The sequence below is a fragment of the Gordonia malaquae NBRC 108250 genome, from assembly GCF_000344135.1.
In the GTDB taxonomy this organism is placed as follows: Bacteria; Actinomycetota; Actinomycetes; order Mycobacteriales; family Mycobacteriaceae; genus Gordonia; species Gordonia malaquae.
Map to the genome: position 1 here is coordinate 57,672 of NZ_BAOP01000008.1, position 57,671 is coordinate 115,342.

Annotated in this window: 51 protein-coding genes, 1 tRNA gene and 1 pseudogene (2 of these 53 cut by a window edge); 30 read left to right on the top strand and 23 right to left on the bottom strand. The window is 66.7% G+C overall.

Annotated elements, in window-relative coordinates; genetic code table 11:
- The 3 genes in view from pks13 to GM1_RS07075 are tightly spaced (at most 13 nt apart) and all read left to right on the top strand, a layout consistent with a single transcriptional unit that may run on beyond the window.
- Nucleotides 1-1,177, top strand: partial view of a polyketide synthase Pks13 gene (gene pks13, locus GM1_RS07065; protein WP_008377602.1) — the final stretch only. The gene continues 4,130 nt to the left of window position 1, outside the view; only the last 1,177 of its 5,307 coding nucleotides appear in the window; its start codon lies off the left edge, out of view; its stop codon occupies nucleotides 1,175-1,177.
- Nucleotides 1,178-1,190: 13 nt separating this feature from the next.
- Nucleotides 1,191-2,741 (top strand): acyl-CoA carboxylase subunit beta, encoded by a 1,551-nt coding sequence (locus GM1_RS07070; RefSeq protein ID WP_008377603.1) that lies wholly within the window; start codon nucleotides 1,191-1,193, stop codon nucleotides 2,739-2,741.
- Nucleotides 2,742-2,748: 7 nt separating this feature from the next.
- Nucleotides 2,749-3,066 carry a putative quinol monooxygenase gene (locus GM1_RS07075; RefSeq protein WP_008377604.1) on the top strand — a complete coding sequence of 106 codons (318 nt, stop codon included), beginning with the start codon at nucleotides 2,749-2,751 and terminating at the stop codon, nucleotides 3,064-3,066.
- Here the strand turns inward: GM1_RS07075 and GM1_RS07080 are convergent.
- Together GM1_RS07080 and GM1_RS07085 are read right to left on the bottom strand one after the other, a co-directional pair.
- Complete coding sequence (locus tag GM1_RS07080; RefSeq protein WP_008377605.1) at nucleotides 3,063-3,779, bottom strand: VIT1/CCC1 transporter family protein; 717 nt, start codon at nucleotides 3,777-3,779, stop codon at nucleotides 3,063-3,065. The genes GM1_RS07075 and GM1_RS07080 overlap by 4 nt on opposite strands.
- Nucleotides 3,780-3,825: 46 nt before the next feature.
- Entirely contained in the window at nucleotides 3,826-4,602 is a 777-nt protein-coding gene (locus GM1_RS07085; protein WP_008377606.1) for a TSUP family transporter, read from the bottom strand.
- Nucleotides 4,603-4,707: 105 nt separating this feature from the next.
- Between GM1_RS07085 and GM1_RS07090 the strand changes: the two genes are divergently transcribed.
- Entirely contained in the window at nucleotides 4,708-5,160 is a 453-nt protein-coding gene (locus GM1_RS07090; RefSeq protein WP_008377607.1) for a DUF2231 domain-containing protein, read from the top strand.
- Between the two features lie 128 nt (nucleotides 5,161-5,288).
- The gene (locus GM1_RS07095; RefSeq protein ID WP_008377608.1) at nucleotides 5,289-6,248 is read left to right on the top strand and encodes a hypothetical protein; all 960 of its coding nucleotides are present in this window, start codon (nucleotides 5,289-5,291) and stop codon (nucleotides 6,246-6,248) included.
- 31 nt (nucleotides 6,249-6,279) lie between these two features.
- Here the strand turns inward: GM1_RS07095 and GM1_RS07100 are convergent, their stop codons facing one another.
- A complete protein-coding gene (locus tag GM1_RS07100) occupies nucleotides 6,280-9,576 on the bottom strand; it encodes an arabinosyltransferase domain-containing protein (protein WP_008377609.1) in 3,297 nt (1,098 codons plus the stop codon).
- Nucleotides 9,573-12,920: an arabinosyltransferase domain-containing protein gene (locus tag GM1_RS07105; RefSeq protein ID WP_008377610.1), complete on the bottom strand. Its 3,348-nt coding sequence runs from the start codon at nucleotides 12,918-12,920 to the stop codon at nucleotides 9,573-9,575. Before GM1_RS07105 ends, GM1_RS07100 begins: the two co-directional genes overlap by 4 nt.
- A gap of 96 nt (nucleotides 12,921-13,016) precedes the next feature.
- Here GM1_RS07105 and GM1_RS07110 point away from each other — a divergent pair, with 96 nt between their 5' ends.
- Entirely contained in the window at nucleotides 13,017-13,838 is an 822-nt protein-coding gene (locus GM1_RS07110) for a hypothetical protein (RefSeq protein WP_157435871.1), read from the top strand.
- A gap of 42 nt (nucleotides 13,839-13,880) precedes the next feature.
- Here the strand turns inward: GM1_RS07110 and GM1_RS07115 are convergent, their stop codons facing one another.
- Nucleotides 13,881-14,906: an NAD-dependent epimerase/dehydratase family protein gene (locus GM1_RS07115; protein ID WP_008377612.1), complete on the bottom strand. Its 1,026-nt coding sequence runs from the start codon at nucleotides 14,904-14,906 to the stop codon at nucleotides 13,881-13,883.
- Nucleotides 14,907-15,072: 166 nt separating this feature from the next.
- On the opposite strand from GM1_RS07115, the gene GM1_RS07120 reads away from it, so the two are divergent.
- Nucleotides 15,073-15,579 carry a VOC family protein gene (locus GM1_RS07120; RefSeq protein ID WP_008377613.1) on the top strand — a complete coding sequence of 169 codons (507 nt, stop codon included), beginning with the start codon at nucleotides 15,073-15,075 and terminating at the stop codon, nucleotides 15,577-15,579.
- 16 nt (nucleotides 15,580-15,595) lie between these two features.
- Here GM1_RS07120 and GM1_RS07125 read toward each other — a convergent pair whose 3' ends face one another.
- Together GM1_RS07125 and thpD are read right to left on the bottom strand one after the other, a co-directional pair.
- Nucleotides 15,596-18,913, bottom strand: coding sequence for an arabinosyltransferase domain-containing protein (locus tag GM1_RS07125; RefSeq protein WP_008377615.1), 3,318 nt, complete (start codon nucleotides 18,911-18,913; stop codon nucleotides 15,596-15,598).
- 81 nt (nucleotides 18,914-18,994) lie between these two features.
- Nucleotides 18,995-19,852 carry an ectoine hydroxylase gene (gene thpD / locus GM1_RS07130; protein ID WP_081604238.1) on the bottom strand — a complete coding sequence of 286 codons (858 nt, stop codon included), beginning with the start codon at nucleotides 19,850-19,852 and terminating at the stop codon, nucleotides 18,995-18,997.
- A 207-nt stretch (nucleotides 19,853-20,059) separates the two neighbouring features.
- Here thpD and GM1_RS07135 point away from each other — a divergent pair, with 207 nt between their 5' ends.
- From GM1_RS07135 to GM1_RS07145, 3 genes are all read left to right on the top strand, one after another.
- Entirely contained in the window at nucleotides 20,060-20,464 is a 405-nt protein-coding gene (locus GM1_RS07135) for an acyl-CoA thioesterase (protein ID WP_008377618.1), read from the top strand.
- 18 nt (nucleotides 20,465-20,482) lie between these two features.
- Nucleotides 20,483-20,923, top strand: a complete 441-nt coding sequence (gene aroQ, locus GM1_RS07140; protein WP_008377619.1) for a type II 3-dehydroquinate dehydratase — start codon at nucleotides 20,483-20,485, stop codon at nucleotides 20,921-20,923.
- A gap of 289 nt (nucleotides 20,924-21,212) precedes the next feature.
- Complete coding sequence (locus tag GM1_RS07145; protein ID WP_008377621.1) at nucleotides 21,213-22,649, top strand: DEAD/DEAH box helicase; 1,437 nt, start codon at nucleotides 21,213-21,215, stop codon at nucleotides 22,647-22,649.
- 118 nt (nucleotides 22,650-22,767) lie between these two features.
- On the opposite strand, the gene GM1_RS07150 is transcribed toward GM1_RS07145, so the two are convergent.
- The 4 genes from GM1_RS07150 to dprE1 are packed head-to-tail and all read right to left on the bottom strand — an operon-like array spanning nucleotide 22,768 to nucleotide 27,679.
- Nucleotides 22,768-23,511, bottom strand: a complete 744-nt coding sequence (locus tag GM1_RS07150; protein WP_008377624.1) for an MBL fold metallo-hydrolase — start codon at nucleotides 23,509-23,511, stop codon at nucleotides 22,768-22,770.
- Nucleotides 23,512-23,515: 4 nt separating this feature from the next.
- Complete coding sequence (locus GM1_RS07155) at nucleotides 23,516-25,462, bottom strand: galactan 5-O-arabinofuranosyltransferase (RefSeq protein WP_008377627.1); 1,947 nt, start codon at nucleotides 25,460-25,462, stop codon at nucleotides 23,516-23,518.
- Between the two features lie 6 nt (nucleotides 25,463-25,468).
- A complete protein-coding gene (dprE2, locus tag GM1_RS07160; RefSeq protein WP_008377629.1) occupies nucleotides 25,469-26,230 on the bottom strand; it encodes a decaprenylphospho-beta-D-erythro-pentofuranosid-2-ulose 2-reductase in 762 nt (253 codons plus the stop codon).
- 30 nt (nucleotides 26,231-26,260) lie between these two features.
- A complete protein-coding gene (gene dprE1 / locus GM1_RS07165; RefSeq protein ID WP_008377631.1) occupies nucleotides 26,261-27,679 on the bottom strand; it encodes a decaprenylphosphoryl-beta-D-ribose oxidase in 1,419 nt (472 codons plus the stop codon).
- Between the two features lie 91 nt (nucleotides 27,680-27,770).
- On the opposite strand from dprE1, the gene GM1_RS07170 reads away from it, so the two are divergent.
- Nucleotides 27,771-28,202, top strand: coding sequence for a universal stress protein (locus GM1_RS07170; RefSeq protein ID WP_008377633.1), 432 nt, complete (start codon nucleotides 27,771-27,773; stop codon nucleotides 28,200-28,202).
- A 149-nt stretch (nucleotides 28,203-28,351) separates the two neighbouring features.
- Here GM1_RS07170 and GM1_RS07175 read toward each other — a convergent pair whose 3' ends face one another.
- Entirely contained in the window at nucleotides 28,352-29,572 is a 1,221-nt protein-coding gene (locus GM1_RS07175; RefSeq protein ID WP_008377635.1) for an alpha/beta hydrolase family protein, read from the bottom strand.
- A gap of 74 nt (nucleotides 29,573-29,646) precedes the next feature.
- Between GM1_RS07175 and GM1_RS07180 the strand changes: the two genes are divergently transcribed.
- The 4 genes and pseudogenes from GM1_RS07180 to GM1_RS07200 all read left to right on the top strand — a co-directional run bounded on the left by GM1_RS07180 (nucleotide 29,647) and on the right by GM1_RS07200 (nucleotide 32,307).
- A complete protein-coding gene (locus GM1_RS07180) occupies nucleotides 29,647-30,141 on the top strand; it encodes a GtrA family protein (RefSeq protein ID WP_008377637.1) in 495 nt (164 codons plus the stop codon).
- 375 nt (nucleotides 30,142-30,516) lie between these two features.
- A complete protein-coding gene (locus tag GM1_RS07190; protein WP_008377642.1) occupies nucleotides 30,517-31,119 on the top strand; it encodes an ABC transporter ATP-binding protein in 603 nt (200 codons plus the stop codon).
- 392 nt (nucleotides 31,120-31,511) lie between these two features.
- Nucleotides 31,512-31,946, top strand: a pseudogene (locus GM1_RS23255) (hypothetical protein); the annotation flags it as partial.
- Between the two features lie 37 nt (nucleotides 31,947-31,983).
- The gene (locus GM1_RS07200; RefSeq protein ID WP_008377643.1) at nucleotides 31,984-32,307 is read left to right on the top strand and encodes a hypothetical protein; all 324 of its coding nucleotides are present in this window, start codon (nucleotides 31,984-31,986) and stop codon (nucleotides 32,305-32,307) included.
- 6 nt (nucleotides 32,308-32,313) lie between these two features.
- Here GM1_RS07200 and GM1_RS07205 read toward each other — a convergent pair whose 3' ends face one another.
- The 7 genes from GM1_RS07205 to GM1_RS07235 all read right to left on the bottom strand — a co-directional run bounded on the left by GM1_RS07205 (nucleotide 32,314) and on the right by GM1_RS07235 (nucleotide 38,804).
- Nucleotides 32,314-33,432 carry a DUF5685 family protein gene (locus GM1_RS07205; protein ID WP_008377644.1) on the bottom strand — a complete coding sequence of 373 codons (1,119 nt, stop codon included), beginning with the start codon at nucleotides 33,430-33,432 and terminating at the stop codon, nucleotides 32,314-32,316.
- 70 nt (nucleotides 33,433-33,502) lie between these two features.
- Nucleotides 33,503-34,531 (bottom strand): fused (3R)-hydroxyacyl-ACP dehydratase subunits HadA/HadB, encoded by a 1,029-nt coding sequence (locus GM1_RS07210; RefSeq protein ID WP_008377646.1) that lies wholly within the window; start codon nucleotides 34,529-34,531, stop codon nucleotides 33,503-33,505.
- Nucleotides 34,532-34,570: 39 nt separating this feature from the next.
- Nucleotides 34,571-35,449: a TIGR03619 family F420-dependent LLM class oxidoreductase gene (locus GM1_RS07215; RefSeq protein ID WP_040519685.1), complete on the bottom strand. Its 879-nt coding sequence runs from the start codon at nucleotides 35,447-35,449 to the stop codon at nucleotides 34,571-34,573.
- A 188-nt stretch (nucleotides 35,450-35,637) separates the two neighbouring features.
- Nucleotides 35,638-36,543, bottom strand: coding sequence for a galactofuranosyltransferase GlfT1 (gene glfT1, locus GM1_RS07220; protein WP_008377649.1), 906 nt, complete (start codon nucleotides 36,541-36,543; stop codon nucleotides 35,638-35,640).
- Entirely contained in the window at nucleotides 36,540-37,352 is an 813-nt protein-coding gene (wzt, locus tag GM1_RS07225; RefSeq protein WP_008377650.1) for a galactan export ABC transporter ATP-binding subunit Wzt/RfbE, read from the bottom strand. Before wzt ends, glfT1 begins: the two co-directional genes overlap by 4 nt.
- Before the next feature lie 8 nt (nucleotides 37,353-37,360).
- Nucleotides 37,361-38,239, bottom strand: a complete 879-nt coding sequence (gene wzm / locus GM1_RS07230; RefSeq protein WP_008377652.1) for a galactan export ABC transporter permease subunit Wzm/RfbD — start codon at nucleotides 38,237-38,239, stop codon at nucleotides 37,361-37,363.
- A gap of 22 nt (nucleotides 38,240-38,261) precedes the next feature.
- Nucleotides 38,262-38,804, bottom strand: coding sequence for a bacterial proteasome activator family protein (locus GM1_RS07235; protein ID WP_008377654.1), 543 nt, complete (start codon nucleotides 38,802-38,804; stop codon nucleotides 38,262-38,264).
- A 72-nt stretch (nucleotides 38,805-38,876) separates the two neighbouring features.
- Between GM1_RS07235 and GM1_RS07240 the strand changes: the two genes are divergently transcribed.
- On the top strand, nucleotides 38,877-40,073 hold the full coding sequence (locus tag GM1_RS07240; RefSeq protein WP_008377656.1) for an aminotransferase class V-fold PLP-dependent enzyme: 1,197 nt from the start codon (nucleotides 38,877-38,879) through the stop codon (nucleotides 40,071-40,073).
- A gap of 82 nt (nucleotides 40,074-40,155) precedes the next feature.
- Complete coding sequence (locus tag GM1_RS07245) at nucleotides 40,156-40,638, top strand: MarR family winged helix-turn-helix transcriptional regulator (RefSeq protein ID WP_373278336.1); 483 nt, start codon at nucleotides 40,156-40,158, stop codon at nucleotides 40,636-40,638.
- Nucleotides 40,639-40,670: 32 nt separating this feature from the next.
- Here the strand turns inward: GM1_RS07245 and GM1_RS07250 are convergent, their stop codons facing one another.
- Nucleotides 40,671-41,633 (bottom strand): NAD(P)H-quinone oxidoreductase, encoded by a 963-nt coding sequence (locus tag GM1_RS07250; RefSeq protein WP_008377660.1) that lies wholly within the window; start codon nucleotides 41,631-41,633, stop codon nucleotides 40,671-40,673.
- A 77-nt stretch (nucleotides 41,634-41,710) separates the two neighbouring features.
- Here GM1_RS07250 and GM1_RS07255 point away from each other — a divergent pair.
- The 6 genes from GM1_RS07255 to GM1_RS07280 all read left to right on the top strand — a co-directional run bounded on the left by GM1_RS07255 (nucleotide 41,711) and on the right by GM1_RS07280 (nucleotide 45,440).
- Nucleotides 41,711-41,795 (top strand) — tRNA-Ser (locus GM1_RS07255).
- Between the two features lie 344 nt (nucleotides 41,796-42,139).
- Entirely contained in the window at nucleotides 42,140-42,973 is an 834-nt protein-coding gene (locus GM1_RS07260; RefSeq protein ID WP_008377661.1) for a hypothetical protein, read from the top strand.
- Between the two features lie 98 nt (nucleotides 42,974-43,071).
- The gene (locus GM1_RS07265; RefSeq protein ID WP_008377662.1) at nucleotides 43,072-43,575 is read left to right on the top strand and encodes a hypothetical protein; all 504 of its coding nucleotides are present in this window, start codon (nucleotides 43,072-43,074) and stop codon (nucleotides 43,573-43,575) included.
- Entirely contained in the window at nucleotides 43,575-44,240 is a 666-nt protein-coding gene (locus tag GM1_RS07270; RefSeq protein WP_008377664.1) for a hypothetical protein, read from the top strand. Before GM1_RS07265 ends, GM1_RS07270 begins: the two co-directional genes overlap by 1 nt.
- 83 nt (nucleotides 44,241-44,323) lie before the next feature.
- Nucleotides 44,324-45,133, top strand: a complete 810-nt coding sequence (locus GM1_RS07275; protein ID WP_157435875.1) for a hypothetical protein — start codon at nucleotides 44,324-44,326, stop codon at nucleotides 45,131-45,133.
- 1 nt (nucleotide 45,134) lies between these two features.
- Complete coding sequence (locus GM1_RS07280) at nucleotides 45,135-45,440, top strand: DUF3592 domain-containing protein (RefSeq protein ID WP_008377667.1); 306 nt, start codon at nucleotides 45,135-45,137, stop codon at nucleotides 45,438-45,440.
- Between the two features lie 161 nt (nucleotides 45,441-45,601).
- On the opposite strand, the gene GM1_RS07285 is transcribed toward GM1_RS07280, so the two are convergent.
- A complete protein-coding gene (locus tag GM1_RS07285; protein WP_008377669.1) occupies nucleotides 45,602-46,309 on the bottom strand; it encodes a M23 family metallopeptidase in 708 nt (235 codons plus the stop codon).
- A gap of 201 nt (nucleotides 46,310-46,510) precedes the next feature.
- On the opposite strand from GM1_RS07285, the gene GM1_RS07290 reads away from it, so the two are divergent.
- The 4 genes from GM1_RS07290 to GM1_RS07305 all read left to right on the top strand — a co-directional run bounded on the left by GM1_RS07290 (nucleotide 46,511) and on the right by GM1_RS07305 (nucleotide 50,451).
- Complete coding sequence (locus GM1_RS07290; RefSeq protein WP_008377671.1) at nucleotides 46,511-47,983, top strand: alanine/glycine:cation symporter family protein; 1,473 nt, start codon at nucleotides 46,511-46,513, stop codon at nucleotides 47,981-47,983.
- A gap of 76 nt (nucleotides 47,984-48,059) precedes the next feature.
- Nucleotides 48,060-48,701 (top strand): nicotinamide riboside transporter PnuC, encoded by a 642-nt coding sequence (pnuC, locus tag GM1_RS07295; RefSeq protein ID WP_008377673.1) that lies wholly within the window; start codon nucleotides 48,060-48,062, stop codon nucleotides 48,699-48,701.
- The gene (locus tag GM1_RS07300; RefSeq protein ID WP_008377675.1) at nucleotides 48,698-49,813 is read left to right on the top strand and encodes an AAA family ATPase; all 1,116 of its coding nucleotides are present in this window, start codon (nucleotides 48,698-48,700) and stop codon (nucleotides 49,811-49,813) included. The genes pnuC and GM1_RS07300 overlap by 4 nt, the downstream gene beginning before the upstream one ends.
- Nucleotides 49,810-50,451 (top strand): NUDIX hydrolase, encoded by a 642-nt coding sequence (locus GM1_RS07305; protein WP_008377676.1) that lies wholly within the window; start codon nucleotides 49,810-49,812, stop codon nucleotides 50,449-50,451. The genes GM1_RS07300 and GM1_RS07305 overlap by 4 nt, the downstream gene beginning before the upstream one ends.
- A gap of 6 nt (nucleotides 50,452-50,457) precedes the next feature.
- On the opposite strand, the gene GM1_RS07310 is transcribed toward GM1_RS07305, so the two are convergent.
- Nucleotides 50,458-52,632 (bottom strand): acyltransferase family protein, encoded by a 2,175-nt coding sequence (locus GM1_RS07310; protein ID WP_008377678.1) that lies wholly within the window; start codon nucleotides 52,630-52,632, stop codon nucleotides 50,458-50,460.
- Between the two features lie 265 nt (nucleotides 52,633-52,897).
- Here GM1_RS07310 and GM1_RS07315 point away from each other — a divergent pair, with 265 nt between their 5' ends.
- Complete coding sequence (locus GM1_RS07315) at nucleotides 52,898-55,063, top strand: acyltransferase family protein (RefSeq protein WP_008377680.1); 2,166 nt, start codon at nucleotides 52,898-52,900, stop codon at nucleotides 55,061-55,063.
- 100 nt (nucleotides 55,064-55,163) lie between these two features.
- On the opposite strand, the gene GM1_RS07320 is transcribed toward GM1_RS07315, so the two are convergent.
- A complete protein-coding gene (locus tag GM1_RS07320; protein ID WP_008377682.1) occupies nucleotides 55,164-55,994 on the bottom strand; it encodes an SGNH/GDSL hydrolase family protein in 831 nt (276 codons plus the stop codon).
- Between the two features lie 131 nt (nucleotides 55,995-56,125).
- Between GM1_RS07320 and GM1_RS07325 the strand changes: the two genes are divergently transcribed.
- Nucleotides 56,126-56,818 (top strand): hypothetical protein, encoded by a 693-nt coding sequence (locus GM1_RS07325; protein WP_008377684.1) that lies wholly within the window; start codon nucleotides 56,126-56,128, stop codon nucleotides 56,816-56,818.
- A gap of 58 nt (nucleotides 56,819-56,876) precedes the next feature.
- Nucleotides 56,877-57,671, top strand: the 5' portion of a protein-coding gene (locus tag GM1_RS07330; RefSeq protein WP_008377686.1) for an MFS transporter. 525 nt of this gene lie beyond the right edge of the window; the window shows 795 of its 1,320 coding nt (coding positions 1-795); its start codon is at nucleotides 56,877-56,879; the stop codon falls past the right edge of the window.

Sequence of the window (57,671 nt, forward strand, 5' to 3'; positions counted from 1 at the left end):
CACCGACACCCCGGCACCCGATTCCGTCGACATCCACAGCCAGGCGGCTGCGGCGGAGGCTGCGGGCACGGACGTGCCGCCGCGCGACGCCGCGGAGCGTCTCACGTTCGGTGCGTACGCGGTGGTGACGGGCAAGTCCGCGGGTGGCATCTTCAACAAGTTGCCGGTCCTCGACGAGGAGACGGCGCAGAAGCTGACCGACCGTCTCAACGAGCGGACGGGCGGAGAGGTCGACATCGAGGACGTCCTCGATTCGGAGACCATCGAGGAGCTGTCCGACTACGTCCGACAGCAGATGGACGATGCGGCCGACATCGACGGATTCGTGCGCTACCTGCAGGTGCCGTCGAAGGACGGGAAGCCGCAGCACACCTTCGACACCTCCGCGGGAGATCCGACTCCGATGTTGGTGTTCCACCCGGCGGGTGGCAACACGTCGGCGTACGAGGCGCTGGTGAAGCGTCTGCCCGACGACATGCCGGTGATCGGTTTCGACCGCGTCGAGGGCTCCATCGAGGAGCGAGTGAAGCAGTACCTTCCGAAGCTCCGCGAGATCGCGCCTCACGGTCCCTACGTGCTCGTCGGCTGGTCGTTGGGCGGCGCGCTCGCCTACGGTGCGGCGCAACTGCTCATCGAGCAGGGCGAGGAGGTGGCGTTCGTCGGTCTCATCGACGTCGTCCGTCCGCGTGAGGACGTCGCCGACACCCCGGAGAACAAGCGAGCTCGCCTGGAGCGGTGGAAGGACTTCGCGGTCCGCACGTACGGCCTGGACGAGAACATCCCGATCCCGATGGATCGCCTGATGGCTGCTGACGACAACGAGCAGTTCGCGATCATCCTCGAGATGATGTCGATGTCCGACCAGAAGATCCCGGGCGGAATCATCGAGCATCAGCGGACGTCGTTCATCGACAACCGCGTGCTCACGAACATCAACCCGTCGCGGTACGACGGCAAGGTGGTCCTGTACCGCGCCGACAAGATGCACGACGGTGCGATCGAACTCGAACCGCAGTGGGCGGTCATCGACGAGGACGGCCGCTGGGGCGAGGTCGTGGACGATCTGGAGATCCTGCACATCGGCGGCGATCATCTCGGCATCGTCGACGAACCGCATGTGGCGAAGGTCGCGGCCGATCTGGCTCGCCGTGTCGCCGACCTGAGCGCTGATAAGTAGAACTGGAGACGCCGTGACCGATACGACTGCCGCAAAGCTCGCCGACCTGCGCGCGAAGCTGGAGCTCGCGAAGGAGCCCGGTGGCGACGCCGCGATCGCCAAGCGGGCCAAGAAGGACATCCTGTCGCCCCGCAAGCGCCTGGAGCTGTTGTTCGACGAAGGAACGTTCGTCGAGGTCGGAGCGCTCGCCAAGACGCCCGGATCGTCGGAGACGGGATACGGCGACGGTGTCGTCACCGGTCACGGCCTGGTGAACGGGCGTCCGGTCGCCGCATTCAGTCACGACCAGACCGTCATGGGCGGCACTGTCGGCGAGATCTTCGGCCGCAAGGTCGCCGGACTCATGGAGTGGGCGGGCAAGCTCGGCTGCCCGATGGTCGGCATCAACGACTCGGCAGGCGCGCGCATTCAGGACGCTGTGACGTCTCTCGCGTGGTACGCGGAGATGGGACGTCGCAACGACCTGCTGTCGGGTCTGTCGCCGCAGATCTCGGTGATCCTCGGCAAGTGCGCCGGAGGTGCGGTGTACACACCGGCGAACACCGACATCCTGGTCGCGGTCGAGGACAAGAGCTACATGTTCGTCACCGGACCCGACGTCATCAAGCAGACGACGGGTGAGGAGATCTCCGCGGAGGACCTCGGCAGCGCCCACAATCAGGCGCGGTGGGGCAACATCCACCACGTCGCCGAGGACGAGAAGGCCGCTTTCGAGTGGGTGCGCGAGTACCTCGAGTACATGCCGTCGAGCACGTTCGAGCAGCCGCCGGTGATCAACCCCGGTCTCGAGCCCGAGGTCACCGAGTCGGACCTGAGCCTCAACGAGTTCATGCCCGACAACGACAACGCGGGCTACGACATGCGGGACATCATCCTGCGCCTGTTCGACGATGGTGCATTCCACGAGGTCGGTGAGCTCTTCGCTCCGAACATCCTCACCGGATTCGCGCGCGTCGACGGCCACAGCGTCGGCATCGTCGCCAACCAGCCGAGTGTCATGGCAGGCACGATCGACACGGACTCGTCGGAGAAGGCGACCCGCTTCGTCCGCATCTGCAACGCGTACAACATTCCTCTCGTGTTCCTGGTGGACACGCCCGGCATCCTCCCCGGTCTGGCGGAGGAGCAGAAGGGCACGATCCGCCGGTCGGGCAAGTTCCTGTTCGCCTACGTCGAGGCCGACGTTCCGAAGGTGACCGTGGTGCTGCGCAAGGCATACGGCGGCGCCTACGCGGTGATGGGTTCCAAGCAGCTCGGCGCCGACGTCAACTTCGCGTGGCCGACGGCCAAGATCGCGGTGATGGGCGCGGAGTCGGCGGCGGCGATCCTGACGCGTCGTCAGACCGAGGGATTGAGCGCCCACGACGCCGACAAGGTGCGGCAGGACTTCATCACGTTCTACAACGCGATGATGGCCACGCCGTACCTCGCGGCCGAACGCGGTTACGTCGACGCCGTCATCGAGCCTGCTCAGACGCGTCTGCAACTCCGCAAAGCGCTCGCGCAGCTCCGCGACAAGCAGATGATCCGCTCGCCGCGCAAGCACTTCCTGATGCCGATCTGAGGTTCTCGTGTATTTCATCGTTGTGAAGTTCAAAGTGAAGCCGGAGAGTGTGGAGGGATTTCCCTCTGCGGTGGCGGAGTTCACCGCCGCCACGCGCGCGGAACCGGGGAACCTGTGGTTCGAGTGGTCGCGCAGTCTGGACGATCCGAACGAGTTCGTCCTCGTCGAGGCGTTCACGAACGACGGTGCGGGTCCGCATGTGACGAGTACTCACTTCGCTGCCGGTCTGGAGGCGATGCGGCCGCATCTCGTCGAGACGCCGCGCATCATCTCTCGCCAGGTCGACGGTGATGGCTGGGACGCGATGGGCGAGCTGCAGATCTAGCCGACGACCTGCCCGAACGCGGCGCCGATGCCGTAGGTGACGCCCATGGCGATGGCGCCGCCGATCACCATCCGGGCTGTCGGGCGGACGGGTGAGCTCTGTCCGAGATACGCGCCCAGGGCGCCGGTGGCCGCAAGCGCGACGAGGACGGCGACGAACGTCACTGGAACTCGCCAGGTGTCAGGTGGCAGCAGGATCGCTATCAGCGGGAGCAGTGCGCCGACTGTGAACGACACGGCGGACGACACCGCCGCCTGCCACGGATTGGTCAGATCGTCGGGATCGATGCCGAGCTCCACCTGGGCGTGGGCGGCGAACGCGTCGTGTTCGGTGAGTTCTTCGGCCGCTTCGCGGGCGGTCGTCTCAGACAGTCCGCGTGCGACGAGCATCTGAGTCAGCTCGTCGAGTTCGTCTTCGGGTTGGTTGGCGAGCTCCCACCTCTCCTTTGCCAGCAGTGCGGCCTCGGTGTCCCGTTGTGTGCTGACTGAGACGTACTCGCCGAGCGCCATCGACACGGCGCCTGCTGCCAGCCCTGCGATGCCGGCGGTGAAGATCGGGCCTCGTTCGGAGGTCGCCGCGGCCACACCGATGACGATGCCCGCAGTCGACACGATTCCGTCGTTCGCGCCGAGTACTCCCGCGCGCAGCCAGTTGAGCCGGTTCGCCAGGCCGGTGGCGTGCGGTTCGTGCGGGTGCGTGGCTTCGGTCGTCATGCGTTGATCTTGTCCCCCGCAGAGGGCGGCGACAAGCAATGCGAGGCTATGCGAACTGGTCGATGGAGAGTTTCACGGCCATGACCACGACGACGGCTAGAAGCGCGTATCGAACGATCGCGGTTCCGCGTCCGAGGACGAGCCGGGAGCCGAGGACCGAACCCGCGACGTTGGCGAGCGCCAGGATCGCCCCGAGCAGCCACATCACATGGCCTTGGGAAGCGAAGACGATGAGCGCGCCCACGTTGGTCGCGGTGTTGGCGACTTTGGCCATGGCTGCGCTCTGCAGGAAGCTCTGATGGAGCAGGGCGGTGAGGGTGATGATCAGGAACATCCCGGTGCCGGGGCCGAACACGCCGTCGTAGAAGCCGATCACGCCGAGCATCCCGAGTGCGATCGCGAAGCGGGTGCGAGAGACCGGTTCCGACGATTCGTGTGTCGCGCCGAACTGGGGCCGGAACGCGACGAATGCGCCGACGGTCACCATCAAGACGATGACGAACGGCCGCATCACGTCGGAGCTGACGGCGGACGCGGCGAGTGCGCCGATCACCGCGCATCCGCCTGCGATGGGGACGCTGACAGCGACCATCCGGCGGTCGACGTCCACTTTGCGCAGATACATGAACGCGGCGGTGGCCGTTCCCCAGATGGCGGCGAGCTTGTTGGTGCCGAACGCCGTCGCGGGCGGGATGGTCGGGAAGACGATCAGCATCAGTGGGATCAGGACGAGGCCGCCGCCGCCGACGACCGCGTCGATCCAGCCTGCGACGAGGGAACCGCCGATCAGGAGGGCCAGGAGCCCACCGTCGGGTAGTCCCACTGTGCCCCTCCGGTCGGTTGATCTGGTGACGTCTCACGTTACCCGGCGAAGTCGGCGTCGTGACCCTAGGATTCTGAGGTTACGGACACCTTCAACGGTCTGCCGTTGCATCCGCTCGTCGTGCATTTTGTGGTCGTCGCGGTCCCGGTCGCCGCGCTGGTGGCGATCGCGGCTGCGGTGTGGCCTGCTGCCCGCACCAAGATGGGCCCGTTGCCGTCGATCATCGCGTTCCTCGGTCTCATCGCCACGTGGGTCGCGATGTCGGCGGGTGAGGCACTGGAGGAGCAGCGATACCCCGACGGCGTGTCCGGGCCGGTCGCGACGCACACCGAAGCGGGCGACGTCGTGATCATCGGCGTCGGGTGTCTCTTCGGCGCCGCGCTGCTGATGTACCTCGTGACCCTGCCGCCGGTCGTCGAGCGACTTCCGTTGTCGGAGCCGGTCCTGAAGATCGTCGACGTCGTCGCCCGGGTTCTCTCCGTCGCCGCCGCCGTCGCCGCCCTCTACCTGGTCTACAAAGCCGGCGACTCCGGTGCCCGTTCAGTCTGGGGTGGTTGAGTCATACATCCTTCCCTGTCCGCCAGTTGTGACCAAATACGTGACACAACTGGCGGACAGAAGGTTGTCCACAGGCGCTGTGGACAACCCGCTACCGCGATCGCCGGGATCAGTGGCACAGTCCGGGCATGGGGGACATTGACGCGACATACCGACTGAACATGCTGATCCGTGAGCAGGACGGCGTTCTCACGAGGGCACAAGTTCTGGAGTGTGGTCTCGACTCGGGATTCGTGCGGCAGAAGCTCCGACGCCGGGAATGGGTTGTCGCGGTCCGCGGCGTGTACGTGACGCATACGGGGCCGTTGTCGTGGAGGCAGCGTGCTTGGGTGGCTGTGCTCGACGCTTCTCCGTCGGTTCTCAGTCACGAGTCTGCGTTGCAGGCGGTTCAAGGAGGAGGCTCACTTCCGATCCACATCTTGGTGGACGTGCATCGGAGCGTCACCAAGCGCAAGGGCGTCGTGGTCCACTATCGCGCTGACGCTGCTGCGGTGTCGATGTACAACATGCATCCGCCGCGCATACGCCTTGAAGAGGCGATCATCGATCTCGCAGCGTCGGCGAAGAGCGAAGCAGCGGTGATCGCCAGGTTGTCCGACGCCGTCCAGGCTCGATTGACGACGGCAGACCGATTGCTCGCGGCATTGGAAGCAAGGCCCCGCATCGCCCGGAGTGCGTTCCTGCGCGACGTCCTCATCGATGTGCGCGATGGCAGCCTGTCTGTGCTCGAGCACGGCTATCTGACGAGAGTCGAGCGTCCACACGGCCTACCGAAGCCGACCAGGCAGGCCGAGACGCGTTCAGGCAGGCGAGGGTTGCGCGACGTCCTGTACGAGGAGTTCGGCCTCATCGTTGAACTGGACGGCCGTACTTTTCACGACACGGCGACTGGCCACGACGCCGACCTCGAACGAGATCTCGATGCCGCGGTATGGGAGAGGCGGGAAACTCTTCGCGTCGGCTATGGCCAGGCGTTCGACCGCGCATGCACCACCGCGCAGAAGGTCGGACTTGTGTTGAATCGGCTTGGCTGGCTCGACGTTCCGCATCCCTGCCGTTCGAAGAACTGCTCCATCCGCCAGTTGTGACCACATACGTGACACAACTGGCGGACACGACTCAGTAGCCCTTCGACCGCATGGGAGCGGGGTTGTGCAGGCCGCTCACCTTCTGGGTACCGGTGACGATCTCGGCGGGTTGGGCGTCGACGAGCGGGGTGAAACGCTCGAGGCCACCCCAGTCGCGGGCCCAATTGTTGCGTTGGTACGTCGGGACCAGGGTGTACGAGAGCAGGCCCTCGGTGATGCCGAGCGGGCCGCCGTTCACGCCGTCCTGCCAGGTCTGCGTGTTCTTCCGTGTCGCCTCCGCGTCGGGCATGATCCGCCACTTGGGAAGCTCGAGGAGCCCGTTGCGGACGGCCATCGGCCGCTGGCACGGGAACACCAGGCCGGGCATCCAGTCGATGAACACCGGATCGGTGCGTCCGACGACGTCGTTCAACGTCTGCAGGGCTGGAACGCGCGGCGGCGTGAGGGCCACCCACTCGTTGACGGCGGCGCCGTCGTCGAGCACGTGGATCCGGACGAGGGACGCGCGCGGCGGCGCGTCGGCCAATGCGAACCGCAGTGTGCGCCAGTTCAACGACTTCGCGAAGGCGTCCACCGGCACCTGCGGCGCACCGACCGGTGTCACCCGGCCGTCGGCTTCGCGGCGGGCGTACTCGGCGACGACGCGTCGTCCCTCAGTGAGGACACCGTGATCGTCGAACGCGGCGATCGAGCCTGCCGCGGCGACGCTCAGCAGCGGCCGGTCATCCGGAGTCTCGCCGGCTGCGGAACCGATCTCGTACCAACCGGTCGTCAGCTCACTGACCTGCTTGGAACCGTAGCTGCCCAGCATCGGAGTGGTGAGGCCGTACGGGAGCTTCACCTTCGTCGTGGGCTTCTCCGCGACTTCCTCCGGGGCCGTATCCGACTCATCGGAAGAGGTCTCGGTTTCGTCCACGGAGTCGCCGCCCGCGGTCGGTGGCGCGGTCGCGTCCTCTTCCTCGGTGTCGTCCTTCTTCTGGTCGAGGGGATCGATGATCGCCGTCGACGGAACGCCGTCCGCGGTGAACCCGGAGTTCTCTGCGCCGAGGGCGGCAGCGGCCGACGGGGCCGGACGGCCGTTCACGGCGGCAGGCTTCAACACGGCAGCGTTCGGGTCGGACTCCACCAGGATGTCGTTCGCGAGAGCGCACTCGTCGCCGGTCAACGCGCGAGCATTCGACTTCGCCCACGACCAGCTGTCGCGCTGCACCCACGCGCCCTTCACGAACGAGCCGAGCATGAACACGACGACGAGCGCGGCGATCACCGGAATCGGAGAGAACGTGAACCGCATCAGGCCCGAGCGTTTCGCGCCGGTCCGGACGTCGTCGTCGGCGTAGTCGTCGCGGAAGTGGAACCACAGACCGACGCCCGCGACGACGAACGTCGCGGCCAGCGCGAGCCAACTCAGTTTCACGCCGGCGATCGCGATCGGCTGGTCCCACCACGGGATGCCGTAGGAGCCGACGTACCACCACATGTTGCTGCCCGCGGTGGCGACCGCGGTCACCAGCAGCACCGCGGCGGCGAAGAACGTGCGGTTGCGGCGTGACCGGAGCAAAGCGGGAGCCATCATCGCGGTGGTGCCCGCGACAAGCAGGGCGCCGATCGTCGCGTAGATGCCGAAGTGGTGCGTCCACTTGGTCGGCGTGAACGACATGAAGAACATCGTGCCGATCATGATGCCGATCAGACGCCAGAACGGAGCTCTCGCGACTCCGGCCGGGTGACGGCTCGACACCAGACGGAAGATCGCCACCACCAGCGCGAGGATCATCAGGAGGATGCCGAAGCGGCGGGGGAACGTCCCATCACCGGTGTTCAACACCAACCAGTAGTAGCGCTGCGGTTCCTGCCACCACTGCTCGGTCGGTCCCACGTCGGTCGCGACCTTATTGCCCTCCAACAGCGGGCCGAGAGCCTGCGAGTAGAAGATCATGAACAGCACGGCCGAACCGGCAGCGAGGATCGGAGCGATCATCGGCAGCAGGCCGTCGCGCTTGCGGCGCGCCACCACACCCTTGACGACGGGCCGCAGACCGGCGATCAGCGCGGCGGCGGCCATCAGACCGCCCGGTGCGAGCGCCAGTGTCAGCGCGGCCGCTATCGTCGCGAACGCGTACGGCAGCAGTCTGCGGGTGGCGATCGCCCGTTCGACGCAGGCCCACGTCAGCAGGGCGCCGACGGCTTCGGCAGGCTCCGGGCGGATGCCGTTGTTGTACGGCATCCAGATCGCGAGGAACACCATCGCGCCCGCCCAGACGGCGGCGGAGGAGTTGCGGACCGCGCGGCCCAGACGAGGGATGCCCTCGCGGCTGATGATCCACCAGCCGAGCAGCCCCAAGAGCAGCGACGGCAGACGCAGCCACGGAGTCGCGACGCTCACGTGCGTCATCCAGGACAGCACCTGGAAGTGCCATCCGAACGGGTCCTGTGGGACGCCGAAGTACCGGAAGTAGTTGTCGGCGTATCCGGCTTCGCTGGTGATGCGGGCGACGGTGATGTTGTACCCGTCGTCGGAGGTGTTGGATCCGATCAGCCACCACAGCACCAGCACGGCGAACACGGCGACGTCCGGTCCGCGGATGGTGAACCATCCGGCGGGCAGGAACCGCTTGTGGCCGCGGCCGTCACGCGAATCGAGGACTCCGAGCGCGATCAGCGACAGCAGGGTCATCAGGATGCCGAAGACGATGCATGCGAGCTTCAGCGGTGTCGGCGAGTTGATGAAGCGGGTGTCGACGGTCGCATTCAGGTTCAGCCCGTCGCGCGACGCCGTCGACGGCAGGTCGGAGAAGACGCCGGTGATCTGCGGCCGCATGTCGGGATCGTCGGTGGTGAACGACGTCGTGTCACCAGCGGGGACACCGGAGATGCCTGCGGTGACGCCGTCTCCGCTGCCGGTGAGGGTGAATGCGCAGTCGGCGCTCGACTCGGCCAGTTTCCGGTCGGCGCTGACCAGGACCACGTCGCGGACCACCATGTCGACTGTGTCTGCGGTGGCGCGCACGAACAGGCCGCGGGCGGTCGCCTTCCGGCCCTTCGTCGGGAGCGTCGACAGCAGGACGCCTCCCTCGCGGGGCAACGACTTCGCGAGCGCGCACGGAACCGTCGCCGTCATGTCGATCGGCACGAACGACACCATCGGCGCCGTCACGTTGGTGATCGCATCGTTCTGCGGCCACTGCAGTTCGGCGGTCTTCTGGTTGATCGGGAGGATCGGCGTCAGAACCGCCATGAGGAAACCCAGGAGGCCGGCGACGACCGCGGTGATCTTCGCCAGGCGGTACCGGGAAGTCTCGGGGCGCGGGGAATCAGAGTCGGTCATTGTTGCGGCTGCTCCAGACGGATGGTTCCAGTGCGGCTCCAGCCCCACGCGGTGGCCGGTGCGGTGTGGACGCGGGCGATCGTGGCGTCAGGGCTGAGCGGGGTGAGCTTCTCGAGCGAACCCCAGTCCTGATGCCAGTCGTCCTTCAGGTAAGTCGGGACGGTCGACTGCTTGGTGGTCGATTCGACGATCGACAGCGGACCGCCTGCTTTGGCGGTCATCCATGTCCGCGACTGCGAGTTCGCGGTCACGAAGTCGGGCCTGATCCGCCACTGAGGCACCTGGCTGACACCGTGCGTGAACGTCATCGGCTGCTGGCAGGGGAACTGCGCGGCCGCCGAGAAGTCGATCAATGTCGGAGCGTCCGAGCCGACCATCTCCTGCAGCGTCACGAGCTTCGGGGCGCGCGGCGGCGTGATGCCGATGAACTGCCAGACGCCGAGGTTCGTGTCGGCGAGATGAAGGCGCATCACCGTGGCGGCAGGCGGGACGTCTGCCATCGGCACGCGGAGGTTTCGCCACGGCCTGTTCGGCATGACCGGACCCGGATCGATCGGCGTCACGTCGGCTCCGACCTGAACGAACTCGCCACCTGGTCCGGTCTTGCCGAACTGAGCGACCACCATCTGGCCCGGCCCCCGGTTGCCGTCGATGTCGAACGTCGACACCGCGCCCGCCGTCGAGAAGACGATGATCGGCGACGCGTCGCGCCTCGGGAGTTGGTACCAGCCGGTCGTCAGGTACGCGTTCGCCTGATAGCCGAAGCTGCCGAGAACGGGTGTCGACTCCGGTTTGAGGCCGAACGGCAGCGCCGCGTTCGAGCCGTTCACCGTGGTCGGGCCGAGGCCGCCGTCGGAGCCCGCGCCGAGTCCGCCGACGATGGCGAAAGGCTTCGACGTCGAGCCTCCGACGTGCATCTGCCCTGCTCGGGCGCTCGACGGATCGGGTGTCAGGTCACCAGGGATGCCGGTGGGCGTGAATCCGACAGGCTTGTCGCCGGTCAGCGCCTTCGTCGCGGACACACCGCCGACGGGGACGAGCATGCCTGCGTTCGCGTCGGGTTCGGCGAGGACCTTGTCGGCCATCGCGCATGTGCCGCCGGTCAGGGACGAGACGTTGTTGCTGAACACGGTCATCGCGGGGCTGCGGGTCACCACGGCCTTGCCGAACGCCGCAAGCGTCGCGACGACCATCAACGACGCGATCAGGAGCAGTGGAGTCGATGCGAGCGCGAGACGTCGCTTGTCGGCGGGCGAGTCGGGCTCTCCGGCGTCGTGGTGGGCCAGCCCGCGATTGGCGACGTAGTCCGAACGCAGGTGCAGCCACAGTGCGACCGCGACTGCGACGACGGCCAGGAACAGCAGCACCGACGACGCCTGGATGTCACGGAATGCGGGCGGCATGTCGAACCACACGATGCCGTAGCGGTACGCGTACGGCCAGGCGTTCTTGCCCGCCGCGGCGGCGGCCAAGGCGAACAGCAGGCCGACGGTCAGCACCGCGAGGTTGCGAGAGGAACGGGCACCCGCCTGAGCGATCGCCAGGCATGCGATCGCCGACAGCGCAGCGGCGAGTCCCGCGAAGATGCCGAATTGGATCGTCCACTTGACCGGAGTCAGGAACAACAGCAGGAGGGTGACGCCGAAGGCTCCGACGAGACGCCACGCCGGGCTGTATCTCACACCGTCGATGGTGCGGCGGCGCAGCAGCACGATCGCGGTGATGATCGCCGCGACGAACATCAACAGGACGGCGATGCGGCGGGCGAGAGCACCGTCCGGTGTGGTGACGGTGAGGAAGAAGTACCGGAGGAACTCCTGGTGCCACGGCACGATCGGCCCGGTCTGATACTTGACCTTCACCGCTTCGAGAATCGTCATGAGCGTCTGGTCGCGGAACACGACGACGGCCACCACGGTCCCGGCGGCGGCGATCGGCGCGAGCAGTGGCAGAAGCCCCACCTCACGTCGCCGATCGACGAGGATGTGCAGCAGAGGCCGGGCGGCGACCAGCAGGATCGCCACGCCGATCACGCCCTGCGGTGCGAGCGCAAGAGTGAACGCCGCGGTGGTCGCGGCGAGGGCGGCGGGCAGCAGACGACGTCGGGTGATCGCCGCCTCCGTCGCCCACCACGTGAGCAGAGAACCCAGGACGATCACGCCTTCGGTGCGCAGCCCGGAGCAGAGCGGCAGCCAGAAGGCGAGGAGGACGGCCGCGGCGGTGCCGGTGGCCCATGGGTTGGACCCTCGGGCGACACCGAGGTGGGGGAGCACAACCCGGGAAAGGACGAACCAGGTCAGCAGGCCTGCGACCAATTGAGGGAGATGCATCCACACGATGCCCGTCGACACCTGCGACCACAGGGACAAGAAGCTGTAGTACCAGTCGAACGGCGCTTCGGCGACACCGTAGAAGCGGTAGTAGTTCGACATGTAGCCCGATGCGTCGGCCGCGCGGCCCATCGTCAGGATGTATCCGTCGTCCGGGGCGGCCGCCCCGAGGAACGTCCACAGCACCAGGACGCCGGTCACGATGAGGTCTGAGACACGAGGACGCAGCAGCGACAGCCAGGAGCCGGTGCGGCGGACGAGTCCACCGACGTACCCGTGGATCCGGTCCAGGCACCACAGTGCGAACAGGGCGACGACAGTGGCCAGCACGGCGATGACCATCGCGATCACCTTGAGAGCCGACGGGCTGCTCTCATACCGGTTGTCGACGTCGATGCGCGCATGCAGGCCCTTCGCGGCGAGCTGCTCGATCTGCGCGGTGGTCAGTGTCGTGTAGAAGCCCTCGACCTGCGGGCGTTTGCTCGCCTCGAGGATCTTCGCCGGGCCGAGGCCGATGAACTGTGCGCCGGTCTGCTCCGGAGAAGCGAAGATCCGCAAGGCGGTGCACTTGCCTGCCGCGATGTCGGCGCGGGAGGCCGTAGCGGCGATGTTCGCCCGCATGAGCACGGTGATCGCGGTGTCGGACGCGGTGACCGTCAGCATCTTCTGCGATGCGCCAGGCGCTTTGGCCGGCATCGTCGCGAGAACGGTCGACCCGCCCTGCGGGAGTCCGGCGAGCGCGGCACAAGGAATCGTGACGTCGAGCGACTGCGCGGTCTGCGCGATCAGCGGGGCCACCACGGACGGATCGGCGGCGCTCAGCGTCTGGCCCTGCGGCCAGGTCACCGACGCGGTAGTCGTGGACACCGGCAGCAGCGGCGTCAGAACTGCGGCGATGACGGCCACGAGTCCGGCGATGACGGCGACGAGTCTCGCGATCCCCGCGGAGAGCGGACTCGACGCGGGCTGTTCGGACGGTTCGTCCGGACGTTCGGCTGGGGCGGATGTCGACACTGGCACGCCTGTTGACGTTAGTCGACGGTGCCGTCACCTGCCCAAACGACACTTGCGTTGTTCGGGCAGAATGCGAGGAGGTGGGACGGAGGAATGATGGCGGACGACGAGTGGTACTGGTTGGGCGACCGGATCGAATTCAGTTCTCCGGGGGTCAGCAACAGTCGGTTGGTGCGAGTTCCGCCGGAGACGTCCGAGATTCCACCACTGACTGCCGGATATGCAGCGATCGCCGGAGGCTCGACGGTCGGCATCGGATTGGCGGTGTTCGGGGGAATCGCGCTCGCCGCTCGGGTCCAGGATGTCGACGGCGTCTCGGCGTGGTGGTGGCTCCTCCTCATCGTCCCGGCCGGGGCGGCTGGGCTGTTTCTGCTCGTCGGGACATGGGTGGACGGCACGGAACGACTCATGCAGGGGCGTGCCGTGGGGCGAATACTGATCAGCGTTGTATGCGGAGGCGCCCTGGTCGGCCTGGTGGGCGCGTGGCTTCTGCCTGCCGTGTCGCACGCTGGTGCGGGTTGCCTTTGGGCCCCGGCGGCCGTGTCGGCGGCGGTGTCGACCTGGGCGGCTCTGACGGCGCCGCGGGAGGTGCGCGACGCGCGCGTCGAGATGGGCCGCATCATCGACGGTCGGCGGACAGGCCGCAGATGCGCGGGCGTCATCGCGGCACTGCCGGACCCCGGCGAATGGAACTTCGGGGGCGACGTGCCGATCCGCTACGACGACGGCGGACGGACCCGGTCGGTACGCGTGCGGCTGCACGCCACAGCGTCGACCATTCCGATTCCGGGCACCCCCGTCACCGTGTACGTCATGACCGACGGTGAACCGCTGGTCGAGTTGGACTCGTCGACGCCGATCGAGTTCTACCCGCATTCGTCACGCTACGAGTCGGACGCCTCGGGTGGCGGAAGCTGAGGCGTGTCGAACCGTGCCGGGGCGGCTTGAGGGCTGGACCCGTCAGGCAGGCACCACGGATGTGAAGCGGCGGCCCGACTTCGGGCGAGCCGAGCCCATCTGACGGGAATCTGCGAGGAAGGCGTCGAGGTCGGAGAGGGTGTCGGCGGAGGAACGCGGCTGGTAGCCGAGCACGGTCCGAGCCTTGGTGATGTCGACTGTCGGCTGCGCGACGAGCGCCGCGATCGACGCCTTCGACACGAGATCGGAGCCGAGACGGTGCCCGATCGGTTCGATCAGCGGTACGAACACCTTCAACACGCCGAGCGGGAGAGCCGCGATCGGGCGGGGGCGGCCGCAGTCCTTGGCGACGATGCGCATCGCGTCGAACAGCCGGACCTGCTCGCCGCCGAGGAGGTAGTTCTCGCCGGTCACGCCGTGCTCCGCGGCGAGCGTGAGCCCGAGTGCCACGTCGCGCACGTCGACCAGGTCGAAGGTGCCCTCGGGGAACAGTGGGACCTTGCCCTGCGCGGCGTCGCGCAGCATGCCGTTGATACGCGACAGCCCGTGATCGACGGGACCGTACACGCCGGTCGGGTTGCAGATGACGGCGTCGAGGCCCTCGGCGATCACCTTGCGGAGTTCCTGCTCGCCCGCCCACTTCGAGCGGTCGTAGACGGGGAGCTCCGGATCCTCGGAGCGGCGCGACGTCTCGACGACGACCCCGTTGTCGGTGTACTGGTCGAACGAGTGGATCGAGCTGCAGTGGACGAAGCGGCGGACGCCTGCGGCGAGTGCGGCGCGGGCCGTGGACGCGACGCCCTCGGTGTTCACTCGCCAGGCCAGCTCGTCCTTCTGCTTGAGCGTGATCATCGCGACGAGGTGGTATACCGTGTCGACGCCGTCGAACGCCGACTCGAGTGCAGGCTGGTCGAAGATGTCGGCCGAGAGCCAGGTGACCTGCGCGTGATCGATCGCGTGCGCAGGCGACACCCGGTCGATGGCGACGACGTCGTGGCCGTCGGCGACGAGCTGGTTGATCAGGTTGGTTCCGACAAAACCTGCGGCTCCGGTGACGGCGACCTTCATGTGAATCCTCTATGTGTCCGACGTGGCGCGACCCGTCTCGGGAGTCGCAGTAACTAGAACATGTTCTAATTCATGGGCTCGGGTCAGCATAGGTCACAGTGGAGGCGGTGCCAACCCCGTCCGCGCGGTCGGCATGGATTCGGCGACAGGGCAGAAAGGCTCAACGATGTCGGTACGACGTCTCAATCACGCGGTGTTGTTCGTGAGTGACGTGCAGCGAAGTGTTGATTTCTACACCTCGGTACTCGGGTTCACCAAGCTTCCGGTCGACTTCCCCGGAGGTGCTTTCCTCCGCTGCGGCGACTCGGCGAACGACCACGACCTCGGTCTGTTCCAGGCTCGAGCCGATCGGAGACCGACCGGCGCAGTCGGTCTGTATCACCTGGCGTGGGAAGTCGAGACCCTCGCCGATCTCGCCGCCGTCCGCGACAAGATGATCGCCGCCGACGCGATGGCCGGCGCGTCGAACCATGCGGCGACGAAGGCGGTCTACGGTGTCGACCCCGACGGGATCGACTTCGAAGTCACCTGGTTGGTGCCCGACGCGCACGTCCGAGAGGAGTTGTACCCCGGCGTCCCGCCGACTCGGCCTCTCGACCTCGACGCGGAGATCAAGCGTTACGGAGCTGACACTCCGGGTGGCCCCCGAACAGATCTGTCGATCTACGGCTGACGTTCGGTCGGGAAAGTCAGTGGCGGATGGGGGCGGGGCTCCATAGTCCGCTGCGGGTGGCGGTGGAGTAGTCGATCTCCGCGGGGACGGCGCCGTCGAACGGTGTGTACTTCTCCAATGCGCCCCAGTCGCGGCCGATGTCGCCTCGGAGGTAGGTCGCGACGGTGTCGGCCTGCTGGGACACCTCGATCCAGCCGAGGGGGCCGCCGCCGAGTGCGCCCTGCCAGGTGCTGACCGCCGCCGACAGGTCGGCCCCCGGCTTCACACGCCACTTGGGGATCTCGACCACGCCTGCGTGGAAGTTGTACGGCCGCTGGCAGGGGAACACCAGTCCGGACGTCCAGTCGACGTGGACCGGATCGGTGTCGCCGACAGTCTCCTGGAGGGTCGTCATCTCGGGCAGACGCGGCGGAGTCACGATCACGAACCGGTCATCGGTCAGATTGGAGTCGTTGGCGACGATCCGCACCGCGGTCACGTCCGACGGCAAGGACGGGGTGTCGATGCGCACGTTGCGCCATGACGGGCGCGGACCGGGATCGATCATCGTCATGTCGCTCGACGGTGTCAGATTGGCCTCGCGCGTGGACGCGGTGATCGGATCCGTTGTGAACTCGATGCGCAGATCATCGGAACCGAACAGGCCCGCGACGGAGAACGTCAGCAGCGGACGGTCCTTGTAGTCGGCGGGCATCCGGTACCAGCCGGACGTCAGGTTGGCCGGAGTCTGCTCGTCCTTCATGTAACTGCCCGCCACCGGGGTCCTGGAGGGATCGAGTTGGAACGGCAGCTTGGCGAACGAGCCGTTCGCGCCGGGCGTCGTGGTGGTGCCGCCGCCGGTGCCGCCGCTGTTCGAGATCAGCACGTCCGGATCGGCGCCTGCATTCCAGGCGAGAACACCGAGGGTGCCCGCGGGCGCCTTCGTCGTCAGATCATCCGGGACACCTGCGGGGGAGAATCCGGATGTCGCGCCGTGCTCTGAGGCCGCAGGCTGTGATGTCGGACCGAGGAGCGGGTCGCGCAGGGTGGCGTCGACCGGACTCAGCTGGAACCGGCTCGGATCGGCCTCGACCCAGATCTTGTCGGCCATGCCGCACGGTTGTCCGGCGAGCGCTTCGAGGTTCGATCGCGGGACGGAGAACGACTGACTCTGCTTGACGCCTGTCATCGCGGCGGTGGCCAGCAGGAACGTGGCTACAGCTGCAGCCGCGATCCCCAACGGCGAAGAGGCGAGGAAGCCGCCGACGCGGTGTCGGATGGTTCGCGGGTGCTTGACGACGGGGTCGATTCCCGTGAACGGCTCCCGGAAGTGGAACCACAGCGCGAGCAGCAGCAGGGCGAGCGAGGCGTACAGCAGCACCTGCGGAAGCAGGATTCCGCCGATCGAGACCTGTGAGGTCGACCAGGGCATCCCCCACGCGGACGCGTAGTAGAAGGAGTTCGGGGCGGTGAACGCCAGGCCGGTCACGAACACCACGAGTGCCGCGAACACCGTCCGGTTCCGCCGCGAATGGGTGGCCGATGAGCTCATCGCGATCGCCGCGAGGCCGGCGAGGGCCGCAGCCAATCCGGCGAAGACGCCGAAATGGTGGGTCCACTTGGTCGGCGTGAACATGAGGAAGAGCAGCGACCCGAATGTGATGCCGACGATGCGGCGCGAGGGGCCGATCGCCGTTCCGGGGATGCGCGACTTGCGGATCAGGACTGCGCCCGCGACGGCCATCGCCAAGAACATGGCGACCACCGCGAATCGGCGCGCCACCGAGCCGTCGGCGGAGAATGCGAACAACGACGAGTAGCGGTCGATCTCGTTGTACCAGTGCGCTGACGGGCCGAGCTCCGTCTTCATCGTCGAGCCCTCGGTGAACGCGGTCAGCGTGAGACCGGAGAACACCACGAAGATCACGAACGTGCCCGCGGCGACGATGGGCGCGAGGAGGCTGACGTACGCCAGTGCCAGGCTCCGGCCGGCCTGGCGCTGGACTTCGCGCGCACGCTTGACCAGTGCGAGGAACATCGGGCGGGCGCCTGCGACGAGGGCCGCGACCGCGAGGACGCCCGTCGGACCCGCGGCGATGCTGAACGCGCCCGCGGCGCAGGCGACGGCGGCGGGGAGTAGTCGTCCGGTGGCGATCGCGCGTTCCACCGAGCACCAGGTGAGCAGTGCGCCGAGGCAGATGATGGGTTCGGGACGAAGGCCGTTGTTGAACGGAAACCACGCGACGAGGAACACTGCGGCCGCGGTCCATCCCACGGCGGGACGGGTGATCGCCGCTCGACCGAGCCTGGGCAGGATCTCGTGCGAGATGATCAGCCATGAGATGACGCCGCACGCCAAGGCGGGCAGACGCACCCACGGACTGGCCACGCTCACGTGACTGAGCAGGCCGAACACTTGGTAATACCAGCCGAACGGCGCCTCAGGTGCGCCGAACCAGCGGAAGTAGTTCGCGGTGTAGTCGCTCTCCTGAGCCACCCGCGACATCGTCATCAGGTAGCCGTCGTCCGAGGTGTTGGGACCGATGAAATGCCATACCAGCAGCAGTCCGACCACCACGTAGTCGCGTGGGTTCAGTCGCCACCAGCGGGCAGGGAAGAACCGGCGGTGCCGACGGCCGTCGGTGGCGTCCAGGCGCGCGAGTGCGGCCAGGGAGATCAGCATCGCGAGGACGCCGACGATGATCGCCGCCCACTTCAGCACGGTCGGTGTGGTCGTGTAGCGGGAGTCGATGACGACATGAGCGGACAGCCCCGGCAGTGCGGAGGCTGGGCCGGCGAGCTGGGTGTACAGGCCGGTCAGCTGCGGACGCTGATCGCCGCCCGGAGTCTCGACCGTGCTGCCTTCCCGTGGATCGCCTGACCCGGTCGTCAGCCCGACGAACTCTGCGGTCACCGCGTCCGACGTCGCGTGGACGTCGATGCTGGTGCACGACGACGACAGGACGTCGTTCAGCGGAGCCGACACCAACGGGATGTTGCGGTTGATCACTTCGACGCTGCGTTTGGCGGCCGGGGTCGCCTGCTCGCCGGTCACCCGAATCACCAGGCCGCGTTGCGTGGACTTCGCCGCAGACGGAGCTGTGGTCTCCAACAGCACCGATTTGCCCGCGGGCAGAGCCTTCGCGGCCGAACAGGGGACGCTCACGGTCAGGTCGATCGGCGTGTACGACATGAGCGGCGCGGACACGGAGTTCACCGTGCCGTTCTGCGGCCAACTGATCTCCGACACAGTCTGCTTCACCGGCAGTAGGGGAGTCGCCAGGGCCAACACCAGACCCAGCAGGCCGGTGACGACGGCGACTATCTGGGCTTTACGGACGGTGAAGGCTGGCACAGCACGTCATCCTATCTGCCCCGATGTCCGGGTCCGGTCGTCCCCGCAGACCGGACCCGGAACTGGAGTCCCGAGAGAACGTCAGGCGAACACGGTGTGCGGCAACGGCGTCAGCGGTGTCGTGTCGAGGTCCGCGATGTAGGTCGGCCGGTGACGGGCTGCGGCGAACGGAGCGGTCGGCGCGTTGTGCACGCTGTTGAACACCAGGAACACGTTCGCCCGCGAGTACGGGGTGATGTTGTTGCTCGACCCGTGCATGGAATTCGAGTCGAAGAACAGGGCCGAGCCGGCGGCGCCGGTGAACTGCTCGATTCCGTGTTCGTAGCCGAGCTCGAACACCGTGTCGTCGTCGGGGACCCCGACCCGCTGCCGCTGCAGGGACTCGCGGAAGTTGTCATCGGGCGTCCGTCCGACACACGGCACAAACGTGCGGTGCGCGCCGGGCATCAACATGAGTCCGCCGTTGAACGCGAAGTTGTCGGTGAGTGCGATCGAGACGCTCAGTGCCCGCGGCGTCGGCAGCCCGTCCTCCGCGTGCCACGTCTCGAAGTCGGAGTGCCAGCCGAATCCGGTTCCGACCATGCCGGGCATCGCGTTGATGCGGGACTGGTGGATGTACACCTCCGACCCGAGGATCTGTCTCGCTCGGTCGAGGATCCGCGGGGTGCGGGCCAAGGCGTCGATCACCGGACTGTGTCGGTGGACGGCGAAGATCGAGCGGACCGCGTCGCCGTTCGACTCGCGGACGACGGCGCCCGACGCCTCGACATCGGGGTCGCCGGTGAGCCGGTCGAACTCGGTCCAGCATTCCTGGACCTGAGCGGGCGTCAAGAGCCCGTCCTCGATGTGGAAGCCTTTGGCGCTGTAATCGTGGATCTCGTCCGCGGTGAACGGGCCGTCGACCGAGCCCCAGACGACGGGGTCGGGTCGTCGCATCATCGGGGCGGCTTCGTGAAGCCGCGTCGGATAGCGATCGTGCACGTTCGTCGAACGCGTGGCGCGCGTCGATGGGTCCGTGGTTGTGTCATTCGCAGTGGTCAAGGAATCCTCCCTTCCAGAGGCGTTCGGATCTCGACGGTTGTCGAGCCCACCCTCCACCGCTACCAGAGCCCGCCGATCGGGGCATCCCGCCGACGAAAGGACGTCATGCACGTCTACCGCCATCAGATCCGCTATCACGAGACCGATGCGCAGGGATTCCTGTTCAACGCCCGCTATCTCGAGATCGCCGATGTCGCCATGACGGAGTTCCTACGTGCACTCGGCCACCGCTTTCAAGACCTCGGCGCCATCGGGTTCGATCCGTCGCTGGTGAAGGCGGAGATAGCCTTCCGCAAGCCGACTCACTTCGACGACGTCGTGGACGTCGACGTGACCTGCCGCCATGTCGGACGGTCGAGCTTCGCCCTTCGGTATGCGATGTCGTGTTCGGCGACGCCCGTCTGCGACGTCGACATCACGTACGTGAACATCGCCCGCGACACGGAGACCTCCGCGCCGCTTCCCGACCCGATCGCGGACGCGTTGCGCGCTCACGCCGACGAGGTGTGACGCAGTAGGGTTGGCGGCATGACCGATCTGCCGATTCTGCTGCTCAACGGGCCGAACCTGAACACGCTCGGAACGCGTCAGCCGGACGTCTACGGGTCGGACACCTTGGCCGACGTCGTCACCCTCGCCGAGCGTGCGGCGTCCGACGAGGGGTTCGGTCTCCGCGCTTTTCAGACGAACCACGAAGGCGAGATGATCGACGCGATCCACGCCGCCCGCGGTGAGGTGTCGGCGATCGTGATCAACCCCGGCGGGTGGACGCACACCTCGGTCGCGCTGGCTGACGCCCTGGTGATCCCGGAGGTGCCGATCATCGAGGTGCACATCAGCAACGTGCACGCCCGCGAGGCGTTCCGCCACCATTCGTACATCTCGCCGATCGCGTCCGGGGTGATCGCCGGGTTCGGTGTCGACGGCTACGAATTCGCCGTCCGCCGCGCCGCCGCCCTGGCCCGCTGACCCATGCCCTTGCGCCCATCGGCACGGTCGAGTCGAGATGTGTCCCCCGTCGCATTCATCCCATGAATGACGGTCCCCGTCGGGTTGTGGCGTAGACTGGCCTCATTCGGCGCGCCGCGCCGTGCGTCGTAGAACGCTTCCACGCAGACCCCGATCATCTCGATGAGCTTGATCGCTGGGTGCGTGAAAATTCATACGGCGAACCGACACGCCACCTCGCGCGTTTCGCCAACCGATCACATCGGCAGGGCTCTGCTGTGCTGTGATCCTTGCCCGTAAAGGCTGTTTCATGACTTCATTCGCCGATCTCGGCGTGCCCGCACCCATCGTCGACGCGCTCGCCGCCGACGGCAAGGCCTCGGCGTTCCCCATCCAGGAGCACACGCTCCCCGACACCCTCGCGGGCCGCGACGTGCTCGGTCGAGGCAAGACGGGCTCCGGCAAGACCGTCGCGTTCTCGGTGCCGCTCGTCGTCCGTCTCGCCGAAGCGGGCGTGAAGCGTCGTCCCGGCCGCCCGACCGGACTGGTCCTGGCGCCCACCCGTGAACTCGCGACGCAGATCGCCACTCAGATCGAACCGCTCGCCGACGTCGTCGGACTCCGCGTGACCACCGTGTTCGGCGGCGTCAAGCAGGCTCGTCAGGAGCGTGCTCTCGGTGCAGGCGCCGACATCGTCGTGGCCTGCCCCGGCCGCCTCGAAGACCTGATGAAGCAGCGCATCGTCTCCCTCGACGATGTGAAGATCACCGTGCTCGACGAGGCTGATCACATGGCCGACCTCGGCTTCCTCCCTGTCGTCACCCGCATCCTCGCGGCGACCCCGGCCGGCGGCATGCGCATGCTGTTCTCGGCGACGCTCGACAACGGCGTGGACAAGCTCGTGAAGCGCTTCCTCAACAACCCCGTCACGCACTCGTTGGAGGACGCGACCTCGCCCGTCGCGCAGATGACGCACCACGTGTTCCGCGTCGGGACCACCGCCGAGAAGACCGAGCTGGTCCGTGTCCTCGCGTCCGGCACCGGCCGTCGCATCCTCTTCACCCGCACCAAGCACCAGGCCAAGAAGCTCGCCAAGAAGCTGACCGCCGACGGCATCCCGGCCGTCGACCTGCACGGCAACCTCTCGCAGGCGCAGCGCGACCGGAACCTCGCGTCGTTCGCGGCCCCGGACGGCGCCAAGGTCCTCGTCGCCACCGACGTCGCGGCCCGCGGTGTGCACGTCGACGGTGTCGAACTCGTCGTTCACGTGGACCCGCCCGCCGAGCACAAGGCGTACCTGCATCGTTCGGGTCGCACCGCTCGCGCCGGTTCGTCGGGTGACGTCGTCACGATCTGCCTGCCCGAGCAGTGGGGCGATCTGCGCAAGCTGCTGCAGAAGGCCGCCATCAAGGTGCCGGGCCAGCAGGTGACCGCGACGTCGGACGTCGTCGCAGACCTCGTGGGCGAGCATGCGCCACTGCGCCACCTCCCCGTGCAGGCTCCGGCCCAGCAGCAGCGTTCGGGCCAGAACCAGTCGCGGTCCGGTCAGGGTCGCGGCTCGCGTGGCACCGGTCGTGGTCGTCGTGGCGGTTCGGGGCAGTCGCAGGGCTCGGGTCAGAGCCAGGGGCAGCGTCAGGGAAGTGGACGCGGCGAGCAGTCATCGACCCGCGAGCACGGCACCGCAGCCGGCAACCCGCGCCGTCGGCGCAGCGCGCGTCGCCCCGCAGGCGCTCCCGCCGCCCGCTGAGAACGTCGCTCGTGGACCCAGCACTGATCGAGGGGTGTGGTGCTGGGTTCACGAGCGTTCTGCCCCGCGGACTTCCGCGTGTGTCGTCGAACGCCGCGCGAAGCGAGTCAAGCGACGACTAGGTGAGCGCCTGCTCGACGAAGACTGCGATGTCGCCGCGGAGCAGTGGGCCGTGGCCCGGCATCACAACCGTCGCGTCGAGGGCGGCCAGGGACGCCACCGCGTCCTCATTCGCAGGGACGTCGTGAGTGAACACGTGACCTAGGCACTGAGGTCCAGCCACGGTCGAGATCATATGGCCGCTGACCAGGGCGTCTCCGGTGACCGCGACCTCGCCGCCGCCGACGACGAACGCGCTGTGGCCGCGTGTGTGGCCATGGGTCGGCACCGCCACCGGTGCGCCGGGAAGTGCTGACAGATCAGTGAAAGGCAGCGCATCCGCGATGCCCGACTTGTCGAGCGCGCCGAGCGGAACGATCTCACTCAACCACCGCAGCACGCTCGGTCGGTACGCGATTCTGGCGATGTCCGCAGGTGAGGCCTGCTCGAGGAAGTCCCGGCGTGCGTGGCCGACCTCCTCGGGGTCGGCGAACACGTCGAACGAATGACCGCGCCGAAGAGCGGCGATGCCGCCGAGATGGTCCACGTGCGCGTGGGTCAGCAGCGCACCCCGAATCTCCTCCGGAGCGCTCCCGATCTGTGTCAGCGACTCGACGACGGCAGACGCGTGTCCCGGGTAGCCTCCGTCGATCAGAGTGACGCCGGAATCGTCCTGCAGGATCACCCAGTTGACCGCCGCCGTCGAGACGAAGTGGGTCCGGACGTCGCCGTTGGTGATCGACGAGACGGTCAACGAGGCCACGGTGTCAGCCCTTTCTCACGACGAGCACAAACGGCCCGACCTCGGTGACGGTGAAGGCCGGATCGTCGAACACGACGGGCGAGAACGTGACGTTGTAACGACTGACGTTCGGATCGTTCGGGAACACGTCCTTCGCGAGGCGCAGCGTGTAGCCGTCGGCGCTGTAGCGGAATAGGAACACGTCGGGCTTGCGCCACGGCGTGGCCGACATCTTGGTCATCAGTTCGGCGGTCGACGTGGCCTTGGACCATCCCTCGATCGCTGCGGCGCGCTTGTCGAACTCGGCGAGAGGATTCGCATAGTGCGAGGTCAGGCCCTGGAAACCCCAGTACGGGTAGATCGAGAGGAAACCGAAGTCGGCGGTCAGGACCACGTTCTGATTCGCCGGACGGCCGGTCTGCTCGCGGATCAGCCGGTGAATCTCGGGGTAATAGGACTCGGCGCCTGCCGGGTGCTGGTCGGCGCGTTGTCCCGACCCGTCGGTGTCGGTGTAGGCGGTGGTGATCTCCGACGAGAGGTGCGCGGGAATCGCCTGAGTGAGGGCGATCGCGAACACCGCCGCGAGCACACCGATCACCGTGCGGACATCACCGAAACGACGGACGGCGAGCCGCGACAGTTCGACGATCCCGAACGTGCCGCCCGCGGCCAGCACAACAGCGGTGATCGGCTCGAGACGGAATGACAGCAGAGTGGTGCCGATCGCCGTCAACGCCAGTGACATCGCGGTCAGGCCGACAACGCCCAACAGGGTCCAACCGAGCGAGGCGGCGACGGTCCGCTGCCGTGCACGCAGCAGCACCCAGACGAGACCGACGAGGGTGAGCAGGCCGATCAGGTTGGTCTGGAACATCGGCAGACCGAGGATCGCGCCGTTCTCCGGCAGGTAGTGCTCGGCGCTCCCCGACACCGGGACGGTGGTCGAGATGCGATCCAGCAGGTACGGACCCCACACGATGAGTGCGATCAGCCCGGAGAGGACGCCGACGGCGGCGAGACGCACGATCACCGCAAGGTAGCGCGGGCGGGCGTCCGCGGAGGAGTCGACGGCGGAGTTCCGGGTCGACAGGAAGATCTGACCGAGGCCGCCGAGCGCCATGAGCACGACGGTTCCGGCGAACAACGCCGTGTACAGCGTGTACACGGTGGCGGACACACCGAGGAACACCCCGACGGCAGCCACCGCCAGCCAATTCGTCTCACCGATCGTCGACGGGCCGTCGGCGAGACGCCCGCGACCCCGGATCGTCGACGCGGCGACGACCATCATCGGCACGCCGACGAGGATCAGCGTCGCCGAATACGGCTCGGGGGAGGCGTAGGCGATGGCGACAGCAGTCGACGCGAGGCCGACTGCGGTGCCGACGCCGACGCCGACCATCCGGTTCCACAACGCGGTGCCCAGGGCCGCCGCGACCGCGATCGACAGGACCGCCCACGGCTTGTACGCCTCCCACCCTGGCAGCCCGACGAGATTCGCGAACCGTCCGCCGAACCAGAACCACGACGCCGGGTAGTACGGCGACAGACCGTCGTACGTCATGTCTGCGAGATGCGGGCTGTCGGTGAGACGGGTCAGGTACTCGGTCCGGAACTGTTGATCGACCGACAGACCGAACAGATACAGCTTCGTGGCGCCGAGCGGCATGCCGAGGGTGACGACCACCAGCAATGCCGACGCCAAGGACGACACCAGCGACGTGACCAGCGGAGACCGGCCGTACCGGTACGCGATCACGGCTACTGCTGCCAGGACGATCGTGACACCCTGGCCGAGGGTGGTGAGGGCCCGCGTCACATTCGACGTGTTGAACGCGGGCCATCCGACCGCCCCGATCACCTTGAGGCCGACGTAGGCGGCGATCGCGGCCAGTACGACTGCGCCGCCGAGTTCAACGACGTCGCGCAGGCGGCGGTTCTTCAGGATCTGTGTCGGGGCGGTGGACTGCACGGGTGATCAGATGGGCAGCTTGCGGAACACCGGGCGCGGGATGTGGCGCAGCGCCATCATGATGAACCGGAACGGGCCCGGAACCCAGACGATCTCCTTGCCCTTGTCGACGGCGGCGACCGCGAGACGTCCCACGTCCTCCTTGTTGACGGTCAACGGCGCTTCGGCGACGTGCGCCGACAGTCGGGTGCGGACCTGACCGGGGCGGATCACCAGGACGCGGACACCCTCCGGGCGCAGTGCGTCGCCGAGACCGAGGTAGAAGCCGTCGAGTCCGGCCTTGGTGGAGCCGTACACGAAGTTGGAGCGGCGGACGCGCTCACCGGCGACCGAGCTCATCGCGATGATCTGGCCGTGGCCCTGCTCGCGCATCTTCTCGCCGAGGAGCACACCGACCGACACGGCCGCGGTGTAGTTGATGTTCGCCTCGAGCACGGCGAGCTTCTGGTCCTGCCAGGCCTGCTCGTCGTCACCCTGAATGCCGAACGCGACGATCGCGACGTCGATGTCGCCGTTCGCCCACGCCTTCTCGATGACGTCGCGGTGCGAGTCGGTGGCGAGGGCGTCGAAGTCGATCTGCTCGACGGACGACGCGCCGGCATCGGTCATCTGCGCGACAGCGGCCTGCGCCGCGGGATCGTTCGGGACCGTCGCCAGGACCACGCGCATCGGTCCCTTGGTGAGGAACTCCGATGCGATGGCCAGGCCGATCTCAGACGACCCGCCGAGGATCAGGATGGACTGCGGAACGCCGACGGCGTTGAACATGTGGATCTGCTTTCTTGTGTTGTGCAGCGGTCAGACGAGTTCGAGACGACGGCCCATGTCGGACATGAACACCTGATTCGGGTCCACTCGACGACGGGTCGCGATCCACTCGTCCACCTGCGGGTACATGGCGTGGAAGGTCTCCGCGGTGGTCCGCGAGTCCTTCGCTGTGTAGAGCCGACCGCCGATCTCCATGACGCGGCGATCGAGCTCGGAGACGAACTCGTGCAGGCCGCGCTTGATCGGGAAGTCGACGCAGATGTTCCAGCCGGGCATCGGGAAGCTCAGCGGAGCCTGATTGCCCTCGCCGAACAGCTTGAACACGTTGAGGAAGCTGACGTGTCCGGATGCCTGGATGTCGTAGATGATGCCCTTGAACTCTTCGACGGCCTCCGGCGGAACGATGAACTGGTACTGCAGGAAGCCCTTCGAACCGTAGGCGCGGTTCCAGTTACCGAACAGGTCGAGCGGGTGATAGAACTGCGTCAGATTCTGGATCTTGCCCTGGTAGTTGCCGCCCATGCGGTAGTACGCCTCGCCGACCATCGAGAAGTTCATCTTGTTGGCCAAGCCGTTGGGGAAGATGTCGGGGAAGTTGACGAGTGTGGGCGCGTCGAACTTCAGCGGATCCTTCGCGAGCTTGTCCGGCAGCTGGTCGAGGCGGGCGAGGCTGCCACGTGAGAACGTTCCACGGCCCAGGCGCGGGGGCTTGCTGATCGCGTCGAACCAGCCGGAGCTGTACGTGTAGTTCTCCTCGGAGCCGTCCATGTGCAGCGCGATGGTCTCGTCGAGGCTCTTTGTGACGGTGCCGTCGGCGATGAAGTAGGCGGTCTCGGTGCGCGTCATCTTGATCTTGGCGCGGAGGATGATGCCGGTGAGGCCGATGCCGCCGACCGTCGCCCAGAAGATCGATGCGTCGGGGTCGTCGCTGCTTCCCTCGGGTGTGAGGGTGAGGATCTCGCCGGACGCGACGAGCAGGGTGATCTCGACGACGTGATTGCCGAAGGAACCCGAGCTGTGGTGATTCTTGCCGTGGATGTCGCAGCCGATGGCGCCGCCGATCGTCACCTGGCGGGTGCCTGGCAGAACGGGAACCCACAGGCCGTGCGGCAGGGCGACGCGCATCAGCGTGTCGAGGTCGACGCCCGCGTCGAGGTCGACGATGGCGGTCTCGTCATCGATGCTGTAGATCCGCGTCAGCTGGGTCATGTCGATGGTGAGGCCGCCCGAGTTCTGAGCGTTCTCGCCGTACGAGCGACCGAGACCACGCGCGATGACTCCGCGCTTGAGGTACGACGGCTTGTCGGCGTTGTGGTCCGCGACGCGTGCGACGGCGTCGGCGATGACCTCGGGGTACGGCGTCGACAGCACGTGCGCCTGCGTCGGCATGGTCCGCCCCCAGCCCATCAGCGTGCGGGTCTGGATCGGGAGAAGGTCTGTGTTCGTCATCGAAGTAGAGGTTACCCGCCCGTCACGTCAGAAGGTCCCTGTCGTGACGGTCGTCTACATTCTTTGATCAGAGGGGTTCGAAAGGAAACGCATGATCGTCGTCGGATATGCAGGCGGTTCAGCGGGCCGAGCCTGCCTGGAACAGGGCATCGTCGAAGCAACCGTCCGGGACACGTCGATGCTGCTGATCAACGCGGTGTCGACCGGACGCGGGCAGCGGATGGTCGACGCCGATGAGATCGCCGAGGTGCAGGCGCGCCTGACCCGGTCGGGCATCAAGTTCGAGATCAGGCAGCCGATCGGGGCAGACCCGTCCGAGGAACTGCTGCGCGCGATGGACGCCGACGACGCCGACGTCCTGGTGATCGGGATGCGCCGCCGCACTCAGGTCGGGAAACTCTTCATGGGGTCGACGTCGCAATACCTGTTCATCGAGTGCAGCAAACCGATCCTGGTCGTGAAGCCGAACAGAGCGACCGCGGCGCCGGTGGACGCCGCGCCCGAGGACCCCACTGCTCCCTGACCGAGACACGCCCCACTGCTCCGTGAAGGTCCCTCTCTGCTCTTTGCGCGAGGCGCGACCCACTGCTCCTTGAGCGAGCTTGCGAGTCGAAAGGTCGTGACGAAGGACCTTTCGACTCACTTCGTTCGCTCAAGGAGCAGCCAGCAGGGTCAGCGCATGATGCGAGCGAGGAACGGTGTGGAGTCCTTCATCGACGCGAGGACCGTTCCGGAGTGGTCCTGTGTCGGGTAGACGTGCAGGTCGACGGGCTGTCCGGCGGCCCGCATCTGGGCGTACAGCGACAGTGCAGACGGTGCGGGGACGTCCATGTCCTTGAGCCCCTGACCGAGGAAGATCGGGCGGTCGTAGCCCGAGTACGGCGTGCTCATGTACTTGACGAGGGCGGCCTGGACGCCCGGGATCGAGGAGATCGGGCGGGTGAACCAGGTGTTGACCTTCGCGCCGGCCATCGTGGCGTGCAGTTCCGGGTAGCAGAGGGTCTTCGCCTGGGCGACGACGCTGCGTCCCTTGGCACTCAAGATGCGGTCGAGGTGCAGGTCGGGGCGCGCGTCGCCGAATCCGGCGAGGATGTACGCCGAGTACGTCGACAGTCCGGCAGGCATGCCGATCGGCGGGAACGACGGACCGGCCTGCCACACGATGTGCTCGATGTTGGCGGGGGTGCCGGTCGCGACCACTCCGCGGTAGTCGAGGCCGGAGCCTCGCGAGATCGACGTCGCGCGTCGAGCCGCGTTGAGGGCGGCGCTGGCACCCTGCGACTGTCCGACGATCGCCCAGGTCCGGCTGAGCGGCAGGCCCGCCTTCTGTGCGGCGATGACGGAGTCGACGGTCGACGACGCCTGCACTGCGCCGCTCAGGTAGCTCATCAGTCCGGGAGTGCCGAGGCCGACGTAGTCGGTGGCGACGACCGCGTATCCCTGATTCAGCCAGTGTCCGAGGTACGCCACGTCGCGCTCGCTTCGGGGCTGTGCCGACGGAGCACAGTTGTCGCCCAGGCCGACGGTGCCGTGCGCCCAGGCGAGCACCTTGTATCCGCCCTTCGGTGCGGGACGCTTCGGCAGGAAGATCGCGCCCGTGCTCACCGCGGGCTTCCCGTGGACGTCGGTCGACGCGTACAGGACACGGTAGGCCTGGCCTGCGGCAGGCAGTGTCACCGACTGCTCGAGCGGGGTCTTCGAGATCAGGGTGCCGTGCGCGCCGATCGGACCGTTGTAGGCCCTCGCGTCCAGACCGGACCACACCGGCGCACCGGTCGCAGCGTCCTCCGCATGCGCCTGCGGAGCGACAAGGGCGGTGCTCGCCGCCGCGACGACCGCGAGAGCTGCGGCGACAAGCGCACGCGAGAACCGAGAACGAGTGGAGAAGCTCATAGCGATTGACATTAGACCTGCGTCACAACGCATTCATAACGGATCCGCTCAGTTTGGGCGGCTACCCTGAATCGGTGCCCGACTCAACACCTGGTGAACACCTGTCGCACGACGACTTCGCGACTCGCCATGCCCCGATGCCGATCGAGTTGCCGTTCGACGACGAGGAGGCGTCGACAAGCGTCGACCTCAAGACGCAGTTGATCCGCTTCGTCGCGACCGGCGCACTGTCTGCGGTGTTCGACTTCGGTCTCACTCTGCTGCTCCAGGAAGCCTTCGGCGCCCCGTTCTGGCTGGCGAAAGCCGCGGGCTTCATCCTCGGCACGACGATCGCCTACCTCATCAACCGTCGGTGGACGTTCCGTGCGGAACCGAGCAAGGCCCGATTCGTCGCCGTCGTCCTGCTGTACGCCGTGACGTTCTTCGTCAACGTCGGTCTCTACAACTGGCTGATGCACGAGTGGGGGACCGCGTTCCTCATGGTCGCGCTCGCTTTCTGCATCGCGCAGGGCGTCGCGACCGCCATCAACTTCATCGTCCAGCGGGCAGTGATCTTCAAGATCAAGTGACCATGGACCGACTGCTGAGAGATCACACCGGGACGCCTAGATCGATTGTGGCGTTCGTGATCCTCGCTGCGGTCTCGTCGATCGCCGCGATGGCGGCTGATCTCACTGCCCAGTTGCCGGGCGGACTTCTCCCCGCAGCTGTGGTCGTCGTGGCCGTCGGCACTTTGGCAGCAGGTTTCGGGCTTGCTCGGATCGCTGCCGTGAGGGCAATACTGACCGCATTGGTCGCAGGGGTCACACCGCGGCCCCGTCCGTTGTCGCGACCACGCATCCCGTCACATCCGAGTCGGCAAGTGGATGCGGTGTTCCTCTCCGGACCCCGGGCCCCGGGGGTGTGGGCGTAACCGCTCATCACACCATCCGGAGGAGAACCACATGCTGTCCGTCACGTACGCGACCCGGCGCATCGGCGCCCAGCCCCTGTTCACTGCACTGACCTTCACCGTCGAACGAGGCGAATGCGCTGCCGTTGTCGGCCCCAACGGTGTCGGCAAGAGTTCGCTGTTGCGCATCATCGTCGACGACGACCATCTCGATGAGGGCACAGTCCTCATCGACGGGCGAACCCCGAATGACCGTTCGCAGGGCTTCCGAGCGATCGTCGCCGCGGAACTCGGCGACCAGGCCGTCTTCTACGACTCGACGGTCCGTGAACATCTCGACCTGCTCTGTGCGTCGCACGGAGTTCGCCCCAACGTGGACGCAGCACTGATCGATGCCGGCATCGGCGACCTCGCTGATCGATTCCCGCACACCCTGTCGACCGGGCAGCGCCAGCGGTTCGCGTTGGTGGCAACGCTCATCAGGCCGTCCGGGCTCATCGTTCTCGACGAGCCCGAACGCGGCCTCGACGTTGACGGCCAGACCTGGGTCGCCCAAGCCGTGGCTGCTGCGACAGCGCGCGGGGCAGCCGTGGTCATGGCGACGCACAGCCGGGAATTCGCTGACCGGGCCGACGTACTGGTCGATCTCGGATGACCGCCCGCCGAAAGTCGTGGATGAGCCGGAACGATGTGTCGGTGATCGATCTGGTTCTCATCGTCGGGGTCGGTGGCGGCATCGCATCCTGGGTCCTCGCACCGGCCCGAGTGGCGACGGTTGTCGAGCTGTCGGCGTGGGCCGACTCCCACACGGGGCTGGTGACAGGCGTCGTCGTCGTGGTGATCGCGCTGGTAGTCGGACGGTTCGCGGCGACATGGGGACCGGTCCGGGTGAGCCGGGAGGCAGCGCAGTGGGCGCTGTCCGGCCCTGCTTCGCGAGTGCCGGTGCTCGCACGGCGGGCGGCGGCATCAGTGATTGTGGCGACGACGGTGTCGTTGGGAGCCGCTGGTGCGGCGGTGTTGGTCATGCCGTCACACGTGTGGATTCTGATGCCACTGGGCGCCGGTGCAGGATTGGTCGGTGTCGGGGCGGCGTACGCCGCTCAGCTCTCGCGCGACAGTCGAATCGGTGGTCGCAGGCCTCGCCGGACGGCCTGGTCTCCGGGGCGGCTCCATCGTCGGACGTTCGCACCGCGCGACGGATACGCGGGCGCCGTTGGACTCGCGGTCACCATGATGGACGGCAGTTGGATCGACGATGCGCGTGTCACGCGGTGGAAGTCACGGAAGGCGGCCACCGCGGGCCGCCTGTCGTCCGGACCGCTCTCTGCGTTCGTGACGGCGGACCTGCGCCGACTCGCCCGGCACCCTGAACAACTCGTTCGGTGGGCGGCCTGGACCGCAGTCGCAGTGCTGGTGCCGATCGTTCTGGAGTTCCATCACGTCCCACTATTGGTGTCGACCATTGCAGTGACCTGTGCGGGAAACGCAACGTCCGGAGGCCTGAAGTCGACGTCCGACCGTGCGCTCCGTCGGGCATTCGGGGGTGTCGGATGCCGAGATCACAGCTGCGCACTGCGTCATTCCAGGCCTGGCGACCGCATTGTCGGCGCTGTGCGTCGGGTTCGGCGTTGGCATCGGGCCTGCGGCGGGCGCCGTCCTGGTGGTTGGGGCGGTCGCAGCGGTGATCCGACGGGCGACGCGGCCCGCGTTGCCCTATGGTTCGCCTGCCGTCACAGACGGCGTTCTGACCGGTGCGACTTTCCAACCGGCGCTGCTGACTGCACAGCTTCGTGGTCCGATGCTGACAGTCGTGACTGCCCTCATCGCAGGCAGACTCCTTTGACTGATGTCAGCTGCAATCGCAGCAGTCGCAACAATCACAGCAGTCGTCGCAGTCGTTGCATGACGGATCGACCCACTTGTCGCTGCAGTGATTCCAGTGGTCGCGGAACCAGCCCGCACCGCAGAACGAGTTGCCGACGAACGGCAGGATCCGCTGGTGGAACCTCCGGTTCGGCGGGAACGGAGGCGGATACGGCCAGCCTTCCGGCCACGTCGGAGGCCGGAACGGCGGCCATGTCGTCTGGCCGGCACCGAGGATCTCGATGTGGCGATGAGCCCGGAGATGACCTCTGCGCCGGACCGCCTGGGCGACGCCCTTCACCAGGAGGATTCGGAGCAGCCGGTCGTCGTGCAGTGCGAGCTGCTCATAGCGCTCGGCGATTCGGTCGGCCAGCATCCCGGCGTGCTGCAGGGCCTGCTCGTCGGACGTCCCGGTTGAGATCAGCGGGTTGAACGCTCCGGCCCGCGCATCATCGTCGCGGTCGTCGACGGCGTCGAGCAGGTGTGCGAGCCGCCCGTAGTCGGCGCCGATCGCGGACAACACGTCCCGATTCTCGGGAGCACCGGCCTGGTCTGCACTCGCCGCGAAGACCTCGGCGCACGCCGTGGCCGTCGGTTCGGTGAGGGCGTTGAGGTCCGCGTGTGATGCTTCGAGACCGGCCTGCCGATCGAGGGCAGTCAACACGGAGTCGACGTCGAGGGCGGTTTCCGCACGGTCCGCGCGCGCCCGCAGCGCCTTCGACGCCACCCGTGCAGCTCGGGATCTGATCGGCGACCGAGCTGCCAAGCCCAACTGCTGTTCGGCGACAACGTCGCGTGCCTTGGCCGCCGCCAAGGTCAACGATGCTGTGGTAGCGAGCCTGACGCCGGGATCGGCGGCCACCACGACATCGGCCCGACGCATGCCGCGCAGAGCACAGCGCCCCGCCGTCCGGGTATCGGCCACCGGTACCCGCTGCGCGGCGGCGAGCACCGAGAGCATCACCGTGTCGGTGTTGGTGGTCAGTCTCGCCGACTGCCCGTGCCCGTCGCGCAGCGACAGACACAGCCCACATAGATGGGCGCGCCATTCGTCGCGCAACTCGTCGTCCAGAAGATGCCCGCAGGGCGTGAGGAGACCGAACATGGAACGAACTTAGTGCAGGTCGGCCGCTCGCGCGCGGAGGCTCATCCGATCGATCGACGAGTGGTGCAGGTCAGGAGAACTGGACCAGCGCCGTGCACTTGCCGAACACGCGCTTGCCGTTGACCGAAGCGCCGAACGTGATCAGGCCGCGCTTGGTCTCCGGGTACAGCGTCTTGATCTTCGCGGTGTACTCGACAACCGCGGCCTCGGTCGGCGGCACGTACACGGCGCTCGAGAAACGCGCACTGAGCTCGATGAACGCCGCCGGATCGCCGACGAACGCCGACAGGTAACCCGCGGCGGTGCCGAGAGTCAGCATTCCCTGGGCGACGACGGAGTCGAGCTTGGCCGCCGCGGCGAGCTCGTCGCTGTGGTGAATCGGGTTCGGATCGCCCGCCACACCGACGTAGTTGACAAGATCGCCGCGCGTGAAGCGCTGGGTGCGCGGCGGGATCTCCTGACCCTCGCTGACCGAATCGAACGGGATCGCGCCGTAGGCGAAGGCATGCGAGCCGGGCTCGGGGATCTCGGCGGCCTCGGCAGGCACGAGCGGCAGCTCATGCGACGCGGTCGGCGAGAACATCACGTCGTCGACCATCGAGATGAACTCGGCGGTGAGGCCGTCTCCGGTCTCACCGGGACCTGCGAGCGTGGTCCACGACTCCTGCATGACGCCCTTGTCGAGGTCGCGGATCACGGTCTTGCCGGTGAACAGCTCCGCACCAGCGACCGACTTGTAGGAGTCCATCGACACGTCCGACTTCAAGCGGTCGCCCGCCGTGATCGGCTTGTGGAAGATGAACCTCTGCTCCACCTGGAGGACACCGGATTTGAGCAGGTCGCCGGGCACCACCGTGTCGAACAGTTGAGCCTGCGCCTTGGTGCCGTCGAGGACGACGATCGTCAACGGCGCCAGCAGCTTGTCGTGCCCGGCGTCGGCAGACTTGGCCTCGTCCCAGTGGACCGGGTTGTCGTCGTGCAACGCCCGTGCGAACTCGCGGATCTTCTCGCGGCCCACCTCGTAATAGTCCTGGGTGGTGTACGTCTGGCCGATCGCTGCCTCGATGGCCTGGACGCGCTCAGATCCGGTGATTGTCATGAGGAACCATTCTACCGAAGGGTAACGAGCGAGTCGGTGTCAGCCGTTGACCTTCGCGATCACATTCTCCGCGTACCACGTCATATTCTGAATCTTCGCCTCGAGCGGCTCGGTGTCGTTGCCGCGGATGTAGGGCACTCGGAATCCGACGATGACATCGGTGATGCCCTTGTCCTCTAGGCGCTTGCAGCCGTCGACGGTGTAGGCGTCCATCGAGATCACGTGGATCTCGAACGGGTCGTTCTCCTTGCCCTCGGCCTTGCGGATCTTGTTGATCTTGTCGAGCAGGGCGTCGAGTTCCTCGCCCGGACCGCCACCGTGCATCCAGCCGTCTCCGCGGATCACGGCGCGCTTGAGCGCGAGGTCGGCGTGGCCTCCGACGAGCAGCGGGATCGGCTCGGTCGGGGTGGGCGACATCTTGATCTTCGGGATGTCGTAGAACTCGCCGTGGAACTCGAAGTATCCGGGAGAGGTGAGTCCGCGGATGATGTCCATGCACTCGTCCATGCGCTTGCCGCGGCGCTTGAAGTCGACGCCCATGATGTCGTAGTCCTCGGGCCACGGGCTGGTGCCGACACCGAGGGACAGGCGGTTGTTCGTCAGCGCGGCGATGGAGCTCGCCTGCTTCGCGACCAGGGCCGGAGGGCGGATCGGAAGCTTCAGCACAAAGGGAAGGAAGCGCAGCGTCGTCGTCACCGCACCGAGAGCAGCGCATTGGATGAACGTCTCGACGAAGTCCTTGTCCTCGAGGAATCCACGGTCGCCGTCGGGTGTGTACGGATACGTCGCGTCGGACTCCTCGGGATAGGCGACGGAGTCGGGCACCGTGATGCCGTTGAAGCCGACGGACTCGGCCGCCTGCGCGAGCGGCGCGTAGTAACTGATGTCGGTCATCGCCTCGGCGTACGTGAATCGCATGACTGCCACACTAGAACATGTTCTAGATTTCTGGGGAGGGGATCGGGCGCTTCGGTTCGTTTCGCTCGCTCACCGAGCGGACGAAGGCCTGCGGGTGCGGGCGTTTAAGGTTCCCCGATTCCGGCTGAAACCGTGCTGTCCGGCCAGAATCGGGTCGGATCGGGGAACCTTAGACGTCGACGTGCTGGTCAGGGACGCTCGAAGCGTTCGGAACGGCCCAGTCGCCGTAGCCGCATCCACTCGCGGAACCCCGCGACGTCGCGCTGCTGGACGAGGAAGAACCATGTGAAGCGCGCGTACTCCTGGGGGAGGAGCTTGCGCATGCCCGGTTGACTCATCAGGTAACCGCGGTTCCGGTACGTGAAGTAGCGCTTCACCTCGTTGTCCGGGTACTGGGTGTGCATGCGTCCGCCGAGGATGGGACGGAACTCGTCACTGCCGTCCGGATGCAGATACGCAGTGGTCAGGCACGTGCCGAAGGCGATGCCCGACCGGGCGAGACGACGATGCATCTCGACCTCGTCGCCCCGGAAGAACAGGCGGAGATCGGGGACGCCGATCTTCTCGAGCGTGTCGACCGAGAACAGGGCGCCGTTCATCAGGGATGCGATGCCGGGCAGTAGATCGTCCGACGCCGACTCGCCGTCGCCCGAGAACAGCTCCGACCGCTTCCGCCGCCACACCAGGCCGCGTCGCAGGGGGAACGCGAGATCGTCGGGCGAGTCGATGTTCACCACCACCGGCGACACCTGACCCAGCCGGTGGCGGTCGGCGCAGGCCAGCAGCGTCGACAAGACGGCCGGGCCTTCCGGGCGGCCGTCGTCGTCGGCACACCACACCCAGTCGGCTCCGAGCGCCAACGCGTGCAGCATTCCCAGGGCGAAACCGCCCGCGCCGCCGAGGTTGTGCTGTGACGGGATGTACGTCGTGGGGATCGGCTGGCTCGTGACGAGTTCCCCGACCTCGGGTTCCGCGGCGTTGTCCACCACGATCAGATGATCGAGCGGCCGATCTTGGCTCGAGAGGACGGCGAGGGACTCGGCGAGCAGTTCGCGTCGTTTATGCGTGACGACGACGCCGACGATCGTGGTCACTTCGCGACGTCCTTGCCGATCTCGGCGAGGACCTTGCGGACCTGCGCGGCGGAGTCCGGACCCTGGTAGGCGCCCACGACCTCCTCGATTCCACCGTCCATGCGGATCTGGCCGTGATCGATCCAGAGGGCGCGGTCGCACAGTTGGGCGAGGAACTCGTTCGAGTGGCTCGCGAACACGAGGATGCCGGACCGTTCCACGAGGGCCTGCAGGCGGACGCGGGCCTTCTTCATGAACTCGGCGTCCACTGCGCCGATGCCTTCGTCGAGGATGAGGATCTCGGGGTCGATGCTGGTCACGACTCCCAGCGCGAGGCGGACGCGCATGCCTGTCGAGTAGGTGCGCAGCGGCATCTCGAGGTAGTCGCCGAGTTCGGAGAACTCCGCGATCTCATCGGTCTTCTTGAGCATCTCCCGACGGCTCATGCCGAGGAACATGCCGCGGATCAGGATGTTCTCGTACCCGGAGATCTCCGGGTCCATGCCGACGCCGAGGTCGAAGACGGGGGCCACGCGGCCGGTGACTTTGGTGGCGCCACGAGTCGGCTCGTAGATGCCCGACAGCAGTCGCAGCAGCGTCGACTTGCCTGCGCCGTTGTGGCCGACGAGCCCCACGCGGTCGCCGTGCTCCAGGTGCAGGTTGATGTCGCGGAGTGCTTCGACGACGACGGTCTTCGAGCCGTTCGATCCGATGATGCCGCCTGCGGCGCCGACGACGGCCTTCTTGAGCGAGCGGGTCTTGGCGTCGAAGATCGGGAAGTCCACGCACGCGTCCCACGTGTCGACGCGAATATCGGTGTTGTCTGCCACGGCTGCTCCTAAACCCAGTACGCCACGCGGGCACGGAAATTGCGCATCACCAGCAGTGCCGCGATCCAGCCGACCGCCGTGCAGCCGAGGACGATTCCCCAGTGATAGAACTCGACGTGGTCGCCGAGCAGGGGACCGCGTGCGATCTCCAAGTAGTGGAACATCGGATTGAGCTCGACGTACTTCAGCTTGCTCGAACCGGAGTCGCCGACGTCGCTCAACGTCTTCGCCGACCAGATGATCGGCGTCATGAAGAACACGAGGCGGACGGCAGTGGTCAACAACTGGCCGATGTCGCGGAATCGGGTCGACAGGATGCCGAACACCACGGTCACCCAGATAGCGTTCAGCACGAACAGGCCGACGGCCGGGATCACCAGGAGCGCCGACCAGTCGATCGGCGGCCGAAAGATCGCGAACACGATCGCGTAGATGACGATGTTGTGCGCGAAGATGATGAGGCTGCGCCACACCACCCGGTACACGTGAACGCTGATCGGTGCGGGCAGCTGTTTGATCAGGCCTTCATTGGTGGAGAACACCACCGAACCGTCGAGGACGGTGGTCTCGATGAATCCCCAGAAGATGAAGCCGAGCAGCACATACGGCAGGAACGTCTTGATGTCCTGGTGGAACAGTTCGCCGTACAGGATGCCCATCGCGACAGCCGTGACACCGGTGGCGATGGTGATCCACAGCGGCCCGAGCACTGAGCGCTTGTAACGCTGCTTGATGTCGGTCCAGCCGAGATGCAGCCAGAGTTCGGAGGTGCGAAGGCCCTCGATGAGATCTTGGACGCCTCGTGCGAAGGTTCGCGAATCCGAGGTGGGCGGAGCCGGCGGAATGGTCCGGCCGGGTGCTCCGCCGTCATTGGCTACGGCTGACACAACGTCACAGCATACCGGCGGGTCACAAGTACTGGCCGGTGCTGTGGTTGTCGGACATGTCACCCACGCCCGGCGGCAGTACACCCTGCCTCATCTGTTCGAGTTGCCCGCGGGCGGCCATCTGCTGCGCGAAGAGCGCGGTCTGGATGCCGTGGAAGACGCCCTCGAGCCACCCGACGAGCTGAGCCTGAGCGATGCGGAGTTCGGCGTCCGACGGTGTCGCGTCGTCGGAGAACGGGAGTGCCAGACGGTCGAGCTCTTCCCTCAGCTCCGGGGCGAGACCGTCCTGCAACTCGCCGATCGACGTGCGGTGGATGTCCGCGAGCCGCTGTCGGCTCGCATCGTCGAGCGGAGCGGCGCGAACTTCTTCGAGGAGTTGCTTGATCATGGTCCCGATCCGCATCACCTTCGCGGGTTGCTCGACCATCGCCGTGACCGGGTCGCCGCCGGTCTCCGATGAGGCTGCAGGCGTTCCGAACTCGACGATGGGCTCGTCGTCGGGGTTCGACGGTCCGGGTGCCATCGGATTGCCGGGGAATGAGGTGCCGAACATCTCGGGAAGCATGCCTCCATTGTGCCTGTGCCGGGCGGACGTCCTGCGACGTTCGGTGTGGTCCGCATTGACTATCGTGGTGCCATGCCGTTCGACATCGCCTCCGTTCGGGGACTGTTCCCCTCACTGGGCGACGGCTGGATTCACCTCGATTCGCAGAACGGGACGCAGATCCCGGATGCCGTCGGATCGGCCGTGGCGAGGGGCATACGTTCGTTCCCCGTTCCCGGTGGAGGACTCTCGCGTCAGTCGGTCGAAGCCGCCGCGATGACTGCTCAGGCGCGTTCCGCGATCGCCGACCTCCTCGACGCCGATCCGGACTGCGTCGTCTTCGGTCCGTCGCGCGCCGCTGTGGTGTGTGCCCTCGTCGACGCGCTGCCGGTCACCCGGTGGATCGGCGACGGCATCGTCCTGTCGCGGCTGGACGACGAGGAGAACATCGTGCCCTGGCTGCGCGGTGCCGCACGTCATGGATCAGTCGTGCGGTGGGCCGAAGTGGACGTAGAGCAGGGCACACTCCCACCGTGGCAGTACTCGAATCTGGTGACCGATCGGACGACCGTCGTCGCAGTGACGCTGGCGTCGTCGACGACCGGCGCGATCACCGACATCGGCCAGATCGCTGGCCACGCGCATGCGGCGGGCGCGCTGCTGGTGGTCGACGCGACCAATGCGGCGCCGTTCGTGCCGTTGACCATGAGTGAACTCGGCGCCGACGTCGTGATCGTCAGCGCCGAACGGTGGGGCGGACCGAGGATGGCCGCGATGGTCTTCTCGAGCCGTGCCGTGATGGACTCACTGACGAACGTGTCCTTGAATCCGCACGCTGTCGGCCCGGCCCGGCTCGAAGTCGCCGCAGCCCCGGCGGCACTGTTGAGCGGTGTCGTCGCCTCGGTCGACCTGCTGGCGGGTCTGGAGACGAACGCGGCGGGGACCAGGCGTCGTCGTCTGACGATGTCGATGGACGCCACGTACGAGTACTTGCAGCGTTTGACCTTCTATCTGGTGTCCTCGCTGGACAGCCTGGGTCACGTGCACGTGATCGGCGTCGACACCCACCGTGTTCCGCTCGTCAGCTTCGTGGTGCGGGGAGTCGCAGCCTCGAAGGTGTGCGGCAGGCTGAACGACAACGGGATCAGCGCGGCGTTCGACGTGCCGAGCCGCGCGCTCGACGCGATCGGCGTCAGCGATGCGGGTGGCGCGGTGTCCGTCGGTCTGGGGATGTACTCGACGCCCTACGAAGTGGATCAACTCGTCCGAGTACTCGGGTCGTTCGGCTGACCGATCGACGGTGATTGCCGTGCCGCCCGCCTCCGACCGTATGGTGAGCGTAGAAAGTTGGCAGTGCAACATTCCCGAGGAGGTGCGAGGGTTGTCCCATGCCGAAGAGGTCGAGACGATTCTCGACAGCCGCGAACGCGAATTGTGGCAGCAGTTCGTGACCGGAGGCTGGGTTCTGTACCGGTCGCTGTTTCGGCAGATCGACTCGTCCTCCGCATTGCCCAGTGCCGACTGGCGTGTGCTCGAGGTTCTCGGCAGCTACGGCAAGATGCGCATCAGTGATCTTGCCGAAGCCACCCAGATCCCGGTGAGCACCGTGTCGCGCCAGGTGGGGCGCTTCATCGACAAGGGCTACGTCGACCGCGTCGACACCGGTGATGTCGATGGACGACAGAAGTGGGTCCGCATCACCGACGAGGGTCGGGCCATCGTCCAGCCCATCCTCGACGAGCGTGACCGAGCCGTCCGCCGGCTTGTCATCGAATCGCTCACCGCTGACGAATTCGAGGCCTTCTGCCGAACTTTCGGCAAGATCGGCGAACGCATCGTCGCCGAAGACCTCTGACCGGAGCGGGACAGGGTCCCGGCTGACACGTCTCAGATGGTGAGCAGCACCTTTCCGACGGCCTCGCCGGAATTGAGCCGATCGTGCGCGGCGCCTGCGTCGGCGAGGTCGAAGACGGAGTCGATGACCGGCCGGACGTCCCCGCTGGCCACGAGCGGCCACGTCCGGGCGATCGTCTCGGCGACGATCATCGCCTTGGAACCCGGACCGACGACCGGGCGGGCACGGAGAGTCGTCCCGACGATCGCGGCGCGCTTGGACATCAGTGCCGCGATGTTCAGCTCGGCCTTCACCCCGCCCTGCATGCCGATGATGACGAGTCGTCCGCCCGTCGCGAGTGCTATCACATTTCGCGCAAGGTACTTGGCGCCGATGATGTCCAGGATGACGTCTGCCCCGCCCTCTGCGGCGATGATCTGCTCGAACTCCTGCGTCGAGTAGTCGATGAGGATGTCGGCACCGAGGTCTCGACAGCGGTCGAGCTTGTCCTGGTTGCGTGCGGTGACGGCGACCCGCGCGCCGAGGGCGTGCGCCAACTGGATCGCATGGGTGCCGATTCCACTGCTCCCGCCGTGCACGAGAAACAGTTCGCCCGGACTGAGGTGTGCGGTCAGCACGACGTTCGACATCACCGTGCAGGCGACTTCCGGCAGGGCAGCGGCCGACACGAGGTCGATGCCTCGGGGCACCGGCATCAACTGGGGTGCCGGAACGGCCACCTTCTCCGCGTAGCCGCCGCCGGCCAGGAGCGCGCACACTTCGTCGCCGATCGACCAGCCGGACACGTCGTCTCCGATCGCGGAGATCGTCCCGGACACTTCCAGTCCCAGGACGTCCGATGCCCCGGGCGGTGGAGGGTAATTGCCTGCGGCTTGAAGGATGTCGGCCCGGTTCACCCCCGCGGCCGTGACGTCGACGATCACCTCGCCCGGGGCCGGTTCCGGCTCGGGCAGGTCGGTGACGTCGAGGGGCTCGGATCCTGCAATCGCGCGCATGAACCCAGTGTTCCACCGATCGACAGCCCGGGCACGTGGACCGACGTCAGATGACGTGCGCTAACGTGGTCCGCTAGGGAAGCGTGGCAGAGCGGCCGAATGCACTCGCCTTGAAAGCGAGCGTGGGTAAAACCACCGGGGGTTCAAATCCCTCCGCTTCCGCAGGACGTCCTGACCGGTTAGTGCGGGTCGGGACGTTTTTGGATAGGTCTCGTTCGCTGATGCGGACAGGCGCTGAGTCAGCTGTCCGCCGACGTCGTCATATCGCCTTCGCTGTGGTCGGGGCTGTCGGTCAATCTATGCAGACGCATTTCAGCCTGTGGAGCGATCCGGAGCTCTCCACGAGCGGGGATTCCTGACCTACACCACTTGTCCAACCCAGTGGTCGGGAACGTCAGTTATGGGTCAGTATGGAGGACAAGATGACCGTCGTACCTGGTCCGTCGGGAGCGCAACGAGCAATCTCGCTCCTGAACTTCCGCTGACCCGATGTGAAGGGAGTCGGGATGGACGAGCACATTTCGACGAGCGCCACGCGGGCACCGCAGCCCGGAACCGGGCCGAACGCTCCCGGTTCGGATGCGGCTCGCCTCGAACGCCCGAGTGTCGTGCCGGGGCCGGAGTCGGCTGTTGAGGTCGGCAGATGGGCCGACAGTGAAGACCTTCGACGCACCGAGCTGGTGTACGCGCCGGCGTTCTGGGTGCTGCTCCCTCTTGCGGCGATCGCGTTCCTGGTCCACCAGGCAGTCACCGACCCCACGGGCGCGGGTTGGAACATCGCCTTCAACGGCGAGAGCCGCGACACCTGGCCGTCGTGGGTCCCGTGCGGCGCCTGGATCGGTGTTAGCGTCTGGCTGCTCGCCGCTATCGGTGTGCTCCTGTTCCGTCTCAGCATCCTTCGGGACCTGCAAGCGGAGAACCGATGGATCTATGAACACGGCGTGGCTCATTCGATTCACCGCGCCTCGATCGACTACGACGACGGCGAAGACACGTGGGCGACGTACATCGCACTCGATCATCGCGTCCACGACAAGCAGGCTGAGACGATCCACCGCGCGTTCGAGGAGTGGCTTCGGAGTACGGGACTGCCTCCGTCGGGCTCTGCGCCGATATCCTCGGCGGCACTGTTCGGGCCACAGATGAAAGGTGGCTACTTCATCCTTCACCCGCCGATGTCCAGGGTCGCCGGCAGCGACACCGGGCACAGGTGGGTTCTCATCACCGAACCCCGACGCGCCGCCGACGATGTGATCGTCACACCGATACCGGAGCCGAAGAAGCTCGCACGGATCCGGCGCAGGCTCAGCCGGAAGGCAGATCACCGGAGCGCGCTGTGATCGGGTTCGGGAGCAATCGGCCGCGTGACGAGTCCGCAGAGTTCTGGGCGAGCCGAGCGAAGACGCCGAAGACTCGGACGCGGATACGTTGCCTATCAGTGCTTCATGATGTCTCCGGCGGCATCCTCCTGGTCGGGATGGGCCTCTTTGTCCTCATGATCGGCGTGAGCATCGTTCTCGCCGTCTGGTTCGCGATCGCGCACATCAACCGTCCGGACGTCTTCCTCTGGGGGTTCGGGATCGCACTCGGAGTCGTCGTCCTCGGTGCGACAGCGGAGGTCGTGGTCAGCGGTCGGCTCGAAGAGGCCAAGTATGCGGATGCGAACACAGCTGCAGGGGTCGTCGACAGTGTCACGACAACGCAGGAGACGGGCGGCGAGGGTGATGTCGTCACCGTCTTTCACGTCAACGTGACCGCGCGGATCTCCGAAGAGCTCGTGCTGCGACGGCGCATGGAGGTCTGGGAGCGGGACAACGGGAACCCGGACGAGACCTGGACCGGCCGGACGATCCGCTTCCGACACAACACTGAGGACCCCGACGACCTGTCCGACGCGCGGTTCGACCGCCTGCCGGACTGGACAGCGAAGGAGGCCGGGTGATGAGAGACCTCGACAAGACCGCAACGGTGCCGAGTGGCACTCGTCGCATGGTCGATCGAATCATGCACCGGCTGTTCGTAGGATCGGGGCCGGACACATCGTTCCTCATCCGGCACGACTGGGCGATTCCCGTCGTCGTACTCTGCGGTTGCGGCGGGTTCGTGGCGCTCATCGTGCTCGCAATCATCCAAGGTTGGGCGCCGACGCTGATGGGGATCGTCATCGCAATCGGGCTGGTCAGCGTACTGCTGACGATCCCCACGTTCGTGTATCTGCGCCGTGCGACACGCGGCCCGCTGCCTGCGCTGGACCGGACTCCGCGCACCGCACGTGTCGTCCTCAACGCCGACGACGCCGACGGCGGACAGACGATTCTCGTCGAATACCGCGGCGCTGACGGCGTGATGCACAGCGCGCAGTTGGCGGACATCATCGAAGGGTCGCACCAAGACAGATTCACGCCGAATTCGTGCTGGCAGGTGTACGCATTCCGCGACGTCGCGCACGCCGACACGGTCGTGTTCCTCACCCAGACGCACGACGACGTGTGGCGTGCCGGGTGGAAACTCGACGGCGTCCGCATCGGCGGCGAGAGCGGGCCGATCAAGCCGGGCCCTGGGTCACCGTTCCTTCGCGAGGACTCGACATGGGAGTTCACGTCTTGACTGGCGTTTCACTGGATGGCCGAGGTGGCTGCTTCCCTCGATACGGCGACTTGGTGTTCCACGCCGAGAATCCCGTTCACACCGTGCGGAAGCGGACCGTGCGCTGGGCGCTGCTCGTCGTCGTCGCGGTGGTGGTGACTGCTGTGGTCATGACATGGCTTCTTCGCACCATGGCGCCCGGAGGAGTACCGCCGTGGTGGATCTATCCGCCGCTCCTCGCCGCGTGGTTCGTGCTGCTGTGGAGCGTGCCGGAGCTCCTCGGCCTCATCTTGGCGTGGCGGCAGGTGGGCTGGTCAGTCGATGTGTATGAGCAAGGTGTCGTCGAATCGAGGTTCGGCGCCGTCCGGCAGGCGATGCCGTTCGCGGGTGGCGTGATCGACCCGAGCAGGGCCCTATTCGCGTCCCCGCACCCGGACGAAGGCCCCGGGCTTCTCACTGCCCCGTGGAAGGGCGAGCTCATTCAAGTGCCGTCGGAGATCCGGGCCGCCGCCCAGCCGATTCTCGTGCGGGAGACCCTGGCCCGCCTGAGCCGTGGAGATCGTGTCGATTTTCCCGGCACACACGACCCGAAGCCGGGAATCACACTGACGTCGGACCGGATGAGGGTTCCGAACGGGCACGAATTCGAGATCGCGAGGATGCGGATCCAGTACTCCAAGTCCAATAGTGACAATGCCGGCTATGTGGTGGTGGACGACCCCTGTCGCGCCGACGGATTTCACATCCTCACCGACGAGATCGAGAAGGGATTCCACGCCCAAGGCGGGCACGGCGTGCCGGGGCTGCAGCGACCGAGTCCCAACCTCGCCGTCGTGCGAGAGACGCTGCACGTCCTTGTCGACCCCGACGGTCACCGGGTGATGTATCGCGCGCAGCAGCAGGAGGGCGAGTGATGTGAAAGTGCTCGACACGATGTTCGGGTGGCGGCGACGCCGACGACTGCGAGCAAGGAGCGTCCGTCTCACCGGCCCGCAGGTGCGTGCGGTTGTGACAGACGTGCGACGCTCCAGGGGAAGCAACGTGCACGACTACTACACGGTGACACTCGAGTTCACCGACTCCACGGGTACCACGCGCTCGCACGTGGCCGGAACGCGCACGCACAAGCCGCTCGTCGGGAGCAGGCATTGGATCCGGTACGACCCGAAGGAGCCGGGCCGAAAGTCGACGAGGTTCGTCGAGTGGGAGCGCAGACGGTGAGTGCCCGGCCTCAGCGCAGCTGCTGCGGCAGCGACCCACAGAACCAGCCCACAGTGCGACCTTACCCAAGGCCCCGACCGGGCCGATGCCGATCCGTGTCGAGTGTTCGCGCCAGGAGCTATTCGGTCTCGTTCGGATGAGTGGTCGACGGCACCGTCAGATCAGGGCTGGACGCCGCGCTTCTTCAACCACGTCTGCGGGTTGATCGGGGTTCCAGCAGAGTTGTGGACTTCGTAATGCAGGTGCGGGCCGGTGGAATTACCGCGGCTGCCGACGGTGCCGATCTTGTCGCCCGCCTTCACCTTCTCGCCCGCGTGCACGAAGATCTGCTCGACGTGACCGAAGATCGCGGTGGTGCCGTCGTCCTGTCGGACCCGAATCCACTGGCCGTAGCCGGAGGCCGGGCCTGCTTCGAGGACCACGCCGTCGGTCACGGCGTACACCGGGGTGCCGGTCTTGTTGGCGATGTCGACGCCGTTGTGGTGGGTGCCCCAGCGCGAGCCGTAGGTCGATGTGACCGTGCCGCTGACCGGCTTGACGGCACTCCCTTGGCCGGGCGCGGTCGGCAACAAGTCGCGGAGCGCGTTGTCGAGGTCCTTCGGCAGATTCTCGGGCACCTGCAGGTTCTTCGGCAGTTCAACGCCCTTCGGGAGCGTGATCGGCGACGAAGGCTTGGCAGCGGCTTCACTGGCGGTCGCACCGGCCAGGCCGATCGCACCGGCGAAGGCGACGACGGCGCCGATACGTACTGGCACCTTGGTCCGGCTTGACTGGGCCACCCGGTGGCGGCCCGCCTCACGGGTCCGCGAGGTGATGCCGAGGTCGGCGAGGGTCACAGTGTTTTCAGCAGTCGCGCGGTGTCGAGACACAGCCTGTCCATTCAGCGGTAGGTAACGTTTTGGATACGGTAAGGACACGGCGAGGCTACTTGACTGGTCGCCGCCGCGCCAGTCGGCACCCTCGTGCGTCCGGTGGGAGAGTCGTCGGACGCTGTGGGCGCGTAGTCCGCCGACATGCCGCCGAACAGGTGACGCCCGGTGCCCGCGGCGATCGTGGATAGACTCCCGCCAATGGACTCTCTCGACAATGCCGTTGTGTGGTTCAACGACCACTACGGCTACGTGCTCATTGTTCTCTTGGTCGGAGCGGGTCTCTGGTGGGGGACGCGGACGCTGCTGGTCCAGATCCGGATGGCGCCCGAGATGGCGCGGGCGATCAAGGAGCAGCCGCCCAAAGCGGAGTCGGGTGCGGCTCAGATCTCGGCGTTCCGAGCGTTCTGCATCTCTGCGGCGTCCCGCGTGGGCACCGGCAATGTCGCAGGTGTCGCCGTGGCGCTCACGATCGGTGGACCGGGCGCGGTGTTCTGGATGTGGATGCTCGCGATCATCGGCGGCGCGACCGCCTTCGTCGAATCGACTCTGGGGCAGCTCTACAAGGTCCGCGACGGCGTCGACTATCGCGGCGGTCCTGCCTACTACCTGAGCCGAGGGATCAAGAACCGGAAGGTCGGCATCGCCATGGCGTTCGTGTTCGCGATGGCGATCACGTTCACCTACGGATTCGTGTTCAACGCGGTGCAGTCCAACTCGATCACGTCGGCGGTCGATCTTGCTGTCGACGTCGACGGCGAGTGGCTCCCGTACGTGATCGGAGGCGTACTGGCCGTTCTGACGGCGGCGGTGATTTTCGGCGGAGTCCACCGCATCTCCGGTGTCTCCCAGGTGCTGGTCCCGGCGATGGCGGTGCTGTACGTCGGGCTCGCACTGCTGGTGGTGCTGACCAACCTGACGCAGCTTCCCGGTGTGGTCCGCGACATCGTCGAGTCGGCCTTCGGGTGGCGCGAATTCGTCGGCGGCGGAGTGTGGGCGGCGATCATGCAGGGCATGCGTCGTGGACTGTTCTCCAACGAAGCGGGCATGGGATCGACACCGAACGCCGCCGCGACCGCGGCCGTGTCCCATCCGGTGAAGCAAGGTCTCGTGCAGACTCTCGGCGTCTACTTCGACACCCTGATCGTCTGCTCGGCCACGGCGTTCATCATTCTGCTGTCCAACCCGGACTACGGAAGCGACCTCGAAGGTGTGCAACTGACGCAGACGGCGCTCGCGCAGCAGATCGGATCCTGGGCGGGCCCGCTCCTGGCGGTGATCCTGTTCTTCCTCGCGTTCAGCTCCGTGATCGGCAATTACTACTACGGCGAAACGAACATCGCGTTCTTCACGCGGCGCCGGTGGGTGCTCAACGTGTTCCGACTGATCGTGGTCGGGTTCGTCTTCTTCGGTGCGATCGCCAAGGTGTCCCTGGTCTGGAATCTCGCGGACCTCTTCTCCTCAGTGATGGCGACGGTGAACGTCGTCGGACTGTTCGCGATCGGCGGCGTCGCGGTCCTGCTGCTGCGCAATTACTCGGAGCAGCGATCGCGCGGCCTCGATCCGGTGTTCCACCGCGACGACATCCCCGGACTCACCGGAGTCGAATGCTGGGACGGCACCGACCCGGAGACGATCAGAGAGCCTGCTCGCGTTGTGGATGTGCGGCAGTGAGTCGGATGAAAAGTAATTGACTCGAACTGAGTTTTTCATCTAACGTCATGGCACGACAACCTCGAGGGGAAGTGCCATGAACGTCATCGACATGCTGAACACCACGGTGTTCACGATCGGGAATCAACCGTTGACGGCGGTCGAGGTGCTCGGCTTCGTGACCGGAGCCCTCTGCGTGTGGGCGGTGACGCGTCAGTGGTGGTGGAACTGGCCGATCGGCATCGCCAACAACGTTGTGTTCATCGTCCTGTTCCTCGGCGCCGGCCTTTACGCGGACACCGTCTTACAGGTGATCTTCGTGCTGCTCGGCCTGTACGGCTGGTGGATGTGGCGGCGTGCAGGCACTGCGACAGACTTGCCGGTCCGGCGTGTGACGGCACCCGAGGCGGCGGCCGGGGTGCTGGCGACAGCAGCCGGAACCGTCGCCGTCGCCCTGCTTCTGCACAGCCAGACCGACTCCACCGTGCCGTGGCCGGACGCCTTCATCCTCGCCGCATCGCTGCTGGCCACGTGGGGGCAGGCGCGGAAGATCATCGAGCAGTGGTGGGTGTGGATCGTCGTCGACATCGTCTCGATCCCGCTGTACGTGCACAAGGGACTGTGGCTCACCGCGATCCTGTACGCGGGCTTCCTCTGCCTGTGCATCGACGGCCTGCGACGGTGGCGTCGTGATCTCGCCGCCCAGGCGGACACGCCCGACGTGGTGGTCGTGGGATGACGACGGCACTGGTCATCGGGAAGTTCTACCCGCCGCACAACGGTCACCTCGCGCTGATCGAGCACGCCGCACGATACGGTCGCGCGGTGGTCCTCGTGATGGCGACGGCGCAGGAGTCCATTCCGCTAGCCGACCGAGTCGGCTGGCTGCGGCAGGCGGCCGCGCACATGCCGGAGGTGACTGTCGTGGGCGTGCTCGACGACGCACCGGTCGACTACACGTCGTCCGTCGCGTGGACCGCACACGTGCAGGCGATGGTGGTGGCACTGCGGGTGAACGGCATGCCATTGCCAGACGTGGTCGTCTCGAGCGAGAGCTACGGCGAACGGCTCGCAGCCGAACTGGGTGCTGCCGCCGACCTGTACGACCCGTCCCGCTCGGGCGTCTCGGTCAGCGGCACCGCGGTCCGTGCCGACGTGGTCGGCCGGTGGGAACAGCTCCCGGAACCCGTGCGGCTCGGGCTGGCGACGCGGATCATCGTCGTCGGCGCCGAATCGACGGGCACGACGACCCTCGCCACTGGACTGGTCGACCATTACCGATCGCTGCCCGGCCACCACGGCATGCGGCGAGTCGAGGAGTACGGCCGCGAGTTCACGTACTCGCTGTACCGCCAGACGTGCGACGCGGCGGCACGTGCCGGACGACCGACTCCGACACTCGACGACCTCCACTGGACCACTGAGCAGTTCACCGCGATCGCCGCGGAGCAGACGCGCCGCGAGAACGACGCGGCTCGCGCACATCCGCTGGTCATCGCCGACACAGATGCCTTCGCGACCATGCTGTGGGAGCGGCGGTATGTCGGCTCGCACAGTACGGGGGCGCTCACCGCCGCGACGTCAGAACTGCCCAGGCGCGCGCTGTACCTGGTGACCGATCACGTCGGCGTCCCGTTCGAGCAGGACGGTTGGCGCGATGGCGAACACATCCGAGCCACGATGCACGACTGGTTCGTCGACGAGCTGACCGCCGCCGGGCATTCGTGGGTTCTCCTGCGGGGATCACCTGCCGAGCGTCTCGACTACGCGATCGCGACCATCGACGCGGCGTGGCGTAGAGCGTGTCGTTTCGACTCCCCGGAGTGGGCAGAACAGACTGTGCTCGCATGACCGACCAGCCGTTGATCGCCGTCGACGTGGTCCCGGTCGCCTGGACACAGGCCGGGCTCGTCGTCGGCACTGCCCGCAGACGGTTCGAACCGTTCATCGGACGGTTCGCACTGCCCGGCGTCCTCCTCGGCGCCGGTGAACGGCTGTCCGACGCGGCGGGCCGAGCGCTCGACAGCAAGGCGGGGATCGGCGCGTCCTCGGTGCGGCACCTGTTTCAGATCGGCGCGTTCGACGGCCCGGACCGTGAACCGCGTCGTCATGCGATCTCGGTGGCCTTCGTCGCGGTGATCGATCCGGGCGTGGTGGACGGCGGGGCCGCCGAGGTGTCGTGGACGAGGGCCGACGAGGAGTCTGCTCTGCCGTTCGATCACAACGCGATCGTGGCGGTGGCGCTGACTCAGATCCGACAACGCCTGTGGTCCGACGACGACACCACCCGGGCTCTCACCGGACCGTGGTTCTCCACGCCTGACGCTGTGCGCCTCACCAGCGACGTCACCGGACAGCCGGTGCATCAATCGAATCTTCGGCGCGCTCTTGCAGGACACTCGCGACTGCGGTCCACTCAGGCACCGGACGTCGGCAAGCCGGGGAGACGGCCGCTCGTGTGGGAATGGAGTTCTGCGGACGGGGACTGACCTGCGTCATTGTGCAGGCGGCGGCACTATCCAGGGGAGGGCCTCGGCGAGTTGACGCTCGAGTTCGGGAATCAGCGTCCGCACATACGTCTGAGTCAGATGATGCGGATCGCGGTACACCATGATGTTGCCGACGATCGCGGGACAGAAGTCCGCACTGCAGACGCCGTCGCTCAAGTCGAGCGCGTGAAAGAGCGGATCGCGCGCGGCGAGCGAACGTGCGGGGTCGACCGAGCTCAACGCACTCGCCCGATCAGTGCCGCACGAGGTCGCGGTGCCGCCGCCGGACAGGCAGTTCGGCGTGTCGATCGGTCCTTGGTCATTGTGCGGCCACGGGGTGTCGCGGATGCCGATCACCGGGATGCCCGCGGACGTCAGCTCCTCGAATGCGGTGATGTAGCCCTGCGGGAGGAAATCGCCCGGGCCGGATTCCGCGGGGCGCGTCGAATTCGTGATGACGGCGTCGGGTTTGGTGTTGAGGAGATCGTCCATCACCGCGAGGTTCCACTCGTAACACTCGGGGTATGGCACGCGTTCGAGATAGGCGGGGTTCTCGTCGACGGTGATCGGGCAGCCGCGCTTGACGTACGTGACGATCTTGACGCCGTTGGCCTTCGCGATGGGATCGACTGCACCCAGCCACATCTCCGTGTGCGAACCGCCGACCAGGGCGATCGTCTTCGATCCGTTCACGTCGCCGTAGACGCCGACGCTGGGAGCTGTCACGTCCATCTCGACCATCACGCCGTCGAAGAACGTCTGCGGCAGGTCGGACGCGGCGGCCAGGGGCGTCGGCTGCGGGTCGACGGCGGGAACAGGGACGCCGTTGAGGAGAGCGCGAGCACCGGGGTAGAGCGCCGGATCGAGGTTGGCGGTGTCGACGTGGACACCCGAGATGTGACGGTCCCACGCGGTGATGGCGCCCGCAGTGCCCGCGGAGGCCGCCACGAGCACCACCGTCAGGATCGCCGGGTAGGTGACGCGAGGGTGCGACCGCCACCGCACGTGTGTGATGGACGACCGTCCGCCGCCCCTCATCGGATCCTCCACGTACCGCTTCATCAGCCACGCGAGACCGAGGGACACGGCGAGGATCGCGGTGCCCTCGACGAACGTCGCATGGTCGGTCCCGTGCCACGTCAAGTAGAAGATCAGCAGCGGCCAGTGGATCAGATACAGCGAGTACGACAAGCCGCCCAACCAGACGGCTCGGTGGCTCGCGAGCATCCCGTTCACCGCGGGCCGGTCCTGACCGGGGGAGACCTGGCCCGACCAGATGATCAGCAGAGTCGCCCCGACGGGGACCCACGCCAGTGCAGCGGGGTACTCGGCGACGCCGTCGATCCACCAACCGCATGTCGCGATGACGATCAGCGCGGCGACGGTCACGGCGCTGCGAATCCGCGTCGACACCCGCCAGGCAGGCATCCATATCGCGAGAAGGCCGCCGACCAGCGGCTCCCACAGTCGCGACAGCGTGTCGTAGTAGTTGTACGGCTGATCGATGTGCAGCCGGTGTTGCGCCCAGGCGAACGATGCGATCGCCGCCGAGCCGACGAGCACTGCGAAGATCGCACGGACCACGGCCGCCCGAGTGAACAACTCGAAGTGTGAACCGAGGATCTTGATGATGCCTGCGACCGTCAGCAGGACCAGAAGGGCGCCGACGAAGAACTGGCCCTGCATCGACATGGACCACAGGTGCTGGAGTGGACTGTTGGCCGAACTCGCGGCCAGATAGTCCTGCGAGTTCTTCGCCAGGTGATAGTTCTGGAAGTACAGCGCGCTCGCGATCACCTCTCGCCCGACATTCAGCCAACGAGTCTGCGCGATGATCGCGATCGTCAGCAGCACGACCACGACGAGCACGGTGTAGAGCGCGGGCAGCAGCCGCCGCAGCAGTCGCTTGAGCCTCGGCCAGGGACTGATCGTCTCGCCGAAACCGATCAGGCTCGACTGGCTGTGGACTGCGTGTCGGACCAGTGATCCGATGAAGAAGTACCCGGACAGAGTGAGAAACACGTCGACGCCGCCCGAGACCCGACCGAACCACACGTGGAAGCAGGCGACGAGGGCGATCGCGATGCCGCGCAATCCGTCGAGATCGGTGCGATAGGCGGGGGCCTCGGCTTTTCCGGACGACTCCGACTTCCCGGCCCCGCTCACCGCCGGATTCGCCATCGTCGTCTCCCGTTCCTGCTCCGACCCGCAGTCGGGTGGACACCGCGTTTCCCCTGGCAGGTGCCGGGTTCGCAGCTTGTGATTCTAGCAGCCGCGGCGAACCGGACTCGTCCACGGCCGCTCACGGCCGCCCTCATTGTGACGTGCATCGAACGGATGACGAACGCCTGTCGTCCGATCGGGTGTGGCCGATCTGCTCCGTTATGCTGGGCCGCGTGCTCTGCGTTGACGCCGTCGACAAACAGGCGCGGCAGGAGTGCATCCGATGACGGGAACGATCACGGAGCGCCCGCGCGCCCATTCTGTCGCCATCCGGAAACCGCGGCTTGTTGAAGAGGCCGTGGACGTCGCGCTGCCCGAATCCGACGAGGTCGTCAACGTCGTCGAAGAGACCCTGCCAGACGCCTCGCCCACACCGGAGCCGGCGGTCGAGCCCGCCGACCCGGTCGTCGAAGAGCCCGTTGACCTAGCGCTTCCGGTGGAGCCGGTCGCGGAGCAGGCCGCCGGGTCAGCACAAGAGGCCACGCCGGAAGCAGACTCTGATCCGGAGCCCGCGCCGCAGCCGCGGCCCAAGCCCGGCGGAATCCGTCGAGCCCCGGCACTGGACGGACTGCGCGGCATCGCAGTGCTGTCCGTCGTCGTCTATCACCTGTTCGGTGACGTGATGCGCGGTGGATACCTCGGCGTCGACATCTTCTTCGTCCTCTCGGGCTTCCTGATCACGTCCCTGCTCGTCCGCGAGTTCGGCGCGGGCGGACGGGTGTCGCTCAACGGGTTCTGGACGCGTCGAGCTCGCCGAATCCTGCCCGCGTCGGTCGCGGTGCTGGTGGTGTCCAGTGCGGTCGCCGGGCTCATCGGCGGCGACGTCGCGGTGAAACTTAAGGAACAGTTCTTCAGCTCGCTGCTGTTCGTGAACAACTGGGTGCAGATCGCGCAGTCGCAGAGCTATTTCGCGGAGACCACACCTCGCATCTTCATGCACTACTGGTCGTTGGCGATCGAAGAGCAGTTCTACGTGATCTGGCCGCTGATGTTCCTCGGCGTCATGGTGCTCACGCGCAAGCTGGAGATCCGGCGCCGCCTGCTCGTCGCGGCGGCGATCGCCACCGTCCTCGGCCTGGCTTCAGCGGCCGCGATGGCGTTGCTGCACGACCCGGCCGCAGACCCGAGTCGGGTGTACTTCGGCAGTGACACGCACCTGTTCGGGCTGCTGGCCGGCGCCGCGCTCGCCTTGGTCATCACCGCCCCGGCGTCTGACGCCGTCGACTCCTGGCCGCTGCGACGCAGCCCGGAGGTCGCGAAATGGCTCGGACTGATCGTTGCGCCGGTCGCTTTTGTCGGTCTCATCGTGATGCTCTTCGTCCTCCCCGACACGGCGTCGGCCACGTACCGCGGCGGCCTGCTCGTGGCCTGTCTGCTGACGACGGTCCTCGTGCACAACGCGGTCCGCGAGGAGGGGCCGATCCCCACGGTGTTGAGCAACCGCGCGCTGCGGTGGTTCGGCGCGCGATCCTTCAGTCTCTATCTGTGGCATTGGCCCGCGTTCATCTTCACGCGCGAACTGATCAACGGCAGTGGGATCGACGCGACGCACACGATGCCCGGCTGGATGGTCGGGGTGATCGCGGCCGCCGTCAGTGTCGGACTGTCTGAACTCTCGTACCGATGGATCGAGACGCCGTTCCGCCGGCTCGGCTTCCGAGGTGTGCTGACCGCGGTCGGCGCCAGTGCTCGACGGGTTGCACCGCTCGCAGGTGTGGCCGCGGTTCTGGCCGTGGTGATGCTCGCAGGCTCGGCGCTCGGATCGAGTCCGTCGAAGTCGGCTCTGGAACAGCAACTCGACGACTTGGCCGAGATGCAGCGCCAGGCGAACGAGGCTCCCGCCGTCGTCTTGCCGCCGAAACCGTCGCGCGAACTTCCGACGGGGCCTGAGGTGACCGCGGTCGGCGATTCGGTGATGCTCGCGTCGTCACAAGCGCTGCGGAGGCGTCTGCCGGGCATCTACATCGACGCCGAGGTGTCGCGGCACTACTCGGGTGGCGAAGGAGTGCTCGCCGACCTGCTGGCCAACGACAAGATGCGCGAGTTCGTCGTCCTCGGGTTCGGAACCAACGGTCAGGCGTTCCCGGGACAGCTCAATCGGATCGTCCGGATGCTCGGCCCGGACCGAAAAGTGGTGCTCGTGGTTCCGTTCGGTCCCGTCGACGGCATACCGCAGGCCGCGGATCAGGTGCTTCGATACGTCAAACGCAAGCCGAACGTCTACCTCGCGCCCTGGTGCTCGATCGCTGCGGCCAACCCCGCCGACCTGGGCGCGGACGGCGTTCATCCGGTGGGCCCGGGCCTGCGGTTGTACGCGGACGCGGTGGAGCAGGGGCTGCGTCAGGCCGTGCGCGGTGAGCGGGACCCGAACATCACCTGTCCGCTGTAGGCAGGTTTCGCGTGTCGAAGGTTCTTTGATGGTTGGCGGCACCCCGCTGCACAGCGGAGCACCGCCGACCGTCTAGAAACCTCAACACGCGACACTCGATTCAGCCCGCAATCCAGGCCCTGGTCGGCGTCGCGCCTCCGCCCGTCGGATAGGCGGCCGCCAGCGCATCGGCGAACCTCCGGTTGCGGTCCGCATAGGCGGCCGCCGTGTAGTGGATTCCGTCGGTGAACATCTCGGGGCGGGCCGCGGCCGCCCAGTCGTAGACGGCCAGGTTGGGATAGCGGGCGCTCGCACGACGAAGAGCGTCGTTGAACACCTTCATCGACGCGGTGCCGAAGGCGGGATTCGACGGGTTGGACGACGCGATCGTCGGCCACAGCACTGCTCGGCCGGTGAGTTGCTTCATGATGCGGTCGATGCGTTCGTCCGCCCCGACGGAACTGCCGCCGTTGACGGCGCCTGCGTCGTTGACGCCCATCGCGATCACCCAACATGCATCGCCTGCGGCAGTGGAACGCGCGGCCACGGCATGCTCGGCGTCTACGCCGGGGCCGCCCACGATCGCGCGGCCCGACAGCGCATCGACCGTCACGGCCCCGACACCGACCCTGCCGTACTGCGCAGTTGCGGTGTCGTTCGCGCTGGGGAGCGCGGTTGCGGAGTCCGCGGAGACCGATGTCGAGTCGCCGATCTGCACCACCTTCGTGCAGTGCGTCCGCCCGTCTGGCTTCGGGATGGTCGCTCGGTCCAAGAGGTCTGGGATCAACTCGAGGACGGACGGAAGGCCTGCCGAGGAGTTCGACAGCGACGACAGGTCGGGCAGGGCAGGCAGAGCCGCTGCGGAAGCAGGAACGCTCAGCGTCACGGCGAGGCCGATGCTTGCTGCGCCGATGGACGCAGCGCGGAGATTGGTGCGCAGAAGTTTCGTCACAATAATCCCACTGAACTACACCAGTCACTCTAGTAACAAGTGGTGGTTGGTCACGACTTGGGAACGGGTTGTCCGTCACACCTTGACCTCACGATTCGACTACCGTCGCGCAACCGGAATATTTTCATTGGGTGCACTCCGACGACGACTCCGCCACCACTGCATTTCGCGAGCCCGGTGAACTGCCCATTCCGTTCACCGAAGCGCTCGCCGAGTGGGCTCCCGTCGCGCGGGACCTCCTGATCGAGACGGCGAAGGTCTTCGGCTCGCTCATCACGCAAGCCGAGGTCGCGTCGAAGGTGCAGAGCGAGACCGGCATCCGCGCCGGCCGTCCCGTCCGCCTGTGGATCAACGATCTCCTCGCGGCGGTGACCCGCCTGAGGGGCGAGGGAGAGCCGCTCCTCGCGTCGCTCTGCGTTCGCCTCGACGAGAGTGTCGGCGACGCCTACCTGCACGTCGTCGAGGTGGCGGGCCGGGAGAAGCCGGAGGATCCGGAGCGGGACGCGGCCGTCGCGCGATTCGACTGCTACGTGTTCGCGGGGGCCGCGATGCCGCCGGGAGCACGTCCGATCCTCGCTCCGCGCGTAGCCGAGCGTCGGGCAGCCGCCGCTCGCGCTCAATCGCCACGCAAGGCGGCCAAGCCCAAGGCTGCTCCCAAGGCCAAGGCCAAGGCCGAACCCCGAGCCAAGGCCGAGCCGAAGCCGCGCGCGGCCGCAAAGCCGAAGCCCGCGAAGGCTGCGGACCGGGAAGAGCCGAAGCCTCGGCTGTGCCCGACCTGTTTCACCGCACTGCCCGCCACCGGGCACTGCGGATACTGCGACTGACACGGCTGTCGGCGGGTTCCTGCCTGTCGATCGAACGGTTGACGTTATCGTCAACGGAATGAATCGCAGGCGAATCATCATCGCGTCGATGGTCGGCACCACCATCGAGTTCTTCGACTTCTACATCTACGCGACCGCGGCAGTCCTCGTCTTCCCGACGTTGTTCTTCCCCAAGGGAGACGACACGGCCGCACTGCTCGCGTCGTTCGCGACCTTCGGTCTCGCATTCGCGGCTCGGCCCATCGGTTCGATTCTCTTCGGGCACTTCGGAGATCGCGTAGGACGCAAGGCGACTCTCGTCGGATCGCTTGTCACGATGGGTGTCGCAACATTCCTCATCGGTGTGCTTCCTACATTCGACCAGGCCGGCTACCTCGCGCCGGCGCTGCTGGCGCTGATGCGATTCGCCCAGGGGCTCGGGCTCGGCGGCGAATGGTCGGGCGCGGCGCTCCTCGCCACGGAGACCGCGGAGAAGGGCAAACGCGCGTGGGCGGCGATGTGGCCCCAGCTCGGCGCGCCGTTCGGGTTCTTCCTGGCCAACGGCACCTTCCTGGTGATCATGTCGGTGATGGACTACGACTCCAAGACGTCCGGTGCGGATCATCCGTTCATGACGTGGGGCTGGCGCATCCCGTTCCTGCTGTCGGCGTTCATGGTGATCCTCGGCCTGTACGTCCGGCTGAAGCTCACCGAGACCCCGGTGTTCGCGAAGGCCGTTCAGGAGGGCAAGAAGGTCAAGGCCCCACTCGGCGAAGTGATCAGGACGGCGTGGCGTCCGCTCATCATCGGCACGTTCGTCATGGTCGCCACCTACACGCTGTTCTACCTGGTCACCACCTGGGTGGTGTCGTAT

Excerpts from the sequence above, each read along its gene's own strand:
- GM1_RS07080 (WP_008377605.1), bottom strand. The coding sequence starts at position 3,779 with ATGACGACCGAAGCCACGCACCCGCACGAACCGCACGCCACCGGCCTG.
- GM1_RS07095 (WP_008377608.1), top strand. The coding sequence starts at position 5,289 with ATGGGGGACATTGACGCGACATACCGACTGAACATGCTGATCCGTGAG.
- GM1_RS07100 (WP_008377609.1), bottom strand. The coding sequence starts at position 9,576 with ATGACCGACTCTGATTCCCCGCGCCCCGAGACTTCCCGGTACCGCCTG.
- GM1_RS07110 (WP_157435871.1), top strand. The coding sequence starts at position 13,017 with ATGGCGGACGACGAGTGGTACTGGTTGGGCGACCGGATCGAATTCAGT.
- GM1_RS07115 (WP_008377612.1), bottom strand. The coding sequence starts at position 14,906 with ATGAAGGTCGCCGTCACCGGAGCCGCAGGTTTTGTCGGAACCAACCTG.
- GM1_RS07120 (WP_008377613.1), top strand. The coding sequence starts at position 15,073 with ATGTCGGTACGACGTCTCAATCACGCGGTGTTGTTCGTGAGTGACGTG.
- thpD (WP_081604238.1), bottom strand. The coding sequence starts at position 19,852 with ATGATGCGACGACCCGACCCCGTCGTCTGGGGCTCGGTCGACGGCCCG.
- GM1_RS07135 (WP_008377618.1), top strand. The coding sequence starts at position 20,060 with ATGCACGTCTACCGCCATCAGATCCGCTATCACGAGACCGATGCGCAG.
- aroQ (WP_008377619.1), top strand. The coding sequence starts at position 20,483 with ATGACCGATCTGCCGATTCTGCTGCTCAACGGGCCGAACCTGAACACG.
- GM1_RS07145 (WP_008377621.1), top strand. The coding sequence starts at position 21,213 with ATGACTTCATTCGCCGATCTCGGCGTGCCCGCACCCATCGTCGACGCG.
- dprE2 (WP_008377629.1), bottom strand. The coding sequence starts at position 26,230 with ATGTTCAACGCCGTCGGCGTTCCGCAGTCCATCCTGATCCTCGGCGGG.
- dprE1 (WP_008377631.1), bottom strand. The coding sequence starts at position 27,679 with ATGACGAACACAGACCTTCTCCCGATCCAGACCCGCACGCTGATGGGC.
- GM1_RS07170 (WP_008377633.1), top strand. The coding sequence starts at position 27,771 with ATGATCGTCGTCGGATATGCAGGCGGTTCAGCGGGCCGAGCCTGCCTG.
- GM1_RS07175 (WP_008377635.1), bottom strand. The coding sequence starts at position 29,572 with ATGAGCTTCTCCACTCGTTCTCGGTTCTCGCGTGCGCTTGTCGCCGCA.
- GM1_RS07190 (WP_008377642.1), top strand. The coding sequence starts at position 30,517 with ATGCTGTCCGTCACGTACGCGACCCGGCGCATCGGCGCCCAGCCCCTG.
- GM1_RS07205 (WP_008377644.1), bottom strand. The coding sequence starts at position 33,432 with ATGTTCGGTCTCCTCACGCCCTGCGGGCATCTTCTGGACGACGAGTTG.
- GM1_RS07210 (WP_008377646.1), bottom strand. The coding sequence starts at position 34,531 with ATGACAATCACCGGATCTGAGCGCGTCCAGGCCATCGAGGCAGCGATC.
- GM1_RS07215 (WP_040519685.1), bottom strand. The coding sequence starts at position 35,449 with ATGCGATTCACGTACGCCGAGGCGATGACCGACATCAGTTACTACGCG.
- GM1_RS07235 (WP_008377654.1), bottom strand. The coding sequence starts at position 38,804 with ATGCTTCCCGAGATGTTCGGCACCTCATTCCCCGGCAATCCGATGGCA.
- GM1_RS07240 (WP_008377656.1), top strand. The coding sequence starts at position 38,877 with ATGCCGTTCGACATCGCCTCCGTTCGGGGACTGTTCCCCTCACTGGGC.
- GM1_RS07250 (WP_008377660.1), bottom strand. The coding sequence starts at position 41,633 with ATGCGCGCGATTGCAGGATCCGAGCCCCTCGACGTCACCGACCTGCCC.
- GM1_RS07260 (WP_008377661.1), top strand. The coding sequence starts at position 42,140 with ATGGACGAGCACATTTCGACGAGCGCCACGCGGGCACCGCAGCCCGGA.
- GM1_RS07270 (WP_008377664.1), top strand. The coding sequence starts at position 43,575 with ATGAGAGACCTCGACAAGACCGCAACGGTGCCGAGTGGCACTCGTCGC.
- GM1_RS07290 (WP_008377671.1), top strand. The coding sequence starts at position 46,511 with ATGGACTCTCTCGACAATGCCGTTGTGTGGTTCAACGACCACTACGGC.
- pnuC (WP_008377673.1), top strand. The coding sequence starts at position 48,060 with ATGAACGTCATCGACATGCTGAACACCACGGTGTTCACGATCGGGAAT.
- GM1_RS07300 (WP_008377675.1), top strand. The coding sequence starts at position 48,698 with ATGACGACGGCACTGGTCATCGGGAAGTTCTACCCGCCGCACAACGGT.
- GM1_RS07305 (WP_008377676.1), top strand. The coding sequence starts at position 49,810 with ATGACCGACCAGCCGTTGATCGCCGTCGACGTGGTCCCGGTCGCCTGG.
- GM1_RS07310 (WP_008377678.1), bottom strand. The coding sequence starts at position 52,632 with ATGGCGAATCCGGCGGTGAGCGGGGCCGGGAAGTCGGAGTCGTCCGGA.
- GM1_RS07315 (WP_008377680.1), top strand. The coding sequence starts at position 52,898 with ATGACGGGAACGATCACGGAGCGCCCGCGCGCCCATTCTGTCGCCATC.